Below are 57671 nucleotides of genomic sequence, written 5' to 3'. Positions count from 1 at the left end.
GTTCCGCACCCGATTCCCCGCACGCCAGGAGTACGGCCATGTCCGTCAGGTCCGCCCCGTCCGGCACGTCCGCCGTCCCCGACGCCCTCTCCGGCGGCTCCCGCCTCGCCACCGAGGAGGTGACCCTGGCCTACGACCGCCGGGTCATCGCCGAGGACCTGACCGTCGCCATCCCCGACCGGTCCTTCACGGTGATCGTCGGCCCCAACGCCTGCGGCAAGTCCACCCTGCTGCGGGCGCTCTCCCGGCTGCTGCGCCCCACGGCCGGCCGTGTGCTGCTGGACGGCGCGGCCATCGACCGCCTGCCCGCCCGGGGACTCGCCCGGATCCTGGGCCTGCTGCCCCAGACGCCGGTGGCGCCCGACGGCATCACCGTCGCCGACCTCGTGGGGCGGGGCCGCTACCCCCACCAGGGGGTGCTGAGGCAGTGGTCGCGGGAGGACGAGCGGATCACGGTCGGGGCGATGGCCGCCACCGGCGTGGACGCCCTGGCCGACCGGTACGTCGACGAACTCTCCGGGGGGCAGCGCCAACGGGTGTGGATCGCCATGGCCCTGGCCCAGCAGACCCCGCTGCTCCTGCTCGACGAGCCCACCACCTACCTGGACATCGCGCACCAGGTCGAGGTGCTCGACCTGTGCGCCCGCCTGCACGAGGAGGAGGGCCGGACCCTGGTGGCGGTGCTGCACGACCTGAACCACGCCGCCCGCTACGCCACCCACCTGATCGCCATGCGCGAGGGGCGGGTGGTCGCCGCCGGGCCGCCCGGGGAGATCGTCACCGCGGAGCTGGTGGAGGAGGTCTTCGGGCTGCCCTGCCGGGTGATCACCGATCCGGAGAGCGGCACGCCGTTGGTGGTTCCGGCGGCCCGGGCGCGGGGAGCGGCGTCCGGGCGGTAGCGTCGGTCCCATGGATCACACGCCACCCACCGGCCCCCGCCCCGGGGGCGGGGGGAACGTTCCGGGTCCGGAGGGTTCCCCCATCGGGGGCGCCACCGGGTCCGGAGGGGCCCCGGTGTCCGCGACGGTCGGAACGGGGCGGTCCGGGAGTGCCGGGCCCGCCGGGACGCCGTCGGTCGAGCCCGCCGGCCCGGACACCGCCGACGGCGCGGGAACCCCGTCCGCGCCCGCCCACGCGGACGGCGCCGCGGAGGGGCCGGCGCCGGACATTCCGGGGGAGGCGGTTCCGGAGCCGCTGGGCACCCCACTCGAACCCACCGGCCACCCGGCGGTCGACTCCCTGGTGGAGCGGCTGCGGGAGGTCGACCGCCTGGTCGTGACCGCGCACCCGGCGGTGTACGAAGATGTCCACCGCGGTCTCGACGGGATCCTGGCCGCCCTCGACCGACCCGCCGGTCCCCGGCCGCCGGGTGCCCCCACCGACACCGGGAGCTGAACGATCCGTGGCAGCAGCCACCCGCCCCCGCCTCAGCCGGCTCGACGCGGAACTGGTCCGCCGTCGACTGGCCCGCTCCCGCGAGCACGCGCAGTCGCTCATCGCGGCCGGCCGCGTCAGGGTGGACGGCGCCCCCGCGACCAAACCCGCCACCCGGGTGGCGGTCAGCGCCGCCCTGGTGGTGCGGGAGGACGCGGACGACCCCGACTACGTCTCGCGCGGTGGGCACAAGCTCGCCGGCGCGCTGGCCGTCTTCGGCCCCCTGGGCCTGGAGGTGGCCGGTCGCCGTGCCCTGGACGCCGGCGCGTCCACCGGTGGCTTCACGGACGTCCTGTTGCGCGCCGGCGCGGCCCGGGTGCTGGCGGTGGACGTCGGGTACGGACAGCTCGCCTGGTCCCTGCGGGCCGATGAGCGGGTGGAGGTCCACGATCGGACCAACGTGCGGGAGCTGACCCCGGAGATCATCGGCGGGGAACCGGTGGACCTGATCACCGGTGACCTGTCGTTCATCCCGCTGGGTCTGGTGCTGCCGGCCCTGGTCGGCTGCGCGGCGTCCGACGCCGATCTGCTCCTGATGGTCAAACCCCAGTTCGAAGTGGGTAGGGATCGGCTGGGCAGCGGTGGGGTGGTCCGGGACCCGGCGCTGCGGGCCGACGCGGTCCTCGGCGTCGCCCGACGCGCGCGGGAGCTGGGACTGGGCACACTCGGGGTGACCGCCAGCCCGTTGCCGGGACCCTCCGGCAACGTCGAGTACTTTCTGTGGTTGCGGGCCGGGGCACCCGATCCGGACCCGAGCGATGTCGAGCGAGCCGTGACGGAGGGCCCCCGGTGAGCAGCAGCGACGACCGACCCGAACGACCCGAACGGGACGGAGGGACCGCATCGGAACCCCGCGCCGGACTGCCTCCGGCGGAGGGGGAGGCCGACCGCACCGTCCTGCTCCTCGCCCACACCGGCCGCCCGGCCGCCATCCGCAGCGCCGAACTGGTGGTGCGCGGACTGCTGGCCCACCGGATGGGTGTGCGGGTGCTGGTGGAGGAGGCCGAGGATCTGCCGCTGCCCACCGAGGTCGCGCGGGTGGAGAACGGCCCCGGCGTCGCGGAGGGATGCGAACTGCTGGTGGTGCTCGGGGGCGACGGCACACTGTTGCGCGGGGCCGAGTTCTCCCGCGCCTCGGGGGTGCCCATGCTGGGGGTGAACCTGGGGCGGGTGGGCTTCCTCGCCGAGGCCGAGCGCGACGACCTCGACCAGGTGGTGGACCGGGTGGTGCGCCGCGACTACACGGTCGAGGAGCGGATGACCCTCGATGTCGTGGTCTACAACGACGGCACCGCCTGCGTCCCGGCGCACGTGGACTGGGCGCTGAACGAGGCGTCGGTGGAGAAGGCCGCCCGCGAACGCCTGCTCGAGGTCGTCACCGAGGTGGACGGTCGGCCGGTGTCCCGCTTCGGCTGCGACGGCGTGGTCTGTGCCACCCCCACCGGATCCACCGCCTACGCCTTCTCCGCCGGCGGGCCGGTGGTGTGGCCGGAGGTGGAGGCCCTGCTGATGGTGCCGATCAGCGCCCACGCGCTGTTCGCCAAACCGCTGGTCACCGCCCCGCACTCGGTGCTGGCGGTGGAGGTGCAGCCGAACACGTCGCACGGGGTGCTGTGGTGCGACGGCCGGCGCAGCGTGGAACTGCCGGCCGGCGCGCGGGTGGAGGTGCGACGCGGGGCGGTGCCGGTACGTCTGGCCCGTCTGCACCGGGCTCCCTTCACCGATCGCCTGGTCGCCAAATTCGCGCTTCCGGTGGCCGGCTGGCGGGGGGGACCGCGCTGAACGGAGGGCGGGGCCCGGGCCGACGAATCGTCGCCGCGGGCCTTGCGCCCCACGTCCCATCCCGGCTCACTCGGCCCACCAGATCGCGGCGTTGAGGGCGGTGGCGTAGCCCACCCACAGCAGATAGGGGATCAGGAGCCCGGCCGCCGGACGGTGGATTCGGGCGAACAGTGTCACGGTCACCACGATCGCGCCGAGCATCAGCACGATGTCCACCAGGGCGAGACCGTACTCCTCGGCACCGAAGAACAGCGGCGTCCAGGCGAGGTTGAGGGCCAGTTGGACACCCCACCACACCAGCGCGGTGCGCGCCGACCCGCCCGCTCGACGCCACACCAGCCACGCGGAGACGCCGATCAGGCCGTAGAGCACCGTCCACACCGGTCCGAACAGCCAGGAGGGCGGAGCCCACGCCGGGCGGTCCAGCGCGCCGTACGTGTCACCGGCGTCGGCGCTCGCCATCGAGCCGAGGGCGGCCACGAGGTAGCACAGCCCCACGAACACCACCAGCGAGGGCCAGGAACGCCACCACGGGGACGCGGAGCGGGTCTCGATCGTTCCATCGGTCGTCATGCCGATCTCCGTTCTCCCCGGTACCGGGGTGGCGCACGGGGAGCGGGCCGTCGCCCGTCTCCCGGAGCGGAACCTCAGAAGGCGAACCGTCGGGGGGTGTGCTGGAGGCTGATCCAGTGATCGGTGGTGAACTCCTCCAGCGCCCAGTCGCCGCCGAAGCGCCCCAATCCGGAATCCTTCTCGCCACCGAAGGCGGTGTTCGCCTGGTCGTTCACCGTCTGGTCGTTGACGTGTGTCATCCCGGCGTCCACCCGCAGCGCGAATCGGGTGCCGCGCTCGGCGTCACCGCTGAACACGGCGCTGGACAGGCCGTAGTCGGTGCCGTTGGCCAACTCCAGCGCGTGCTCCTCGTCGCGGGCCCGCAGGATCGTCGCCACCGGCCCGAAGACCTCCTCCACGGCGCTCGGGGCGTCCGGTTCGGCGAGCAGCACGTGCGGGGGGAGCGACAGGCCGGTCGGCCCCCCGGGGTCCCCGCCGAGCAGCAGCTTCGCCCCGGCCCCCACCGACCGTTCCACGATGTCGCGCACCCCGTCCACCTGACTTTCGTTGATCAGCGGCCCGATCCGGGTTTCGGGATCGGAGGGGTCGCCGGTGCGCAACGCGCGCACCCGTTCGACGAACAGGTCCACGAACCCGTCGTGGAGCGAGTCATCCACGACGATCCGGTTGGTGCGGATGCAGATCTGCCCCTGGTGGAAGAAGGAACCGAAGACCGCGGCCTCGACGGCGCGCGGCAGGTCGGCGTCGTCCAGCACCACCAGGGGGGCGTTGCCGCCCAGCTCCAGGGCGAGCTTCTTCAGCCCCGCCTTGCGCGCGATGCCCCGTCCCACGGGGGTCGAGCCGGTGAAGGAGACCAGCCGGGGGATCGGGTGTTCCACCAGCGGGTCGCCGACCTCGCTGCCCGGTGCCACGACCACGCTCAGCAGCCCCGCCGGTAGCCCCGCCTCCTCCAGCAGCAGGGCGGGCAGCAGGCCGCCGGTGACGGGGGTGTCACCGGCCGGCTTGAGCACCACGGCGTTGCCCAGGGCCAGCGCCGGGGCCACCGAGCGGCAGCTCAGGTGGAGCGGCCAGTTCCACGGGCTGATCACCAGCACCACGCCCAGCGGCTTGCGGTACACCCGGCTCTCCTTGCCGGGGATGTCGGCGGGCAGGATCCGTCCCGCCACCCGGTGGGGGAGCGAGGCCGCCTCGGTGAAGTCGGCGACGGTCGCCGCCCACTCGGCCTTCGCCTTGGCGACGGTGCTGCCGCTCTCGCGGACCAGCCAGCGGACGATCTCCTCGCGGCGGCGGTGCAGCACCTCCACCATGCGGCTCATCACCGCCGCCCGTTCGCGGGGCAGCCGACCGGCCCAGTCGCGTTGTGCCGGGCGGGCGGCGTCCAGCGCCTCCTCGGCGTCGCCCATGGTCGCCTGCGGGATCTCCACGAGGGTCTCGCCGGACCACGGGTCGCGGTCGGCACGCGCTTCCCCTCCGCTTCCGGTGCGACGGGTGCCGGCGAGGGGGAGGGTGGTGAAGTCCTCGTACGGTGCGGGCGCGTCGGTCATGGAACGTCCTTCCGAGGGGCGTGGGCCGGGCCGGTGGCGGCCGGTCCCGCCGTGGAACGGGTCCGGACCCCGGAGCGGGGTACCCGATCGGCCGGGGGCGGCGGGCGAACCCGACCGGCCGGGACCATCTCTACCCGAACTTTCCCGGACATACCGGTATTCATGGGTGCTCACCACCCGTCGCGTCGGACGGGAGCGGTCGGGCCGCGCGGTGGTTCCCGCCGGGCCGGTCGCGATTCCCGGCACACCGGTCGGGGACGCGCGTCGCATCGGGGGACCCGGACCTCGTATGGTCGTACCCGTGTTGGAGGAAATGCGGATCAAGGACCTCGGCGTGATCGACGACGCCGTGGTCGAGCTGTCCACCGGCTTCACCGCGGTGACCGGTGAGACGGGGGCGGGCAAGACCATGGTCGTGACCAGCCTCGGTCTGCTGCTCGGAGGTCGGGCCGACGCCGGTCTGGTGCGGGTGGGGGCCGCCGGTGCCCTGGTCGAGGGGCGGATCGCGCTGTCCGCGGACGCCCCCGCCGCCCGGCGGGCCGCCGACGCCGGGGCCGACCTCGAGGAGGGCGCACTGCTGGTCAGCCGCACCGTCTCCGCCGAGGGCCGGTCCCGCGCCCACCTGGGCGGTCGAACGGTCCCCGCCGCCCTCCTCGCCGAACTCGGCGAGGAGCTGGTGGCCGTTCACGGCCAGACCGATCAGCAGGGGTTGCTGCGTCCGGCCCGGCAGCGCGAGGCGCTGGACCGGTACGCGGGGGAGTCGGTCGCCGTCCCGCTCGAGGCCTATCGGTGCACCTACCGGCGACTGCGCGAGATCTCCGCACTGCTCGTCGAGCTGACCGAGCGGGCCCGTGAGCGGGCCCGCGAGGCCGACCTGTTGCGTCTCGGCCTGGAGGAGATCGCCGCCGCCGGGCCCCGGCCCGGCGAGGACGCCGAACTGAACGCCGAGGCGGGCCGGCTGGGACATGCCGACGCCCTGGCCACCGCCTCCACCACCGCCCACGGCGTGCTGGCCGGTGACCCGACCGACCCCGAGGGCGTGGACGCAACCACCCTGGTCGCCGAGGCGCACCGCGCGCTGGAGGCGGTCCGCGCCCATGATCCCGTGCTGGGCGGCCTGGCCGACCGACTCGGCGAGGTGGGCATCCTGCTGGCGGACGTCGCCCAGGATCTCGCCGGGTACGCCGACGGTCTCGACGCCGATCCCCTGCGCCTGGCCGCGGTGGAGGAACGACGGGCCGTCCTGGGCCGGCTCACCCGCAAGTACGGGGAGGATCTCGACGCGGTGCTCGGCTGGGCGGAGGCGGGGACGGCCCGGCTCGCCGAACTGGAGGGCGACGACGAGCGGATCGAAGGTCTGACGGGCGAGCGCGACGAACTCCGCCGCGACCTGGCTCACCTGGCGCACACCCTCACCGCCGCCCGGGCCGAGGCGGCCAAGCGGTTCGGGGATGCGGTCACCGACGAACTGACCCAACTCGCCATGCCGCACGCCCGGGTGTCGGTGGATCTGCGCCCCCTGGAGGCGGTGGAGGGCGAGGAGAGCGTCGAACTCGACGGTCGCGCCGTGGGGTGCGGCCCGCACGGGGTCGACGAGGTGGAATTGCTGCTCGCCCCACACCCCGGGGCCCGCCCCCGGCCGATCGCCAAGGGAGCCTCCGGTGGTGAGCTCTCCCGGGTGATGCTCGCCATCGAGGTGGTCTTCGCCGGTACCACCCCGGTGCCGACCTACCTCTTCGACGAGGTGGACGCGGGCATCGGCGGCCGGGCGGCCGTCGAGGTGGGCCGGCGACTGGCCCGCCTGGCCGACACCGCCCAGGTGGTGGTGGTCACCCACCTGCCCCAGGTCGCCGCGTTCGCCGACCGGCACCTGGTGGTGGAGAAGACCCACGACGGCTCGGTCACCCGCAGTGGCGTGGTGCCCGTGCACGGGGAGGGCCGGATCCGGGAGTTGTCCCGGATGATGGCCGGTCAGGAGAACTCGGAGTCGGCGCGGGCCCATGCCGAGGAACTGCTCGCCACGGCCGCCCGGTTGGCCTCCGGGCGGCGGGACGACACCGGGCGCTGACCGTCCGTACTGTTCGCGCGTCGGGTCGTCCCGCCGCCCGAACGGTCCCGCCGGCCGTCGCCCGTCCCCGGGGGCGCGCACGCGGCGCGGGAACCGATGTCCGGAGGTGATCGGAGGTGCCGACGCCGTGCCGAGACGGCGTCACGCCGGTACCCGATTCCCCGCGTGACAGTCGGTCGGACGCCTGCCGGCGGCAGGCCGGAACCCCGGGTATCGGCGTCGATGTCGGTGCGAGCCGGCATCCTTGGGGGACGGGGCGATCTCTCCGTCCGCACGGTGGGGCCGGGGCGATCGCGACGTTCCGTTTCGCGGTCCTCCCACCCGGCTTCCACCGGGCGGGCGCCCGGCCGTCCGGTGCCTCTCCGAACCCTCGGCCCCACCCGAACCGCGTCCCCGCCCCTCCCCTCGAATCCACCGAGGAGTCCCTGTCGTGATGGCAACAGTCGGCGGCGGTCTGCGGCCGGACCGCCGGGCACGCCTCCTGCCCTCCCCGGTTCCCCCGCGCCGTCCCCGCACCGGCGTCCTCCATCTGCTCGGCGCGGGCGAGGGGCACCTCGCGCCCCGGGTGAGAGCGCTGGCCGGGGCGCTGCCCGCCCGCGGGATCCGCGCCACCGTCTGCGCGCCCGCGGAACTCGTGGAGCGCGGTGGACTGGGTGGACTCGTGGCCCTGGGGGCCGAGGTCGTGCCCCTCCCGCGCGGTTCCCTCAGCCGCTGGGCGGCCGAGTTGCGGGCCCGATCCGCCGAGGTCGACGTGGTGCACGCCCACGGTCCGGCCGGCGGCCTGCCGGCGGTGTCCGCCGCGCTGCGCCGTCGACTCCCGCTGGTGGTGGGCTGGCCCGTTCGGCCGGTCGGAGACCACCCGGACACCCTCGCGCCGGGCGGGCGGATCCGGGCCGGACTGCGGCGTGCCGCCGAGCGGCGGGTGGCGGGAGCGGCGACCGTGGTCCTGGCCGATACGCCCGAACTGCTGGACCACGCCCGTCGACGCGGCGCCAGGGACGCCCGACTCGCCCCCGCGCCGGTGCCGCGCCCCCCGGCGATGCCGCGCCCCGGCGATCGTGTCGCGGCCGAGGAGCGGGCGGTGGCCCTACTGCTCGCCGTCTACGACGAGTTCTCCCGCCCGCGCGGCTCCTGACCCACCCCGGCGGGCGAACGATTGTCCCAGTGGTCAGCCGTTCGGGTGATTTCGCATGTCGGTGACGCGGGCTCGGGGTGACGCGTTTCCCGGGCGTGACGCGGCATCCGGGTGAGACCGCGTCCGGACGACCCGACGGGGCGCGACCGCGTCGGATCGGAGGAGCCCGACGGACACCCGCCCCGGACCGGGACCCCCGGCGGATCCGACGGTCCGGCGGGGCCGGGTGGCCGGATCCGCCGGAGCGGGCGGGGGCGAGGGACCGCGACGGGGAACGCCCGAGGTGGCCCCCGGCCGCCCCCATCGCGGTCGTCGTGCCGGTGCCGGTCAGCCGCCGTAGGCGCCGGAGGCGGTCAACCGCAACGCCGTGTCGATCAGCGGGACATGGCTGAAGGCCTGCGGGAAGTTCCCCACCTGCCGCTGGAGGCGGGAGTCCCACTCCTCGGCCAGCAGTCCGAGGTCGTTGCGCAGGGCCAACAGGCGCTCGAACAGCTTCCGCGCCTCGTCCACCCGACCGATCATCGCCAGGTCGTCCGCCATCCAGAACGAGCAGGCCAGGAACGCGCCTTCATCGCCCACCAGGCCGTCCACGCCCTCCTCGTCGCCGGAGGTGGGGTAGCGCAGGATGAAGCCGTCGGGCGTGGACAGCTCCCGCTGGATGGCCTCCACGGTCCCGATGACCCGTTTGTCGTCGGGCGGCAGGAAGCCCATCTGTGGGATGAGCAGCAGCGACGCGTCCAGTTCCCTCGAGCCGTAGGACTGGGTGAAGGTGTTCCGCTCGGAGTCGTAGCCGTGCTCGCACACCGCGCGGTGGATCTCGTCACGCAGTTCCCGCCACCGCTCCAGCGGACCGTCCACCTCGCCGGACTCGATCAGCTTCACCGCCCGGTCCACCGCCACCCAGGCCATCACCTTGGAGTGCACGAAGTGCCGACGCGGCCCGCGGACCTCCCAGATGCCCTCGTCGGGTTCGTCCCAGTGGTCCTCCAGGTACGCGATCAGCTTGAGCAGCAGCAGGTTCGCGTGGTCGTTGCGGGCCAGGCCGGTCATGTGCGCCAGGTGCAACGCCTCTGTGACCTCGCCGTACACGTCCAGCTGGAGCTGGCCGGCCGCGCCGTTGCCGATCCGCACCGGGGTGGAGTTCTCGTAGCCGGGCAGCCACTCCAACTCGGTCTCGCCCAGCTCCCGCTCACCCGCGATGCCGTACATGATCTGCAGGTTCTGCGGGTCGCCCGCCACCGCGCGCAGCAGCCATTCCCGCCAGGCCCGGGCCTCCTCCCGGTAGCCGGTGCGCAGCAGCGAGGAGAGGGTGATGGCGGCGTCGCGCAGCCAGGTGAAGCGGTAGTCCCAGTTGCGGGAGCCGCCGATCTCCTCGGGCAGCGAGGTGGTCGGTGCCGCCACGATGCCGCCGGTGGGGCCGTAGGTGAGGGCCTTGAGGGTGATCAGGGAACGGACCACCGCCTCCCGGTAGGGGCCGTGGTACGTGCAGTGCGTCATCCACTCCCGCCAGAACTCCTCGGTGGCCGCCAGGGACTCCTCGGGCTCGGGCAGTGGGGGGGCCTCCCGGTGCGAGGGCTGCCAGCTGATGGTGAGCGCCACCCGGTCGCCGGGGGCGACGGTGAAGTCGGAGTAGGTGGTCAGGTCCCGACCGTAGGTCTCGGCGGTGGTGTCCAGCCAGACGGAGTCGGGACCGGCGACGGCCACCATGCGCTCACCGATCCGGTGCACCCACGGCACCACCCAGCCGTAGGAGAAACGCATGCGCAGCGCCGACCGCATCGGCACCCGACCGCTGACTCCCTCGACGATGCGGATCAACTGCGGTGCCCCGTCGCGGGGTGGCATGAAATCCGTCACCCGGACGGTGCCGCGCGGGGTGTCCCATTCGGACTCCAGGATCAGCGAATCGCCCTTGTACCGGCGTCGGGTGGCGCGGGGCGGGTCCTCGCCGGTGCCCTGCGCCGGACCGATCCGCCAGAACCCGTGTTCCTCGGTGCCCAACAGACCGGCGAAGACGGCATGGGAATCGAACCGCGGCAGGCACAACCAGTCGACGGAGCCGTCCCGGCCCACGAGCGCGGCGGTCTGAGTGTCGCCGATCAATCCGTAGTCCTCGATGAGCCCTGCCACCTGCGTCTCCCACTCTGTGCCGTTCCCCCACCCGGGGCGTCTCCCGCGTCCTGCCCGCGAGCGTCCGTGCAGAATACGCCGCGGGCATGTGTTCCGCGTCCGCGTCACCGAGAAGCGGAACGACGCGCGGGACGGGTGCGCCGGGACGTCCTCCACCGTCGCACCCCCGGTTCGTGCTCTCCCGCACCGGGGGCACCGGGGGCACCGATGGCCCCCGGTCGGGTGGGCCCCCGGTCGGGTGGGCCCGCGGTGGTGGGCCCGGGGGCGTGCGGGCGGAGCCGGGTCACCCGGCGCGCGCCCCCGGACCACCGGCGGCTCCCACCCGGTTCGTGTTCGCGTCCCCCGGCGCTGATACGCTGGTGGTCCGTGGAGCGGAGGGCCGCAAAACCCCCGAACCGCAGCAGCGGCGCCCCTGACGGAAATTCCCATCATCCCGCCCCGGGCGCCGACGTGCAATCGACCTCGCGACCACGGGAGCGCTCTCTTGGCCATGCCGCTCAGGACCTCGACGACCAAGCACATCTTCGTCACCGGAGGTGTCGCCTCCTCGCTCGGGAAGGGCCTCACCGCGTCCAGCCTGGGCGCCCTGCTCAAGGCCCGGGGGCTGCGGGTCACGATGCAGAAGCTCGACCCCTACCTCAATGTCGACCCCGGCACGATGAACCCCTTCCAGCACGGCGAGGTGTTCGTCACCAACGACGGCGCCGAGACCGACCTGGACATCGGCCACTACGAGCGTTTCCTCGACGTGGACCTGGACTCCAGCGCCAACGTCACCACCGGCCAGATCTACTCCTCGGTCATCGCCAAGGAGCGGCGCGGCGAGTACCTGGGCGACACGGTGCAGGTCATCCCGCACATCACCAACGAGATCAAGCACCGGGTCCGTCGCATGGCGACGGAGGACGTGGACGTGGTGATCACCGAGGTCGGCGGCACCGTCGGCGACATCGAGTCGCTGCCCTTCCTGGAGGCCGTCCGGCAGGTGCGGCACGAGGTGGGCCGGGAGAACGTCTTCGTGGTGCACATCTCCCTGCTGCCCTACATCGGCCCCTCCGGGGAGCTGAAGACCAAGCCGACCCAGCACTCCGTCGCCGCGCTGCGCAACATCGGCATCCAGCCGGACGCCATCGTGCTGCGCGCCGACCGCGAGGTGCCGGTCTCCATCAAGCGCAAGATCTCGCTGATGTGCGACGTGGACGAGGCGGCGGTGGTCGCCGCCATCGACGCGAAGTCCATCTACGACATCCCCAAGGTGCTGCACACCGAGGGCCTGGACGCCTACGTGGTGCGCCGCCTGGACCTCCCCTTCCGGGACGTGGACTGGACCCAGTGGGACGACCTGCTGGGCCGGGTGCACTCGCCCGAGCACGAGGTGACGGTGGCCCTGGTCGGAAAGTACGTGGACCTGCCCGACGCCTACCTCTCGGTGACCGAGGCCATCCGCGCCGGTGGCTTCGCCAACCGCGCCCGGGTGAACGTGAAGTGGGTCACCTCCGACGACTGCCGCACCCCCGACGCCGCCCGGGAACAGCTCGGTGACGTCGACGCGATCTGCATCCCCGGCGGTTTCGGCGAGCGGGGCGTGGAGGGCAAGATCGGCGCCATCCGCTGGGCGCGGGAGAACCGGGTGCCGCTGCTGGGCCTGTGCCTGGGTCTGCAGTGCGTGGTGATCGAGGCGGCCCGTTCGCTGGCCGGTCTGGACGACGCCGGCTCGACCGAGTTCGATCCCGCCACGTCCCACCCGGTGATCTCCACCATGGAGGAGCAGCTCGACATCGTCGCCGGTGAGGGTGATCTGGGCGGCACGATGCGGCTGGGGCTGTACCCGGCCAAGCTGGCCGAGGGGTCGGTGGTCCGGGAGGCGTACGCCGGCGAGCCGTACGTCGAGGAGCGCCACCGGCACCGCTACGAGGTGAACAACGCCTACCGCTCGGAGCTGGAGAAGAAGGCCGGACTGGTCTTCTCCGGCACCTCCCCGGACAACAAGCTGGTGGAGTTCGTCGAGTACCCGCGCGAGACGCATCCCTACCTGGTGGCCACCCAGGCCCACCCCGAGCTGCGATCCCGGCCCACTCGTCCCCACCCGCTCTTCGCGGGGCTGATCGGGGCCGCCGTCCGCGTCCGCGCCGAGGACCCCGGGCGGACCGGCACCACCTCCTCCACCGAGCACGGGAACGCCTGAACGATGACGGACACCGGAACCGACACGCCCCTGCGCGACCTCCCCGAGTCCTGGCCGGTGGTCTCCACCGACCTTCCCTTCACCGGGAAGAAGACCGGGGTGCGCACCGACGAGGTGCGGATGCCGGACGGCTCGGTGGCGCGCCGGGACTACCAGGTCCACCCCGGCTCGGTCGCGGTGCTGGCCGTCGACGAGCGGGACCGGGTCGCCGTGATCCGCCAGTACCGTCACCCGGTCCGGCACCGGCTGTGGGAGATTCCCGCCGGGCTGCTCGACGTGCCCGGCGAGCCGCCGTTGCCGGCCGCTCGCCGGGAACTGTGGGAGGAGACCCACCTGCGGGCGGAGGACTGGCGGGTGCTGGTGGATCTGTACACCAGCCCCGGTGGCACCGACGAGGCGGTGCGGATCTTCCTGGCCCGGGGCCTGTCCCCGGCCGAGGGGGAGCGTTACGAGGTCTCCGAGGAGGAGGCCGACATGGAACGCGCCATGGTGCCGCTGGAGGAGCTGCGCGGTGCCGTCCTCGCGGGGGAGCTGGGGAACACCTGTCTGGTGGTCGGGGTGCTCTCCCTGCTCGCCGCCCGCGGCGCCCCCGGTGGCATCGACGCGCTGCGCCCCGCCGAGGCCCCCTGGTCCGCTCGCCCGATCCGGGACTGAGGGCCGGAGGGGAACCGGATCCGGACGGCACCGCCCCGGCGGCCGGGCGCGCCGCGCCCGCGCTCGGAAGGGAAGGGGCCCCGGGGTTCGGCCGAACGCGCGGTCCCGGTCTCCCCGAACGTGTCCCCGACGGCTGATCCCGTCGGTGCCGGTCTAGGCTCGGAGCGTGACGGAGCTCACCGAACGGGCGGCGGACCCGGCCGAGGACCGACGGCCGGCCGGGTCCGCGCCCCCCGCGCCCGGCCCGGCCTTCCTCGGCCGCCGACGGGAGCTGACCACCCTGCGCGCCGATGTCGGGCGCGCGGGTCTGGACACCATGGCCGGTCGTCCCGCGGCCCGTGCCCGGGTGCTGTTGATCGCCGGCCGCCCCGGGACCGGGCGCACCGCGCTCGCCCGTGAGTTCGCCCGCCGGGTCCGGGCCGAGGGCGGTTGTCCGGACGGTGTCCTGCGGGTCGTGCTCACCGACCCGGGCGGCGCCGCCGTGCCCGTGGAGCGCGCCGCCCGCGACCTGCTCGGCGCCCTGGGCGCCGCCGCGCCGCCGGGCGCGGACGCCGAGGAGAGCTGCGAGGCACTGCGCGACGCCCTGGCGGACCGACGCGTCCTGCTGATCCTCGACGACGCCGTGAGTGCCCAGCAGGTCGGCGAACTGATCCCGGACAACCGGGACTGCCTCGTGCTCGTGGTGGCCCGCGGCCCGCTGACGGGGGTGGCCGACGTGCGGCCGTGCACGGTGGGCGCGCTGGAGCAGCACGCCGCCCTGCGGCTGCTGGCCCGCGGCGCGGGGTCCACCCGGGTCACGGTCGATCCCCGCGCGGCCGAGCGCCTCGCCGAGGCCTGCGCCCATCTGCCCGCCGCGCTGCTGCTCGCCGGCGGCTGGCTCGCCGCCAACCCCGACGCCGCCGTCGCCAGGGCGACCCGGGCGATGACCGAGCCCGTTCCCCGGGAGCCGGCCGACCCCGGGGACCCCCCGCGCCAGGGGGGCGCAGGGGGGTCCGGGACGTCCCCCGACCCGGGTGACGGTCCGCTGGACCGGGCGTTCCGGCTGGCCCACTCCGCCCTCCGTCCCCCCGCCGCGCGCATACTGCGGTTGTTGGTCCTGGCCCCTGCCGGGTTGGTGGACGCGCACATCGCCGCGGCCCTCGCCGGTTCCTCGGTCGGCGCCGCCCACCGGGCGTTGCGCGGCTTCGCGCTGCTGGGGCTGGTGCGGCCGGTGGAATCGGGGACCCCGCCCCCCGCGCCGCCCGCCCCCGACGGGGGGTCCGGGGGGACCGGAACGGCGCGGGAGCCGGGATCGGCGTCCGGCGACGAACCGTGGCCGCTGTACGAGGTGCCCGGTTGCCTGGACCCGCTGCTGCGGGACCTGGTGCGTCGGCACGAGCGTCCGGCGGATGTCCTGCTGGCCCGCGCCCGGGTGCTGGAGCGCGCCGTGCGGCGGCTGGTGGCCTGCCGGGCGGTCACCGAGCCGGAGGGGTCCCCGGCCCGGGAGCGTTCGGCCGCGTTGCCCTCCCCCCTGCGGTTCTCCTCCCGGCGGGAGGCGGGCCGGTGGTTGGACAGCCGGTTGCCGAGCCTGTCGGCCGCGGCCCGGCTGGCCGTCGCCGACGGGGAACTGGACACCCTGGCACGCCGGCTGATCGCCGCGCTGGCCGCCGCGCTGACCGCCCACCGGGGTGAACGGGCGGCCGCCCCGGAGTTGTACCGCCTGCACGAACTGGTGCTGGACGTGGCGGGGCGCCAGGGATTGGCGGGTGAACGGGCCGCCGCGCTGCTCAACCTCGGTGACCTGGACATGGCGACCGGTCGTACCGCGGCGGCGCTGAAGCGTTACCGCGCGGCGCTGGACGCGCTGCGCGGTCTCGGAGGGCTCGGGGTCCCTCCGGCCATGGGGCGGGCGCTGGAGTCGATCGCCGGCACCCACGCCGAACTGGGGGATTGGCAGCGGGCCGCCGACTGGTACGGCCGGGCGCTGGTCCGGGCCCAGGAGACGGGGGACCGGGACGCGGAGGCGCGGTTGCACGGTCTGTTGGGGGCGGTGCACACCGACGCGGGGGAGTGGCGCCCCGCCCTGCTGTCCTGGCGGGCGGCGGCCGCCGCCCATCGCCGACGCGGGGACGCGGTCGCGTACGCGAGGTCCCTGGCGGAGGTGGCCCGGGTACGGGAGTACGCGGGTGAGTCGGAGGAGGCGTTGCGGGCCGGTTACGACGCGCTGCGGGCGGCTCGCGGGGCGGGTGATCGCCGTCTGGAGGCGGCGCTGCGGCTGCGGCTGGCCGCCGGCGCCCAGCGGCTGGGACTGCCGGCCGACGCCCGGGCGCACCGCCGCGCGGGGGAGGCCCTGCTGCGGGAGTGCGGGTCGCCGGAGGTCGGGGACCCCGTGGAGGAACGCCCCCGGGCGCTGGGGGCCCGGGGGGACGGGGTGGCGTCGGAGGAGTCGGCGCGGGGGTGATCGACGTGCGGGGGCGTTCCGGGCCGATCGCCCCGGAGGTGGAGGGTTCGAATTTTTTCGCGGTCACGGAGCGCACGCCTGTGAAACGCAGCTAATTTTCTCTGTTAAGTGTTCTTTGCAAGGCTGGACAGCGACTCGTCCTTCATTAACAATGGCCGAAACGCGAGAGGTCGGCGACTTCCGTTGTGCCGGGTATGTGCTGGGTATGCATGTTTCGTGACGTGTTCCGGGACGTCCGGCGCGGTGCGGGCGTCGCTCGCGCCGTGCCCGCCCCCACCGGGGCGGCGGGTGTGACGGACGCCGGGGCAGCGGCGATCCCCTCCCCGGTGGTCGGTGCCGCCTCCCGTGCCCCACCCTCCCCGCCGACGGACCGGGCGACCCCCGGCGGCGCAACCCAAGGACCGTGATCCACGTGAAGGTCGGCATTCCGCGCGAAGTCAAGAACAACGAGTTCCGGGTGGCGATCACCCCGGCCGGAGTCCACGAGTTGGCCCGACGGGGACACCTCGTACGGGTGGAGCGGGGCGCCGGTCTGGGCTCGGCGATCACCGACGAGGAGTTCCGGGCGGCCGGCGCCGAGATCCTGCCCACCGCCGATGACGTGTGGGAGCAGGCCGACCTCGTGGTCAAGGTCAAGGAGCCGATCGAGGAGGAGTACCACCGGCTGCGCAAGGACCAGGTGCTGTTCACCTACCTGCACCTGGCCGCCTCCGCGGAGTGCACCGACGCCCTGATCTCCTCCGGCACCACCGCGATCGCCTACGAGACGGTGCAGAACCCCGACGGTTCCCTGCCGCTGCTGGCCCCGATGTCCGAGGTGGCCGGACGGATCGCCCCCCAGGTGGGCGCCTACCACCTCATGCGCTCCGCCGGTGGGCGCGGGGTGCTGCCCGGCGGTGTGCCCGGCGCGCCGGCGGCCGAGGCGGTCGTCATCGGCGGCGGCGTCTCGGGGTGGAACGCGATGCAGATCGCGGTCGGCATGGGCTTTCGGGTGACGCTCCTGGACACCGACATCCGCAAGCTCCGCGAGGCGGATCGCATCTACGGGGGGAGGGTGCAAACCGTCACCTCCAACGACTACGCGCTGCGGGAGGCCGTCGAGGCCGCCGACCTGGTGATCGGGGCGGTGCTGATCCCCGGCGCCCGGGCGCCGAAGCTGGTCTCCAACGAACTGGTCTCCCGGATGCGCGCGGGCAGCGTGCTGGTGGACATCGCCATCGACCAGGGAGGGTGCTTCGAGGACTCACGGCCCACCACCCACGCCGACCCGACCTTCCCGGTCCACGACTCCCTCTTCTACTGCGTGGCCAACATGCCGGGAGCCGTGCCCAGCACCTCCACCCGGGCGTTGACCAACGCGACCCTGCCGTATCTGGTCCGGCTGGCCGACCGCGGGTGGCGGGAGGCGCTGGCAGCCGATCCGGCCTTCGCCGGGGGGTTGAACGTGCACGAGGGGCAGGTCACCCACGCATCGGTCGCCGAGGCACACGGTCTGCCGCGGGTGGACCCGGGGATCATCCCGGCCTGAGCCCCTCACGGGTGCCTGCCCACCGACGGCTCGCTTCGGTGAGGGCTCCCGGGTGCTTTCCCGTCGTGTCGGGTGTCGGTCGATGGGGACGGCGCCCCGTTCCGCCGGTCATCCGTCGACCCGGTGTTCGCTCACCCGGACGATGTGTCAATCGAACGATCAGTCGACTTGTGAAATCGGGGTCCGCGCGCCCCCGCGCCCCCGAATTCCGCCCGGGAAACGGGTGTTGCCCGTGGTGCGATCCCGGACGAACCGTCATGCGGGGCCGGACCGGGGGACTCACCCCGCTGTCCGCGCGAGTCGGCTTTCGGCCGGAATCCGACCATCCGAACGGTCGACTCGCGGGCCAATCGGTGATTTGCTCTTTTCGTCCCCGTGACACATGTCGCACCGACGCGCCGTGCGCTGCCCATGCCCCCTTGACACAAGGGCTGTTCGGGAAGGGGTAATCCCCGACACAAGGGTGTCGGTCCGGCGGATTGTGTTGCTGTCGACCGCCGACACGCCATAGAGTCGCCAAACGTCGGCATGGTGCAACGCTGACCCTGTCCGGAAGTTCCCTGGTCCCCAAGGAGGTAAGACGACTTGTGAATGAGTCGACAATTACTCCCGGGGGGACGATCCCGGGAGCGCCCGGTGGCCTATTGGGTCCCGGGGGCACGGCGGGCATCGGTTCCGTCGCCGTGCACACCTTCACCACGCACCGGAACGCACCGAAGATGACAGCGCATCAGAGTACGAACGGCCCCGGGCCAACCGGAGCGGCCGACGACTACGAAGAGGACTTCGGCGCCGGGAAGTTCCAGGATCCCGACGCCGAGTACGAACCCGACCCCGAGTACGCCGCCACCATCGCCCCCGACGCCGCGCGCCAGCGCCGCGAACGGATCGGTCCCACCGGCCGCCCGCTGCCCTACTTCCCCATCCCGGGGCCGGTGGGCGAACGCGGACCGGCGAAGATCATCGCGATGTGCAACCAGAAGGGCGGGGTGGGGAAGACCACCTCGACCATCAACCTGGGCGCGGCCCTGGCCGAGTACGGTCGGCGCGTCCTGCTGGTGGACTTCGACCCCCAGGGGGCCCTCTCCGTCGGACTCGGCGTCAACCCGATGGAGCTCGAACTCACCGTCTACAACCTCCTCATGGAGCGCGGGCTGGCGCCCGACGAGGTGCTGCTCAAGACGGCCGTCGCCGGCATGGACCTGTTGCCGAGCAACATCGACCTCTCCGCGGCCGAGGTCCAACTGGTCAGCGAGGTGGCCCGGGAGTCCTCCCTGCAGCGCGCCCTGCAGCCGCTGCTGCCCGACTACGACTTCGTGGTGATCGACTGTCAGCCCTCGTTGGGCCTGCTGACGGTCAACGCCCTCACCGCCGCCCACAAGGTGATCGTCCCGCTGGAGTGCGAGTTCTTCGCCCTGCGCGGCGTCGCGCTGTTGACCGAGACGATCGAGAAGGTCCAGGAGCGGCTCAACCCCGGCCTGCACCTGGACGGCATCCTCGCCACCATGTACGACTCCCGCACCGTGCACAGCCGGGAGGTGCTGGCGCGGGTGGTGGAGGCGTTCGACGACAACGTGTACCACACCGTGATCGGCCGTACGGTGCGCTTCCCGGAGACCACCGTGGCCGGTGAACCCATCACCACCTACGCCTCCAACTCCGTGGGCGCCGCCGCCTACCGCCAGCTCGCCAGGGAGGTGCTCGCCCGGTGCCACGCCGAGTGAGTCTCCCGGCGGCCGACGAACTCTTCCGTACCACCGGCGGGGCCGCCGTGCAGGCCTCGTCGTCCCGGGAGGACCCCGGTGACGGTGACGACCCCACCGCCCCCGACGCGACGACCGTCCCCGCCCCGGCGGAGGCCCCGGAGGGTCCCGCGTCGCGGGAGGGGGTCGGCGCCCGGCCCGCCGTGGCGCCCACCGCGGAATCCGTCGAACCGGCCGTACCCGGGCAGGGCAAGCGCCCCTCGGCCCCCGGAACCCGCCCGGCCACCGGATCCGGCCCGCCCGGCGCGCGTTCCGGCGGCGCCCCCCGTGCCGGTGGCCGGGGCGCCGCCGAGACACCGCGCCGCGGACGGGCCCCCCGACGCCCCAGCGGCCGCGAGCGACACGACGAGAAGATCACGGTGTACGTGTCGGCCGAGGAACTCATGGATCTGGAGCACGCCCGACTCGTCCTGCGCGGCGAGCACGGCCTCGCGGTGGACCGGGGACGCATCGTGCGGGAGGCCGTGGCGGTCGTTCTGGCGGATTTGGAGTCCCGGGGCGACGCCAGCATCCTCGTCCGCCGGCTGAGCGCCGGCTGAGCACCGGCGACGAACGCCCCCCCCCGACGCCGCCGTGCGCCCCGCCGTGGCGGGAGCGTTCCGGTCACGGCACGCCGGGTCCCGCGACGACGTTCCGGGCGCGGGCCGATAGGGTGCGCGGGAGATGTCCGTGCCCGAATCGTCCCCACCCGCACCCCGTCGTCCCCGTCGTCCCCTCGGCAGGGGGCCCACCGGCGCCGCGGACGCCTCCCCTGCCGGGGAGGGGGCCGGGACGCAGCCGCAGGCACCACCGCCCGCCGGAGCCGGGGAGACCTCCACCGAGGGGACAACCGACGGGGACGAACGGGACCCGCGGGTCCCGACGTCGTCGCCCGAGCGGGATCCGGCGGCCTCCGGGGCCCCGGCCGACGGGGAGATCGAGCCGCACGCCGGAGCGGAGTCGCCCCCGGCCCCCGGCGCCGACCCGCCCGGGACGGGCGCCGGCTGCCCGGCGGGGGAGAAGTGGGGGACCGCCCCCGCCGACCCCCCGGACGCGAACGGCGGGACCGACGCGGCCCCCGAGGGCCGATTCACCGTGGTCCTGGACAATTTCGAGGGTCCCTTCGACCTCCTCCTGCAGCTCATCTCCGCCCACAAGCTGGATGTGACCGAGGTCGCCCTCTCCCGGGTGACCGACGACTTCATCTCGCACCTGCGTTCCCGGGGATCGGAGTGGGACCTCGACCACGCCACCGAATTCCTGGTGGTCGCGGCGACCCTGCTCGACCTCAAGGCCGCCCGACTGCTGCCCTCCGCCGAGGTGGAGGACGAGGCCGACCTGGCGCTCCTGGAGGCCCGCGACCTGCTCTTCGCCCGGCTGCTGCAGTACCGGGCCTACAAGCGGGTCGCCGAGTTCATGCGCCTGCGGATGGAGGCCGAGGAGTGCCGCCGGCCCCGGACCGTCTCCCTGGAGCCCGCCCACGCCGCGCTCCTGCCGGAGGTCGTGCTGCGGGTCGGACCCGGGGGCCTGGCCCGGCTCGCGGTCCTGGCGATGCGTCCTCGACCGCGTCCGCAGGTGTACGTCGAGCACATCCACGCCCCTCTGGTCGGGGTGCGAGAACAGGCGGCGATCCTCGTGGCCCGGCTACGGGAGGCCGGCACCGCGGGCTTCGACGAACTGGTCGGGGACGCCCCCGACACCCTCACCGTGGTCGCCCGTTTCCTCGCCCTCCTGGAGCTGTACCGTGATCGGATGGTCGCCCTGGACCAGGACGAGGCGCTGGGCCCGCTCACCGTGCGGTGGACCGGTCGGGAACGGGAACCGATGGTGAGCGACGAGTTCGACCGTCCGGCCGCCCCGCCCCCGGCCGGCACCGCCGGAACCCGCTGAACCACCTCCCGACCCCTCCCCGACACCACCCGGCAGACCACCCGTGAGGTTTCCCGTGGCACCAGCAGCGCACCCGTCCGCCCCCGGGTTCCCCGACCCGTCCGGGGAGCCCGGGCCCCCCGACCACCCGGCACCCCCCTCGCCGGCCCCCGGTGACCTGGAGTTGCGGCCCGCGCTGGAGGCCGTGCTCATGGTCGTCGACGAGCCCGCCTCCGCCCGGCAGCTCGCGGCGGTCCTCGAACGCCCCCACCGCGTCGTGGTCGGCGCGCTGCGCGAACTCGCGGCCGAGTACGATCGCCAGGGGCGGGGTTTCGAACTGCGGGAGGTCGCCGGCGGCTGGCGGTTCTACACCCGCCCCGGATACGACACGGCGGTGGAACGTTTCGTCCTCGGCGGCCGAACCGCCCGCCTCACCCGGGCCGCTTTGGAGACGCTGGCGGTGATCGCCTACCGTCAACCGGTCAGCCGATCCCGGGTCTCCGCGGTGCGCGGGGTCAACTGTGACGGGGTGATGCGGACCCTCCTGCAACGGGGTCTGGTCGAGGAGGCGGGCACCGAACCCGAAACAGGTGCGATCCTGTACCGGACGACGCACTACTTCCTGGAACGCATGGGCATGCGAGACCTGGACGAATTGCCGCCGCTCGCGCCCCTCCTGCCGGAGGCGGACGCGATCGAGGGCGAGAGCCGGGAGGCGGTGGCGTCGGCCCTCGACCTCGACCCCGACGTCCCCCTCGGCGCCGGCCCCGGGCCCCGACCCGGAACCGGAACCGAGGCCCCCCGGCCCACCGGGCCGGGCGCGGACGACGGTGTCGCCGGTATCGGGGGCACCGCGCGCCGGAGCCCGGCCGAGTCCCCACCCGACATTCCGGAGGGGGGTTCGGCGGGACTCCGGGGCGACCACGAGACCGACACCGTCGGGGCGGACGCCCCGGGCGGTGGGAGACCGGATGACGGCGGCCCCGGGGTGACGGATCCGGCCGGAGCGCCGGCCGCGCCCCCACCGACCGACACCGGCCCCGACGAGCCGAGGCCCCACGGGCCACGAGAGACGACGGATGACTGATGCGCAGCAGCGACCGTAACGGTGACCGGAACAAGCGGGGTTCGACGGGCGGTGGCCGCGACCAACCCCGGGGCGGTCGGCCCCGCCCGGAGGAGCGGCGGCACCCACGTGCCGGTGCCGGCGGCGGCACCGGGGGCGGTGGCGGCACCGGGGGCGGTGGTCGCGCCGGGGGCGGTGGTCGCGCCGGGGGTACCTCCGGGGGCCGCTCCGGCGGCCCGGCCGGCGGAGCGGGAGGACGCCGGGGCGGCGACCGACCCGCACGCCCCCGCGAGTACGACGCCCGCGTCGAGGAGCGCAACCGGGAGCGGTACGCCGGACGCCCCGCGACCCCCCGCGCGGCCGACGCCGAGGGCGAGCGCCTGCAGAAGGTCCTCGCCCGCGCCGGCATGGGCTCCCGACGGGCCTGCGAGGAAATGATCGACCGGGGCCGGGTCGAGGTCAACGGCAGCGTCGTGGTGGAGCAGGGCGTTCGGGTGGACCCCGACCGCGACGAGATCAAGGTGGACGGCCTGACCGTGACCGGCCAGGCCCACCTGTTCTTCGCGCTCAACAAGCCCGCCGGAGTGGTCTCGTCCATGGACGACCCCGAGGGCCGGCAGTGCCTGGGCGACTACGTGCAGAACCGGGAGACCCGGCTGTTCCACGTCGGCCGGCTGGACACCGAGACCGAGGGCCTGATCCTGCTCACCAACCACGGTGAGCTGGCCCACCGGCTGACCCACCCCCGTTACGGCGTGGTGAAGACCTACCTGGCCGCGATCGAGGGGCCGCTGCCCCGCGACCTCGGCCGGCGCCTCAAGGAGGGTGTGCCGCTGGAGGACGGCTTCGCCCGCGCGGACAGCTTCCGCGTGGTGGAGAACCACGGCCGCAACTATCTGGTGGAGGTCGCCCTGCACGAGGGGCGCAAGCACATCGTGCGCCGCATGCTCGCCGAGGCCGGGTTCCCGGTGGACCGGCTGGTGCGCACCCGCTTCGGCCCGATCGCCCTGGGCGACCAGAAGTCCGGGTGGCTGCGCCGGCTGACCCACACCGAGGTCGGGCAGTTGATGCGGGAGGTCGGTCTCTGACCCGTCGTCCCGCCGGCCGATCCCCCGCCTGCGTCGGATCGCGGGTCCCGGGCGGGGGCGGCGGGGTGCCCCCGCGCCCCCGCCCGACCACTACTCTGGGACGATGCGAACCGCCCTCGTGATCGGCACCGGGCTGATCGGCACCTCCGTCGCCCTCGCGCTCTCCTCCCGTGGGGTGCGGGTGCACCTGCGGGACGTCGATCCCGAGCGCCCGCGCACCGCCGCGGCGCTGGGAGCGGGCATCGACGAGCCGCCCGACGGACCGGTGGACCTGGCGGTGGTCGCCGTCCCGCCCGCCCACATCGCCCCCACCGTCGCCCGCCTCCAGCGGGAGGGCGGGGCCCGTGCCTGTCTGGACGTCGGCAGCGTCAAGGGACGCCCGCGTCGCGAACTGGTCGAGCTGGGAGGTGACCTGACCGGGTACCTGGGCAGCCACCCGATGTCCGGCCGGGAGCGCTCGGGGCCGCTCGCCGCCGACGAGGCGCTCTTCGAGGGGCGGCCCTGGGTGCTGACCCCCACCCCCGAGACGGACACCGAGGTGCTCAACCTCGCCCTGGAACTGGTCTCGGTGTGCCGGGCGGTACCCGTGGTGATGGACGCCGACGCGCACGACCGGGCGGTCGCCCTGGTCTCGCACACCCCCCAACTGCTCTCCAGCCTGGTCGCCGCCCGCCTGGAGGACGCCGAGGACACGGCGGTGCGACTGTGCGGGCAGGGCATCCGGGACGTCACCCGCATCGCCGCCTCCGACCCGCGGATGTGGATCGAGATCCTGTCGGCCAACCCCGGGCCGGTGGCCGATGTGCTCGCCGCGCTCGCCGTCGATCTGGACGACGCGGTCCGCGCCCTGCGGGCCCTGGAGTCGGCCGACGACGCCAAGCGCGCCACGGGTGCCTCCGGAATCGAGGACGTGCTGCGCCGCGGCAACGCCGGCCGGGAGCGGGTGCCCGGCAAGCACGGTGCCGCTCCCGCGGAGTACGAGACGGTGGCCGTGCTGATCTCCGACACCCCTGGCGAACTGGCCCGGATCTTCGCCGACGCCGGTCGGGCGGGCGTCAACATCGAGGACGTCCGCATCGAGCATGCCACCGGTCGGCGGGCGGGTCTGGTGCAGCTCCTGGTGGACCCGGTCGCCGCTCCCATCCTGTCGGCGGCGCTGCGGGAGCGGGGCTGGTCCATCCGGCACTAGCCGGCCGCGGGGTCGGGCGCGCGGGGGGTGCCGACGGAGCCGATAGGCTGGGCCGGGGTGTCGGCGTGCCGCGCCGTCCCCGTGCCCGGTGTGTCGGGCGCCCACCGGGGTCCCCGACGCCGGTCCCCGTGCGGCCCGCGTCCCCCGCGGGCCGGGCCGCGCCGGCCGCGCCGCCGTCCCCGGGGCCGACCCACCACCCCGACGGGCGTCCGCCGGGGGAACCGAGACCCACCGAGACCCACCGGGAGCCCCCGGCGGGTCACCGACAGTCGCCGAGAGAGGTGCGCACCACCGTGTCTGCTCCCACCCCCGTTGTCGTCGCCATCGACGGGCCGTCCGGCACGGGCAAGTCCAGCACCTCCAAGGGGGTCGCCGCCCGGCTGGGCATGGCCTACCTGGACACCGGCGCCCAGTACCGCGCCATCACGTGGTGGATGCTGACCCGGGGCGTCGACCCGGCCGACACCGACGCGGTGGCCGCCGCCGCGCAGAAGCCGGAGATCGTCTCCGGCACCGACCCGCTGGCCCCGACCATCACGGTCGACGGCACGGACGTCTCGGCCCCCATCCGGGGCGCCGGGGTCACCGCCGCGGTCAGCGCGGTCAGCGCCGTCCCGGAGATCCGCTCCCGCATCACCGAACTGCAGCGCTCGATCGCCGCCGACGCGGCGGCCGCAGGGGCCGGCATCGTCGTCGAGGGGCGGGACATCGGCACCACCGTGCTGCCGGACGCGGACCTGAAGATCTTCCTGACCGCCGCCCCCGAGGTGCGGGCGGCCCGGCGCAGCGGCGAGCTCGGCGGTCCGCAGGACGCCGCGCGACTGGCCGCCACCCGGGCGGACCTGGTGCGTCGCGACACCGCCGACTCCTCCCGGACCACCTCGCCGCTGGCCCGGGCCGGGGACGCGGTGGAGCTGGACACCGGTGACCTCACCCTGGAGCAGGTCGTGGCACGGGTGGTCACGATGATCGAGGAGCGGCGATCCGCGTGATCCCCGACCCGGCCCGACCCGCCGTCGCGCCCCGCCGATCGGGCGCGCCCGGCGCCCCGGGGGCCATACCTCCCACGCCGCGCGGAGCGGCCGTCGGCCGACGCATCGGCATCGGCCTGATCCACGGCGCCTGGCGCCCCCGCGTGCTGGGCGCCCACCGGGTGCCGGCGTCCGGCCCCGTGATCCTGGCCGTCAACCACGCCCACAACGTGGACGGCCCGGTCCTGATGGGCACCGCTCCCCGGCCGGTGCACTTCCTGATCAAGCGGGAGGCGTTCGTCGGGCCGCTGGGACGCTTCCTGACCGGCATCGGACAGATACCCGTGGACCGGGGTGGCACCGACCGCACCGCCGTCGTCTCCGCGCTGGGGGTACTCGAGCGCGGCGGGGTGCTGGGGATCTTCCCCGAGGGCAGCCGGGGGGCGGGGGACTTCGCCGCCCTGCGCGGGGGTCTGGCCTACTTCGCGGTGCGCTCCGGCGCCCCCGTGGTGCCGGTGGCGGTGCTCGGCGGCGCGGATCGGCGCAGCCGCCTGGTGCCGGTCCTGCCCCCGCTGCGCGGACGCGTCGACGTCGTTTTCGGCGATCCCTTCGTCGCGGCGGAACCGGGTGCCCGCCGCACCAGGGCGGCGCTGGACGCGGCGACGGAGCGGTTGCGCGGCCGGCTGGAGGAACACCTGACCCGGGCCCGCCGCCTCACCGGCCGCTGACCTCGCCCCGGTCGGATCCCGGCCCCGCGGGGGTCGGCGGCCCGACCAACAGACCAAGCCACGTACGACGCACGACGCTGGAGACGGACCATGCACGAGGAGAACACCCCCGCCCCGGCACCCACGGGGGTCGGCGAGGAGGAGTACGCCGAATTCCTGCGGCTCGCCGAGGAAGAGGGCTTCGAGGCCGACGAACTGCGCGGCGAGATGGCCGCCGGTGGCGGTCCACAGCCGGTGCTGGCCGTCGTCGGCCGCCCCAATGTCGGCAAGTCGACCCTGGTCAACCGGATCCTGGGGCGACGCGAGGCGGTCGTGGAGGACCGCCCGGGCGTCACCCGGGACCGGGTGACCTACCACGCCGAGTGGGCCGGCCGCCGCTTCAAGGTGGTGGATACCGGTGGCTGGGAGCAGGACGTACTCGGCATCGACGCGGCGGTCGCCGCCCAGGCCGAGTTCGCCATCGCCGCCGCCGACGCGGTGATCCTGGTCGTGGACGCCACAGTCGGCGCCACCGACACCGACGAGGCCGTGGTCAAGCTGCTGCGCCGCGCCGGCAAGCCGGTGGTGCTGTGCGCCAACAAGGTGGACGGCCCCTCCGGCGAGGCCGACGCGACCGCCCTCTGGTCGCTCGGCCTGGGCGAGCCGCACCCGATCTCCGCGCTGCACGGACGGGGCACCGGCGACCTGTTGGACGCGGTCCTGGACGCGATGCCGCAGGCCCCGGCGGAGAGCTTCGGCGAGACGGTCGGCGGACCCCGGCGGATCGCCCTGGTCGGTCGTCCCAACGTCGGTAAGTCCTCCCTGCTCAACAAGCTGGCGGGGGAGGAGCGCGTGGTGGTGGACGAACAGGCCGGCACCACCCGGGACCCGGTGGACGAGTTGATCGAACTGGGTGACCGGACCTGGCGGTTCGTGGACACCGCCGGTATCCGTCGCCGGGTGCACCTGCAGGAGGGCGCCGACTACTACGCCTCCCTGCGCACCGCCGCGGCCGTCGAGAAGGCCGAGGCGGCAGTGGTGCTCATCGACGTCAGCGAGCCGATCAGCGTCCAGGACACCCGCATCATCTCGATGGCGGTGGACGCCGGCCGTGCCCTGGTCCTGGCCTACAACAAGTGGGACACCCTCGACGAGGAGCGCCGGTTCTACCTCGAGCGGGAGATCGAGCGGGACCTGGTGCAGGTGCGCTGGGCACCCCGGGTCAACCTCTCCGCGCGGACCGGCCGGCACCTGGAGAAGCTGGTGCCCGCGCTGGAGACGGCGCTGGAGAGCTGGGACACCCGGGTGCCCACCGGCAAACTCAACGCCTTCCTCGGTGAACTGGTCGCCGCGCACCCGCACCCCGTGCGGGGCGGCAAGCAGCCGCGCATCCTGTTCGGCACCCAGGCCGGCACCCGTCCGCCCCGGTTCGTGCTCTTCGCCTCCGGCTTCCTCGAGGCGGGTTACCGGCGCTTCATCGAGCGTCGGCTGCGGGAGCGCTTCGGCTTCGAGGGCAGCCCGATCCAGGTCTCGGTGCGGGTTCGGGAGAAGCGCGGCAACCGCCGCTCCTGACCCGGGGCCACGGGGGCGCCGGGGGTGACGGAGCGCGACCGGGGGCCGGTTCCGGGCGCCCCGCCCTCGGAGCGCGGGGGCCGGGAGCGGGAGGGCGGGCTCAGGGGTCCGAGGACCGGCGGGGAGGCATCAGCATCCCCCGGGTGGCCGATCCGGTCGTCCGTGAGGTCGGGCCCCCCGCGCCCCGGCCGTCGACGCCCTCGCCGCGCACCGGCTGACGGCCGAACGCCTCGGCGATGCGCACCGCCCCGCCGCGTGAGGAGATCCGGTTCGCGAACGCGTCGAAGGACTCCTCCTCCCCGGACCGGTCCCCGGGAAGGGTCCGGAAGAGCCTGCGGTACTCCGCGCACAGGGCGTCGTAGATCGGCGTCGCGGAGACGGTCGGTCGGGGCGGGGGCGGCGGAATCCGCAGGGCGGGCACCAGACCGGTGGGGTGCCGGTGGCGCCCCTGTCCGCCGGTGTCGGAACGGGACGAGTCGATGGGCTGCACGCCCGGTCAACGAGCGGGACCCGGCACGGATGCGGGGAAAGGCCCGGGAAGTCGCCGCGGCCGGGAGCGCGGCCCCGTCTCCGCGCCCCGTACCCACCGGGATCGGCGGGGCCGGGTGCCCGCGCCGGGGCACCCGGCCCCGGGGGTCAGGTGCCGGAGAGCGGCAGCGCCGCGGCGACCAGGGCGCCGTCCACCGCGGCCTTCTCCAGCGCCACCCGGAGCAGGTCCTCGCGGGGCTGCCGCCCGATGGTGCCCACCGGGGCCGCGTAGACCAGGACCGTGTGCCGGTCCTTGGCGGTGGCCCGCCACTCGTCGGTCAGCGCCAGTGGGCGGTGGGCCTGCCACCACGGCGCCGAGGGCGCCCCGACCAGGCCCGGCTGGAGGATGGAGTGCAACTCGCCGTCCACCATCAGCACCGACCAGCCCGGCAGTTCCTCCGGCATGCGGCCCGGGTCGGCGACCCGCTGGAAACCCTGCTCCCCCAGCAGTTCGAGGAAGACGTCCTCCGGTCCGTCGCTGCCCGGCCGGGCGATGGGGGCCGTCGGCTCGATCACCAGGGCGGGGTAGAGGTCGTCGCCCACCGCGATCTGACCACAGGTCACCCCGAGCACGGCCTGACGGGGCGTACCCCCCAACTCCTCCGCGGAGACGGGTGGCTGCTCGCCGGTGATCGTCTGTACGGCACCGCGCAGCTGTTCCTCGGAGACCGGTACCACCCGGGAGGGCAGGCAGCCGGCGTGGGCGAAGGCCAGGACCGCCGTCTCCTCGCCGACGAAGAGCACGGTGCTGGTGGGATCGCGCTCCGGATCGCCCGGGGTCCGGCACGACGTGCAGTCGTAGGCGCCGGGGGCGGTTTCACCGGCGAGCAGCCGATCGGCCTCTTCATCGCCGATCTCGGCGCGTACGTCGTCACTGACGTCGAGCATGGTGGGCACTGGTGCTCCTCGGTTCCGGCCCGGTACGGCACGCGTGCGGGCGGTGGGCGGTTCTGTTGCCCTGCTCAACGCCGGGAGGGGGTCGGGGTCACGCCCGGGCGGACGTCGATCCGTTCGGGATCGTGCCGGCCGGCGCCGTTCATGACGTCGGTTTTGGGAGGTGTCGGGCCGATCCATGGGGAAACGACGGGGAACGGTCGTGAAGGATCGTTGCGGTCCGGGGGCCCGCCACGTCGCGAAATCCCGGCTCGGCACCGGTTTCCTTCGCCCCGCCGGGGAGTCGGGGGCACGCGGGAACCCGCTCCCACCCCCCGGAGAACATCCGTCGGGGGCGGTCGTGTCCCGGCGGGGGTTCCCCGCTCCGGTTCCTCCCGCCCTCCCGGGGTACCGGACCCGCTTCCGGTCCGCGCGAGGGGAAGACGGGATCCGAAGGGAATCCCGCCCCGACTGCCGGGACGATCCGTTCGGAAACGACGAGGGGAAACCGGCGGGGAATGTCGCCCCGGCATTCCCTCCGATTGCTCCGGGGCGCGCCCGACGAAATCCCGACACCTCCGAGAGGGGGGACGATGGTTCTCGGACAATTTTCGAACGGAATGCTTTCCCTTCGAATCCCCGGGACATTCCCCGACGGAATTCGAGGAAGAACCACAGGCCTTCCCCGGATTCCCCCGGTGGGCCGGTGACACCGGTTCGGACGGCGTTGCCGAACGGTCGGCCGGCGGGAGCCGATGTGATGGAACCGTGACACGACACGCCGAGGGGCCACCGAGGGGGATTGCGCCTTCCGGGTGGCGGCACGGGCGCCTACGGTGGGTGGCATGGCACCCACATCGCACATTCCCGACCCCCCCGATCGGGAGCCCGGTCGTCGCCCCTTCCCGCCCGGTGGGACCGCTGAGCCGCCGGGCAACCCGCCCGGCGTACCGGAGGTCCCGGGCTCCGCCGGGGCCGTCCCGGACCCCACCGGCCCCCCGACGCACCTCCCGAACGAGGGCACCGACGCCTATGTCGGACTGCCGGAGGCCGATGCCCGCCGCCGGGCCGCCGAACGCGGTTGGTCCACCGTGCGCGTTCTCCCGCCGGACGCGGTGATCACCATGGAGTACATCGCCGGACGCCTCAACCTGGCCGTGGAGGCCGGGCGCGTGGTGCGGGCCTGGGAGGGCTGAGGCCCACCCGCGGAACCCTCCCCCCGGCCGTGCGCCGCCGCCGGGACCGTCAGTGGCTGCCCACGGAGCGCGAGGGGTGGTCGCCCGACGGGCGCCCGCCGGGGTGCGACCGACCGACGGGCGAGGCCCGATGCGGTCGCCGCTCGACCGGTGTCGGCCGGACACCCGGCCGTACCCGGCCGGCCACGGCGGGCTCGCCCGCCGGCCGGCGGTCCCCGAGCGGGGACGGGGCGACCGGGGAGGGGCGCGGAGCCGGGCGGCGCGGCGCGGGACGCCGCTGCGGTTCCCGGGCCGCGGCCATCCGCGCCCGCAGGTGGTCCCTGGTGGTCAGGATCCGCACCTCCACCCGGGCGATCAGCGGCTCGAACCAGGGCAGCGCGAGCAGGATCAGCAGCCCCGCCGCCCAGCCCAGCAGCACGTCGCTGACCCAGTGCGTGCCCAGGTAGGCGGTGGTGGTCCCCACTCCCAGCGCGAAGAACGCGGCCGTCACCGACAGGATCCGTCGTGCCTGCGGGGTGGTGGCCAGGTAGGCCAGGATGCCCCAGGTCACCACCGCGTTGGCGGTGTGCCCGGAGGGAAATATGTCCCCGGTCAGGAACATCTCGTTGGAGCCCACCACGTTCGCGTAGTGCGGCCCCTCCCGTCCCATGCCGAGCTTGGCGGCCCCCACCGTGACGTTGAGCAGCAGCAGGGCGGTGCCCATCACCAACAGGGGGCGCAGGGTGCGCTGGCGCCAGGAGCGCCAGCCCAGCCACGCGGCGATGAGTACCGCCGTCGGTCCGCGCTGCCCCAGGACGACGAACCAATCCAGGAAGGGGTGCAGTTCCGGCCACTGCTTGTAGGGTCGGAAGAACATCACCTGCCAGTCCAGGCGGACCAGCGGGGACGTGGCGAGAACGGCCGCCACGATCGTCGAGTAGAAGGCCGCCGTGGCCCCGAACAGGGCTTTGCGCACAGGGCTCATGGCGGGAGCCGCCGCGTGGGGACGCTGCGGCTCCTGCTCCAGCCGGGCAAAGATCCGTCGGGTGTTCACGCACGCCAGATTACAGCCGGTGATCCGGGCGTTTCGAGTCGAACCGGCGTGCCGTGACACGGGTGTGATCGGGGCGCGATCTTCCGTGTCGTCATCCATGGGCCGATCGGACGCCGTTCCGAAGACCCGCGGTGGAATACGGCCACCCTTTTCCGGGGGTTGGGCGAGGGGAATCGGAATTCCTCTTCCGATTGGAACGGGATCGACCGTTCGGGGGATCCGACGTTCCCCGGCGGGAAACGGTACGGAGGGGAAGCGGTTTCCGCCCTTCGCGCCGGCTCGTTTCCCCGCCCCGGCCCGGGCCGGGGCGGGGCCGGTGGGATTCCGCCGGGCCTCCGGAAGCGGGCCGGGCCGGGGGGAATTCGCCTTCCGTCCGGTTTTCCCGTCCCTCCGGTCCGGCGCTGCGCGGCCCGACGCGAAGCCGGGGGATCCCGGATCCGGGTGTGATGTTCGTCCCGAGGGAGGGAACGCTCCCTCCGTCTTCCCCCGCCCCCTCTTCGTGCTTCGTGCCGGTGCGAACCCGTCGCCGACGAACTCCCCGTGAACGATTCGAAAAGGTCGGCGGCCCGGGGGCCTCCCGCGAGCCTCGCCGAAGAGCCCTCCTCCGCCCCTCCCGGCGGGCCGGGTTCTCCCACTCGGGGCACCCCACGGCCCCGCCCCCACCGCCCCCGTCCCCCGCCGGGAGGGCCCTCCGGGATTCGTGGATGCGAAGCGGCTTCCGGCGCCGGCGTACGCTAACTCCTCGTCCGTCCCCCGCACCGCCTCCGTCGCGTCCGGTTCACCCGGCCTTCTCCCGGGCGCGGGGGTGACCCACGGCCCCGACCCATCGGGTCGGTGCGGAGAGGGAGGTGCAGATGGCGCAGACGTCCGGGGCCAATCCGCCCGGCATCGGTGACCGGGCCCCCGTGGCCCCACCCGTCCCGGCCCCGCCCGCCGCGGGCCCGACCAATCGCTGGGCCGTCCTGGTCGTGCTCTGCGCGAGCCTGTTCCTGGTGGCCCTCGACGCCACCGTCCTGCACGTGGCCATACCCGCGGTGAGCGCGGACCTGCGACCCGGTCCGATCGAGCTGTTGTGGATCGTGGACGTGTACCCGCTGGTCTGCGCCTCGCTGCTGATCCTCTTCGGCACCCTGGGGGACCGGATCGGTCGCCGTCGGGTGCTCCTGATGGGCTACGCCTGTTTCGGCCTCGCCTCGGCCCTGGCGGCCTGCGCGACCTCCGCCCCCCTGTTGATCACCGCGCGGTCCCTGCTCGGTGTGGGCGGGGCCATGATCATGCCCGCCACCCTCTCCATCCTGCGCCACGTCTTCCCCGATCGACGGGAGAGGGCGATGGCCATCGGCGTATGGAGCGCGGTCGCCGCCGTCGGAGCCGCCGTGGGGCCGTTGGTGGCCGGGATCCTGCTGGAGCACTTCTGGTGGGGTTCGGTGTTCCTGATCAACATCCCGCTCATGGCGATCTGCCTCCCGGTGGGGGCCCGGCTGCTCCCCGAGTCCCGGGGGCGGGTGGGAACCGGTCCGTGGGACGTGCCGGGCGCCCTGATGGGCGCGGCGGGCCTGTTCTGCGTCATCCTGGCCGTCAAGCGGATCGGCGGCGGGCACCTCCTCACGCCCTGGACCTTCCTGGTGGGTGCGATGGGGGCGGTGCTGCTCATCGCCTTCGTCCGCCGCCAGCGGTCCCGGCCGCACCCGCTGATCGACCTGACGGCCTTCTCCCGGCCGGCCTTCGGCACCTCCGTCGGCTGCATCGTCCTGACCGTGCTGGCCCTGGTGGGACTGGCGCTGATCGCCGCGCAGTACCTGCAGTTGGTGCTGGGGCTGAGCCCGCTGCAGACCGGTCTGCGCCTGTTGCCGCTGAGTCTGGCCGCGATCGCCGCCGGGCTGATGGGGGCGTGGATGCTGCGGCTCATGGGGCCCCGCCTGATGATCTCCGGGGGATTCGTCCTCACCGCGCTGGCCGTCCTGTTGCTGATGCAGATCGGCCACCACGACAACCCCGCCCTGCTGATCACCGGGTTCGTGATGCTGGGCTTCGGTCTGGAGACCACCCTCTTCGGCTCCTACGAGTCGATGATCAACGACGCGCCGGCGGATCAGGCGGGGGAGGCCGCCTCGCTGGGCGAGACCGCCTACCAGTTCGGGGCGGGCATCGGCATCGCCCTGCTGGGGAGCGTCATGAACGCCGTCTACGCCCCCGCCGTGCGTGCGGTGGGCGGTCTGGGGGACGAGGACCGGGTCGCCGTCGGCCACTCCCTGGGAGAGGCCCGGGCGGTCGCCGACGCGATCGGCGGGGAGACCGGGGCAGCCCTGCACGCGGCTGCCGTGGACGCCTTCGTCGCCGGTACCCACGCGGCCCTGGCGGCCAGTGCGCTGCTGCTCCTGCTCGGGGCCCTCGCGGCGCTGCGCCTGCCCCGCGAGCGGATGGGGCCGGGCGAGGGGAAGCGGGAGGTCCCGGGGAAGGACACGACGGGCGGGGACGGTGGGACGGAAGGGGACGGCACTCCGCCCCCGGGTGTGACCACCGCCATTCCCGACGGGGCCGTCGCCGATCTTGCGGCGGGGGATTACCGGCACGTAGCGTCCCCCGGGGGCACCGCAGCCCCCCAGCCGACCGCACCGGAGGCCCCCCATGCCGGCAGCACCCCGGCCGCCCCGCTTCGACCCCGCTGACCCGCTCGGCATCGACGACCTGCTGACCCCCGAGGAGTCGCAGGTCCGCGCCACCGTTCGGCGGTGGGCCGCGGACCGGGTACTGCCCGGCATCGCGGGGTGGTACGAGCGCGGTGAACTGCCGGTGGTGCGGGAGCTGGCCCGCGAACTCGGTGCGCTGGGCGCCCTGGGCATGACCCTGGAGGGGTACGGCTGCGCCGGGGCGGGAGCCGTGCAGTACGGACTCGCCTGCCTGGAGTTGGAGGCCGCGGACTCCGGTATCCGTTCCCTGGTGTCGGTCCAGGGCTCACTGGCGATGTACGCGATCCACCGTTACGGCTCGTCGGAGCAGCGCGAGCAGCGGTTGCCCGGTATGGCGGCGGGCGAGACCATCGGGTGCTTCGGTCTCACCGAGCCCGATCACGGCTCCGACCCCGGGTCGATGCGCACCTTCGCCCGTCGGGACGGCTCGGACTGGGTGCTCACCGGTCGCAAGACGTGGATCACCAACGCCCCGATCGCGGATGTCGCCGTGGTGTGGGCCCGGACCGAGGAGGGCATCCGCGGTTTCGTCGTGCCCCGGGACACCCCCGGATTCTCGGCACCGGAGATCCGCCACAAGTGGTCGTTGCGTGCCTCGATCACGGGGGAACTGGTGTTGGACGGGGTGCGGCTGCCCGCCGACGCGGTGCTGCCGGGGGCGCGCGGGCTGGGCGCGCCGCTGGGCTGCCTGGGGCACGCCCGCTACGGGATCGTGTGGGGGGCGCCGGGAGCCGCCCGCAGTTGTCTGGAGACGGCGCTGGAGTACTCCCGCACCCGGGAACAGTTCGGCCGGCCGATCGGCGGATTCCAGATCACCCAGGCGAAACTCGCCGACATGGCGGTGGAACTCCACAAGGCATTGCTGCTCGCCCTGCACCTGGGTCGCCGGATGGAGGCGGGGTCCCTCACGCCGGAACAGATCAGTTTCGGAAAGCTCAACAATGTGCGCGAGGCGCTGGAGATCTGCCGGATGTCCCGCACGATTCTGGGGGCGAACGGCATCTCGTTGGAGTATCCGGTGATGCGGCACGCCACGAATCTGGAATCGGTGCTCACCTACGAGGGCACCTCGGAAATGCACCAGTTGGTGCTCGGGAAGGCACTCACCGGATTGGACGCCTTCCGCGGCTGAACGCCGGACCCGGGGTGATCGAATCGGGGAGTCGGCGTCGAACCGGATCAGGGCGACCGTGGCGACCTCCCCGGCCCCCGGCGGCGGGTGGGCCGCCCCGGGCCTTTCGGGGGAAGCCCCGGTACCGACCGCGCCGCGATGGTGCCGGAGCGGCCGAACCGACACCGGGCCGGGCGGTCGCGGTGATCCGCCGCCCGCCCGGTGATCAGCTCTGGTTGAAGAAGCCGGTCGAGCTGTTCCGCGCACCGCTGATCACGCGGTAGTCGGCCGGCGTGAGCAGGAAGACCCGGTTGGCCACCCGCTCGATGGTGCCGCGCAGCCCGAAGGTCAGCCCCGCGGCGAAGTCCACCACGCGCTTGGCGTCGGAGGACTCCAGGGTGGTGAGGTTGATCACCACCGGGACCCCGTCACGGAACAGCTCACCGATCCGTCGGGCATCGCGGAAGCCCTGGGGGGTGATGGTGGCGATCCGGCCGCCCTGTTCCTCGGCGGTCTCCGCCGCCACCCGCAGACGCGGGTCGGTGGTCCACGGCTCGGCGTGGCCCTCCGGCTCCGGCACCGGCTCCGGCTCCGGCCCATCGGCGTATTCGTCGTCGTAGTAGCGCATCTCGCGGTCGTCGACCAGACCGAGCCAGGCGCTGGCCCTGCGCACCGAACCCATGGACGCCTCCTCTCTGCTCCGCGGTGGTCCGCTTACCCCCATGGTGGTCCATGATGCTGACAATCCGCCAAGGGAATAGACGAACGAACGGGATTCTGTGACGGTTCTGGTGCATACGATATGGCGTCCACTCAGGGTAGTTGCGCCATAACTGGATTGACGGGACGTCGGGTGATCGGCTCCACCCGACCGGGTGACGAACGCCGCGTACGGGTGAGCCCCCGGGACCCACCGGGCGGCGGGTCCCGGGGGCCCGGGAAGCGTGGAGGACACGATGGGGGAGGGGCGGACGGGGCCGCCGGCCCTCACCCCCGCTCGGCGGCCACCAGCTCGGCGATCTGCACGGCGTTCAGTGCCGCCCCCTTGCGGAGGTTGTCGTTGGAGAGGAAGAGCGACAGGCCGTGCTCGACGGTCTCGTCGCGCCGGACGCGGCCCACGTAACTCGCGTCCCGACCGGCGGCCTGCAGGGGGGTGGGGATGTCGGACAGTTCCACGCCCGGCGCGTCCGCCAGGAGCTCGAGGGCCCGCTCGGGGGCGATCGGCCGCTCGAACCGGGCGTTGACCTGGAGGGAGTGACCGGAGAACACCGGGACCCGCACGCAGGTCCCGGAGACCCGCAGGTCCGGGATGCCCAGGATCTTGCGGCTCTCGTTGCGGAGCTTCTGCTCCTCGTCGGTCTCCCCGAGCCCGTCGTCGACGATCGAGCCGGCCATGGGCAGTACGTTGAAGGCGATGGGACGCACGTAGGTGGCGGGGGCCGGGAGGTCCAGGGCGGACCCGTCCCGGGCCAGGCGGTCCGCGCCCTGCTCGACGGCGGCCCGGGCCTGCCCGTCCAGCTCCGCCACGCCGGCCACGCCGCTGCCGGAGACGGCCTGGTAGGTGGCGACCACCAGCGCGTTCAGGCCCGCCTCGGCGTGCAGGGGGCGCAACACCGGCATGGCGGCCATGGTGGTGCAGTTGGGGTTGGCGATGATGCCCTTGGGGCGGTCGGCCGCCGCCTCCGGGTTGACCTCGGAGACCACCAGCGGCACCCCGGGGTCCAGTCGCCAGGCGGAGGAGTTGTCGATGACCACGGCACCGGAGGCGGCGACCCGTTCGGCCAGGGCCCTGGAGGTGGCGCCGCCGGCGGAGAAGAGCACGATGTCCAGGCCGCTGTAATCGGCCTTCGCCGCGTCCTCGACCGTGACCTCCGTGTCCTGCCAGGGGATGGTCCGGCCCGCCGAGCGGGCGGAGGCGAACAGGCGCAGCTCGTCGACCGGGAACTTCCGCTCGGCGAGGATCTCCCGCATCACCGTTCCGACCTGCCCGGTGGCTCCGACGATCCCGATCTTCATGGGGCTCCTCCGTGTGCTCGCTGTCACGACTGTCGCGACCCTCCCGGCGGGCCCGGCCGGACGGCGTTGTCCGGCGCCGGTTCGCCGGCGTGTATTCGCTCGCGTCCGCCCGGGTCTCCCCCGGCGCGCTCCCGACCGTGGCACCTACCCTGCCCTGCCGACCCCGATCGCGGCCAATCCTTTGACCTCGATCACATCCCGTGGCGGCCGAACGGGTGGGCCGTGAAACCCATCCGAATGGAAGTAACGCTGTTGTAACGAAGTCGAACTAGCCTCCGGGCTGGGTCGGACGGATCGCCTCTTTCGGTGACGGTCGGTCGCGGTCGGTGACCGCCGCGGGCGCGGAACCCGTCCGACCCGACCCGATCCGCGACGACGGCGGACCACGGCGGCCGGCGACGGCCGACAACGGAAAGGCGGGACCAGCCGATGACCCCTGTGACCCCGATGAACCCCGACGGGGGGCGGTCCCGGTGCGCCTGACCCCGCACGAGCAGGAACGCCTGCTCGTCCACGTGGCCGCCGACGTCGCCGAGCGGCGCCGTGCCCGGGGTCTGCGGTTGAACCACCCGGAGGCGGTGGCGCTGATCACCGCCCACGTACTGGAGGGGGCCCGGGACGGCCGCACCGTCGCCGAGTTGATGGCCTCCGGTCGCACCGTGCTCACCCGCGAGGAGGTCATGGAGGGCGTGCCCGAGATGATCCACGACGTCCAGGTGGAGGCCACCTTCCCGGACGGCACCAAGCTCGTCACCGTCCACGAGCCCATCGGCTGACCCCGGAGGCATCCCGTGATTCCCGGAGAGATCCTGTACGCCGACACCCCCGTGGAACTCCACGCGGGGGCGGACATCATCCGCCTGACCGTCCGCAACACCGCCGATCGGCCGGTGCAGGTCGGTTCCCACTATCACTTCGCCGAGGCCAATCCCGCCCTGGAGTTCGACCGGGCGGCGGCCCGCGGCCGACGTCCGGCCATCGCCGCCGGCACCGCCGTGCGCTTCGAGCCCGGTCTGCCGGTCGAGGTGGACCTGATCCCGCTGGCCGGAGCCCGGATCGTGGCCGGCCTGCGCGGGGAGACCGGGGGGTCCCTCGATGCCGAGTGAGCCGCGCACGCCCCCCGGGGGTCGACCGGTGCTGGATCGCGCCGCCTACGCCGACCTCTACGGACCCACCACCGGGGACCGGATCCGCCTGGCCGACACCGACCTGTTCGTCGAGATCGAGGAGGACCTGGCGGGTGGTCCCGGTCGGGCGGGGGAGGAAGCCGTCTTCGGGGGCGGCAAGGTCATCCGGGAGTCCATGGGGCAGTCCCGGGCGACCCGGGCCGAGGGCACTCCGGACACCGTGATCACCGGTGCCGTGGTCATCGACCACACCGGGATCGTCAAGGCCGACATCGGTGTCCGCGACGGGCGGATCATCGCCCTGGGCAAGGCCGGTAACCCCGAGACGATGGACGGCGTCCACCCCGACCTGGTGATCGGTCCGGAGACCGAGGTGATCGCCGGGAACGGCCGGATCCTCACCGCGGGTGCCATCGACGGGCACGTCCACTTCATCTGCCCCCAGTTGGTGGACGAGGCCCTGGCTTCCGGTGTCACCACCCTCCTGGGCGGCGGTACCGGGCCCGCCGAGGGCAGCAAGGCCACCACCGTGACCCCCGGTTCCTGGCACATCGCCCGGATGCTGGAGGCGATGGACGGCCTCCCCGTCAACATCGGCCTGCTCGCCAAGGGCAACACCGTCTCCCGCGAGGCGATGCTCGCACAACTGCGCGGCGGCGCCGTCGGCTTCAAGATCCACGAGGACTGGGGGGCGACCCCCGCCGTCATCGACGCCTGCCTGGACGTGTGCGAGGACACCGGCGCACAGCTCGCCGTCCACACCGACACCCTCAACGAGGCCGGTTTCGTCGCCGACACCCTGGCCGCCGTCGCCGGCCGCTCGGTGCACACCTTCCACACCGAGGGGGCGGGTGGGGGGCACGCCCCGGACATCATCACGGTGGTCTCCGAGCCGTACGTGCTCCCGAGTTCCACCAACCCCACCCGGCCGCACACCGTCAACACCGTCGAGGAACACCTCGACATGCTGATGGTCTGCCACCACCTGAACCCGGCGGTCCCCGAGGACCTGGCCTTCGCCGAGTCCCGCATCCGCCCCACCACCATCGCGGCCGAGGACATCCTGCACGACCTCGGAGCCATCTCGATCATCTCCTCCGACTCCCAGGCGATGGGGCGCATCGGCGAGATCGTGCTGCGCACCTGGCAGACCGCGCACGTGATGAAGCTCCGCCGCGGCCCCCTGCCCGGCGACGGACCGGCCGACAACCACCGGGTGCGCCGCTACGTCGCCAAGTACACGATCAACCCGGCGATCGCGCAGGGCGTCGGGCGCGAGGTGGGCTCGGTGGAGCCGGGCAAGCTCGCCGACCTGGTGCTGTGGGAGCCGGCGTTCTTCGGCGTCAAGCCGCTGCTGGTGCTCAAGGGCGGGCAGATCGTCCTGGCGCAGATGGGGGATGCCAACGCCTCCATCCCCACCCCTCAACCGGTGCTGCCGCGCCCGATGTTCGGCGCGCTGGGCCGGGCGCCGGGGAGCAACTCCGTCAACTTCGTCTCCCCGCTGGCACTGGAGGACGGGCTGCCGGACCGCCTGGAGCTGTCCAAGCGCTGGGTGCCGGCCGGGAACACCCGCCGGGTCGGCAAGGCAGACATGCGGGAGAACGACGCCCGGCCGGACGTCCGGGTGGAGCCGGACAGCTTCTCCGTCACCATCGACGGCGAGCCGGTCGTCCCCGCCCCGGCGCGAACCCTCCCCATGACCCAGCGCTACTTCCTCTTCTGACCCCGGTGGGCCCGCCCGGCCCCGGCATTCCCGATCCGGATCGTCCACTCCCGACCCGTGGGGCCCCGATGACCCATCCATCACCGCACCCCCCGTCGACCGCGGGCGTCGCCGCGCTGCTGGTCCTGGCCGACGGCCGTTTCCCCGCCGGTGGCCACGCCCACTCCGGCGGGGCCGAGAGCGCCGTGCGCGACGGCCGTCTCACCGACGGTCCGGGGCCCGACGGACCGGCCGGTTTCTGCCGGGGGCGCCTGCACACCGCCGGACTCGTCGCCGCCGGGTTGGCGGCGGCGGCCGCCCTGGGCGGTGAGCCCGCCGGACTGGACGTCGCCGCCGACGCCCGTACCCCCTCCCCGGCCCTCCGGACGGTCGCCCGCCGACTGGGCCGCCAGCTGCTGCGGGCGGGCCGGGCCGCCTGGCCCGATCCGGCCCTGGACGCCGTCGCCGTCGACCATCCCCGGGGACTGCACCAGCCGGTGGTGCTCGGGCTGGTCGCACGGGCGGCCGGGATCGCTCCCGCCGACGCGGCCCGGGCCGCCGCCCACGAGACGGTCTCCGGCCCGGCCGGGGCAGCCGTGCGGCTGATGGGATTGGACCCGCTGGCCGCCACCGCCGTCCTCGCCCGACTCGCGCCGGAGGTCGACGCGGTAGCCACGCGGGCGACGGAGGCCGCGCGCCGCGCGCTCGCCTCGGGCGATCCCGACGAACTGCCGGCGGCCTGCGGGCCGCTGTCGGAGATCGGCGCGGAGTTCCACGCACTCCAACCGGCCCGGCTCTTCGCCTCCTGACCGCCCGATCCCACCCGACCCCCGGGACGGACCCCGGTCCGCTTCCGCCGTCGCCCCCATCGGAGACATCGTGCATCTGGATCATCCCGTCGCTTTTCCCGAACGTCATACGCACGGGGCCGGGCCCCTGCTGCCCGATGGTTCGCGCCGGGCCCTGCGGGTGGGGCTGGGGGGACCCGTCGGATCCGGCAAGACCGCCACGGTGGCGGCGTTGTGCCGCGCGTTGCGCGGGGAGTTGTCCATCGCGGTGGTCACCAACGACATCTACACCCGTGAGGACGCGGAGTTCCTGCTGCGCGAGGCCGTCCTGCCGCCCGGGCGGATCACGGCGGTGGAGACCGGGGCCTGCCCGCACACCGCCATCCGGGACGACATCTCGGCCAACCTGGAGGCGGTGGAGGAGTTGGAGGAGCGGGTCGGGGGGCTGGACCTGGTGTTGGTGGAGTCCGGTGGGGACAACCTCACCGCGACCTTCTCCCGGGGCCTGGTGGACGCCCAGATCTTCGTCATCGACGTCGCGGCCGGTGACGACATCCCCCGCAAGGGAGGGCCCGGTATCACCACCGCCGATCTGCTGGTGGTCAACAAGACCGACCTCGCCCCGCACGTCGGCTCGGACCTGGAACTCATGGCCCGGGACGCGAGGGCGCGGCGCGGCGACCTGCCGGTGGCCTTCACCTCCCTGCGGGATCCCGACGGGGTGCGCCCGGTCACCGACTGGATCACCGCACGACTGGCGGCATGGCGGGCGGCGGGGTGAGAACGTCTCCCGTCCCCCTCACTCCCCGCCCCGGGGTTTCCGCCGCCGGGCCCGGCGGCGGGGGCACCACGGCCTCCGCCGGTCCGGTACCCCCGTCGGGGGCCGGGTCGACCGCCGTGACCGCCTCGGCGCGGATCACGGCCGCCCCCGGTGGACGCCTGCCGGAGCTGCGGGGGGAGGGCCCCCTCGCGGTGCGCCGCACCCGTGCGACGGGGCCGCGCCCCCGGGTGTGCCTGGTCGGGGCCATGAGCGCGCCGCTCAACGGCGATCGCCTCGCACTCACCGTCACGGTTCTGCCGGGCGCCGGCCTGCACGTCGTCTCCGCCGCCGCCTGTGTCGCCCTGCCCGGCGCACGGGGGGACCGGGCCGAATACCTGACCGAACTCCATGTCGGTGGGGACGCCGAACTGCACTGGACCCCCGAACCGCTGATCTCGGCGCGCGGCAGCGACCTGTACGCCCGCACCCGGATCCACCTGGCTCCCGGCGCCCGTCTGCACTACCGGGAGGAGCACCTCGCCGGGCGGGCCGGTGAGGAGCCGGGCCGGCTGGTCGCCCGGCTGACCGTGTACCGGGCGGGTCGGGTGCTGCTCGACCAGGAGACCTCCCACGGGCCGGACGAACCCGGTTGGCGGAGTGGCGCGGTGATGGGCGGGAGACGGGCCGCGGGACAGATTCTGCGGGTGGATCCGGCCGCGCCGGGGTCCGCCCCCGGGACGGCCGCCGCCCCGACCGTCGCCACCGATCCCGGCGCCGCCGGCCTCGCCGCCCGGATGTCGCCGGCGGGTGATGCGATCCTGGTCTCCGCCGTCGCCGACGACGGCCTGGGCCTGCGTCACCTGCTCGATCGGATGGATCCCTCCGCCGACCGGGCCCCGACACACCCTCTTCCCGCACCCGCACCGGAGCCGCCTCCCGGCTCCCCTTCCGACAGGAGATCCGTGTGACGACCGATCCGGCCACCGCCGTCGCCCCGGAGATCGACGATCGCGTCGACATCGACACCGAGGTCCTTCCGACACCGGCTCCCGCCGGCCCCGTGATCACCCGCCTGAACGCCCCCGCCCTCCTGTCCCACCTGGACGGCCTGGCAGAGATCCTCGTCGACGCCGTGGCGGGTGGCGCCTCCCTCGGCTTCCTCGCCGATCTCGACCGGGCCGCGGCCCGGACCTGGTGGGAGCACCGGGTTCCGGAGGTGGCCGCCGGCGATCTGTGGCTGTGGATCGCCCGCGACGCCGGCGGAGGGGTGATCGGGACCATCTCCCTGTATCCGGTGACCAAGCCGAACGGCCGGCATCGGGGGGAGATCGCGAAGCTGATGGTGGCCCGCACGGCGCGGCGCGGGGGAGTGGCCCGGGCCCTGCTGGCCGCGGCCGAGCGGGCGGCGGCGTCCGCCGGACTCACGCTCCTGGTGCTCGACACGGAGACCGACAGCCCGGCGGAGACCTTCTACCGGGTGGCGGGTTGGATCGAGGTGGGTCGGGTGCCGGACTACGCGGCCGACCCCATGGGGCGGCTGCACCCCACCACCATCTTCCACCGGGATCCCCGGGAGACCGCGCCCGGTGACGCGCCGGGCGGCCCCCGGAGCGCCGGCGGGCCCGGGGCGCGGTAGTCGTCACCGCCGTCCGCGCGCGGCTCGGCCCGAACGCGGGGCCCCACGCGGACGGCCCGGCTCACAGACCGGCGATCAGCTCCGGCAGCCGTGTCATGTCCTCGAAGACGATGGTGTCCGGGCCCATCAGCCGTTCCGGCCGGCTGAGCCCGCCGGCGTACCCCAGCGAGCGCATCCCCGCCGCCCGGGCGGCGCGCACCCCGTAGTGGCTGTCCTCCACGACCACGCAGGCGGCCGGCGCCACGCCCATACGGCGCGCGGCGTGCAGGAACAGGTCGGGGGCCGGCTTGCCGCGGGCCACCTCCGTGGTGCTGAAGATCCGCCCCTCGAAGCGCGGGTACAGGCCGGTGGTGCCCAGGGTGAGGCGCATCTTGGCGTGGTCACCGCTGGAGGCGATGCAGGTGAGCAACTCACCGCGTTCCTCCCGGCCGGCCAGTTCGGCCAGCGCGGATCGGATACCGGGCACGGGGGTCAGTTCGTCGGGTATCGCGGCGTGCAGCCGTTCCCGGTACCGCCGATCCCACTCGGTGGCCGTGGCCTCGCCGAGCCGTTCGGCGATCTGTTCCCGCACCGCGGCGCCGGAACGTCCCAGGAAGCGGTCGAGGATCTCCTCCTCGTCCATCGTCCAGCCCAACTCGGCGCCGAGTTCCACGTTGACGCGCAGGGCTATCCGCTCGCTGTCCACGAGGACGCCGTCGCAGTCGAAGATGACCAGTTCCACCGGTGATGCCACCCGATCAGGCTAACCGTCGACCCGGGCGGCCCCCGCACCGGTCCGGGGGCCGCCCGGGGGCCTTCGGGGCGTCCTTCGGGAAACCGGGGTGTCGAGCCTGGTCATCGTGGAGGTGCAACCACCGCCGCCGGGGCACGTCCACGCCCCGGTCACGGTCCTCCCGTCCGGGGAGAAGGTGCCCCGGTAATGGGCGGGGGAGCCCTTCTCGCCACCCCGGATGATCAGGGTGTCGTCCTCGGTCTCGTAGACGTGGTCGAGGGTGTTGCCGTGGTTGTCGTGGAACCGGGACGTGATCTCCGGATCGGGCTTCTCCGCCCCGAAGGGCTTCCGCCTGCCGATCACCTCGAACCCGACGACCCGTTCCCCGTGCTGTTCGAGTTCCACCTCCTGGATCAGGAGGTACCCGCCCTCCGCCCATCGGCATGTGCTCGCGCAGTCCCGCGCGCGCCCGCTGGAGGGCGCTCTTGGTCGAGGCGACGCTCGTCCCCATGATCTCCGCGGTCTCGGCGGCGGAGCGGTCCGCCACGTCCCGCAGGATCAGCACCGCGCGTTGGCGCGGCGGTAGGTGTTGCAGTGCGGCGATGAAGGTCGACTCGATCGTCTCCCGGGCCAGGGCGAGCGCCTCCGGGCGTTCCTCCTCGGGGGCCGGTGGGTCCGGGAGTTCGTCCGGGTAGGGCTCCAGCCAGGTCACCTCGGCCCTCGGGGAGTGGGCCGGGGCGCCCGTGCCGTTCACGGCGGGCACGGGGGCCCGGGGCCGGTGAGGGCGTCGAGGCAGGCACGGGTGGCGATGCGGTACGGCCAGGGGCGGACGCCGTGCTCCCCGTGGAGGGTGTGTCGGCCGCGCCAGGCCCGGAGCCAGGTCTCCTGCGGCGCGTCCTCGGCGTCGGTGAAGGAACCGAGCATCCGGTGGCAGTGGGTCCGCAGGCTGTTGCGGTGTCGTTCGACGAGCAGGGCGAAGGCCGCCTCGTCACCGGCTCGGATCGCCGCCGCTGCCGCATCGTGATTCCCGGCACCCGTGGTCGACGAGGTCGTCAACGGGACTCCCTTCCCTCGGCGTGACCCGATCCCCGTGTCCCCCCCGGAACGCGGAGGACATCGTGTGCTCAACGTGAAGGTCGCGTGATCACTTCTTCACCGTCGCGAGGATGGGCGGTTCGGTTACTTGGTCGTAACTTGGCATGTACTCGGCAGTAACTGTGGTCCGGACCGCATCGCCGTGGTGTCACCCCCCAAGTGATCCACTCCCGCGATCCCCAAGGAGAGCCACTCGATGCTGTCCCGGAACAGATGGACGCGCCTGTGCGCGGGGCTGGTGTTCGCACTGGTCCTCGCCCTGCTCCCGACCGGCGCCGCGCAGGCGGCCGCTCCCCCGAGCAGCGGCTGGAACGACTGGTCCTGCAAACCCTCCGAGCGCAACCCGCGCCCCGTGGTGCTGGTTCACGGCACCCTCGCCAACAAGCACGTGAACTGGCTGGGCCTCGCCCCCTATCTGAAGAACCGCGGTTTCTGCGTCTTCTCCCTGGACCACGGAGTCCTCCCCGGTGTCCCGGTCTTCCACGGGCTCGGCCCCATCGAGGAATCCGCCGGTGACCTGGCGGTCTTCGTGGACCGGGTACTGGAGACCACCGGAGCCCGGGAGGTCGACCTGGTCGGCCACTCCCAGGGCGGCCTGATGCCCCGGTACTACCTCAAGCACCATCCGGGCGCCGCCGACAGGGTCGACAAGCTGATCGCCATAGCTCCCAGCACCAACGGCACGACGCTGCTGGGCCTCACCCGTCTGCTGGACCTCTTCCCCGGCCTCGACGAGGCCCTGTTCCTCAACGCCCCCGCGCTGGGCCAACAGGTCGTCGGATCCGACTTCCTCACCTCGCTCAACGCGGACGGCTACACCGTCCCCGGCGTCTCCTACACGGTCCTCGCCACCCGGTACGACCAGATCGTGACGCCGTGGCGCACGCAGTTCATCGACGAGCCGGGGGTGCGCAACATCCTCGTGCAGGACCTGTGCGCCCTCAACCTCTCCGAGCACGCCGGGGTGGGGCTGACCGACCGCGTGGTCTTCCACGAGGTGGCCAACATCCTCGACCCCTCGCGGGCGAGGCCCACCACCTGCCTGTCCGTCATCGGCTGACCGGCGGGGTCGGCCGCACCGTCCCCGCCGCTCCGGCGGCGGGGCCCACCGACAGCCGGTCGATCCGGTCCCGCGGCCGGGTCGACCGGCGCCGGCCGCACGACGCCGGTGCTCGGTGGTGTTCCGCCGGCCCGGACTCAGCGGTAGAGGCGCTCGGCGTAGGAGGGGCCGTAGTACTCCTCCAACTCCTCCAGGGAGTCGTCGGGCCGTTCCAGCGCCTTCGCGATCCGGGCCCGCGAGGGCAGGGACTCCGGCTCCCAGGTGCCCGGTTCCCAGGCGCGCGAGCGCAGGAACGCCTTGGAACAGTGGTGGTAGACCTCCTCGATCTCCACCAGCACCGCCAGCCGGGGACGGTGCCCGCGCACCGCCATCCGGTCCATGAAGGGGGCGTCCCGTACGATCCGGGCCCGCCCGTTCACCCGGAGGGTGTCGCCGCGTCCGGGGATCAGGAAGATCAGCCCCACCCGGGGGTTGACCAGGATGTTGCGCAGGCTGTCCACCCGCTTGTTTCCCGGACGGTCGGGCAGGGCGAGCGTCCGGTCGTCCAGGACCAGGACACACCGGCCGGGGTCCCCGCGCGGGGAGACGTCGCAGCGGCCCTCGTCGTCGGCGGTGGCCAGCAGGCACAGCGGGGCGTGGGTCAGCCACGCCCGATCCAACGCGTGCAGGGAGGGGCGGGCCTTGTCACGGGTGCGTGGCAGGGGCTCGCCCACCACCTCGCGCAGTTCGGCCGCCGAGTCGATCGTGGTGAGGCCGGCGCGCGGATCGGTCCCCGACCGCTCGTCCGCGGCGTCGCCGCCGTTCGTGTGGTCCGTGGTGTCGATTCTCCCCGTGTCGCTCACGCGCGCGCTCCGTCCCTGTTGACCGGCGGCCCGGTTCCGGGGCCGCACACGACCGCGCCCCCGACCCTACGCCCGCCCGTCCGGGCGAGGGGTCGGGGGCGCGGGGCCCGTTCCGCTTCGGCCGGATTCCGCCGGTCCGGCCGAAGCGGTGGGGCGGTGCCGTCGACTCCCCACAGGGGTGGGGGAGGGAGCCGGCGGCACCGGTCCGGAGAGGAACGTCTCAGGCGCTGCCGCGCCCCGACGCCCGGCGGCGGGCTGTCACGAGCAGCACGCCCGCACCCAGGGTCAGGACCGCGGCACCGCCGACGGCCGTGGCGAGGGTGCCCGGGTCGCCGCCGGTCGTGGCCAACCTGACCTCGTCGCCGCCTCCGTGGGGGGCCGGGGCGTTCGGCTGCCCGCCATCAGCGCCCTCGTCGGCGTCCGCTCCGGAGTCGCCGGCGACGTCCTCCGAGACCTCCGCGGAGTCCTCGGGCGCGTCCGTCGCCTCGTTCGGGTCGTACTTGTCCAGTTCCTTGCCGGCCCGCTCGGCGGCGGCCGGGGCGTCGTAGTCCTCCTCGGCCCCGTGGTGGTGCTCGTGGTCCGGGTGGTCCCCCACGGTGGTGGGATCCACCCCCTCGATCACGTCCACCGGCTCGGCGGGGCGCTCCACGACGGGGGCACCGGTGGTGTCGGCGCCGAAGACCACGTCGGAGCAGGTGTAGAAGGCCTCGGGGCTGTCGGTGCGCTGCCAGACGCTGTAGATCAGGTGGCGGCCCCGGCGCTGCGGGATGGTGGCGTCGAAGACGTAGTCGCCGTTGACCAGCGACGGGCTCGACACCTCGCCGAAGAGCTCCAGGTCCGACCAGCGCAGCGGCTGGGCGGGGTTCCAGCCGGGGGTGGTGATGTACAGCTCGAAACCACCGGGGTGGGGGGCGGTCGCGGTGTACCGGAAGGTGTGGTTGCCGCTGTTCATGGCCGTCGCGGGCCAGTCGGCACGGGCCTGGTCCAGTCCGGTGTACTTGTCGCGACCGGCGCCGCACAGTCGGCCGTCCGGGATGAGCGAGCGGTGCGCCCCGGCGGCGTTGGCGATGTTGACCTCGTTCCAGTCGTAGAACGGCTGGGTGCCACCGATGGCGACGGCCTCTCGACAGGCGTCCGACCGCGGGGACTCCGGGCCCTCCTCGCGGCAGAGCTTGACCCGGCTGATCGGGTCGTCCATGGATCCGTGGGCGGCGGCGGGGCCGGCTGCCAGCAGGCTCAGGGCGAGCGGGGCGACGGCGAGAACGCCGACGGTGGCTGCTGAACGTCGGGGGGACATGGGGGGCTTCTCCTCGCTGTGGGGGGCATCGTGGTGCGGTGGTCCCCACCGGCGCGACTCGGTGGGGATCGACCGGATGGAACCGGCCCGGTGCGCGAACACCCGGTCCCGGATCCGCCAACTCCGCCTGGCAAGACTTACGTTAGCCCCGCTGACCTGCGCCGACCGCCGAAAAGGGCTCCCTTATGACGCTGTTAAGGAGAGCCTGAAAGACGGTTAAGACCGCTGTCCGGTGCGCCCGTTTCGCCCCTTGCGTCGGGTGGCTCCGAAAGCGGGTCCCGGGAGGGGCGGGGAGGCCGGAACGCCCGGGGAGGTGGTTCCGTGCCGGCCCTCCGGTGTTCGACCCGGGGACGGTGTCGCCGATACGGGAGGGAAGGAGAGGGGGGCTCCGGCGGCCGTCGGACGCCCGGCGGTGATCCCGACCGGCCGTCGGGGACCCCTCCCGCTCCGATTCCCCGGGCACGTCCCCCGCCGATCGTCGGACCCGGGGCAGAATCGGGCGGGTGAGGTTGACCATCGATCCCGATTCCCCGGACGCCCCCTACGAGCAGATCCGGGCCCGGATCGCCGCCGGCGCCCGCTCGGGCGAGTTCCCCGTCGGGCTGCGACTGCCCACCGTGCGCGGGCTCGCCGCCGACCTCGGCCTGGCGGCCAACACCGTCGCCAAGGCGTACCGGGCCCTGGAGGCCGACGGCGTCATCGAGACCCGGGGGCGCAACGGCACCGTCGTCGCGGGCTCGGGCGACGCCGCGGCCCGTGAGGTCGCCCGGGCGGCCGAAGGGTTCGCCCGCCTGGCCAGGCGGCTCGGACTGGACGAGGCGGCCACCCGCGCCGCGGCCGAGGGCGCCGTCCGGGCGGTATGGGCCGACGGGGAACCACCCCGCGCGGAATGACCCGCCGGGTGGACCGGGTCGTTCGCCTCCCGGCCCGGGCGCCCGGTTCCGGCTCCGGAAAACCCTGTCACCCGGCCCCGCCGGGAAGACGGCTCCGGACGGCGTGACCCGTCGAGGAGCGGACCCGGCGGCCCCGGCGGACCCGGCGGGCGGGCCGGGGGTCCGCCGGGGCCCGCGCGGCCCGGAACGCGGGGGAGGGACCGCGCGAACGGCCGCTCGCCCGATCCCATCCCGGGCCCCCGACCGGGCGGTGGGAACGGTTACAGGTAGGCGCCGGTGCCCGCCGGTCGGGGCTCGGGCACCGAGGTGGGCGACTCGCCGCCGCGCAACGCGTACAGCTCGGCCAGGGTGGCGCCCTCCGGCCCGATCCCCTCCTCGGTACCCAGCCACCGCACCGCCTCGGGACGGGTCAGCGGACCGACCTCGATCCGGGCCAGGCAGCGTCCCGGCCGGACCACGGCGGGGTGCAGCTTCTCCAGATCCTCGTTGGTGGTGATGCCGACCAGTACCCGACGTCCCTGGCCGAGCAGGCCGTCGGTGAGGTTGAGCAGGCGGGAGAGCGCCTGGCCGGCCGTGTTCTTGGCCCCGCCCCGGATCAACTCGTCGCAGTCCTCGAGCAGCAGCAGGCGCCACTTGGAGCCCCCGCCCTCCTCGCCGTCCTCGTTGTCCTCGTGGTCGTCGGGACCGTCCTCGCCGATCGCCACGTCCATGAGGTAGCCGACATCGTTGAACAGCCGTTCGGGGTCCAGCACGCAGTCCACCCGGCACCAGGTGCGCCAACTGCGGGCCAACGTCCGCAAGGCGGAGGTCTTGCCGGTGCCCGGCGGACCGTGCAGCAGGAGCAGTCTTCCGGAGACGGAGGCGGGGGTGGTGGCCATCAGCCGGTCCAACGCCCCGGCGACCGGAACCGAGTAGTTCCCGCGCGCCTCCTCCCAGCTCTCGGTGTCGATGACCCGGCTGGTGCGCACCGGGCCGCCGCGCGGCGAGTGGTGCCAGAAGCCCATCGGCACCCGGGAGGGCTCGGTCCGTTCCTCCTCCTCGGCGCCGTCGACGGCCTGCTTGAGCACCTGTTCGGCGCGCTCCTCCGTGGCGGCGACCACGGTGACCATGGCGCCGAAGCGCCACTTGCGGGACCGCACCGCCCAGTCCCCGCCCATGGCGAGAACCGTCCAGCCGTCGTCGCCGCGCACCGAGAGCATCGGCTCGGCCTCCGGGGGCAGCAGGGTGTGCCCCTCCTTGATCTGGCCGAGGCGGCGTTCGCGCGCGTACGGCAACTCGCCCTCCGCGAAGCGGCTGACCAGGAACGTGTCGATGGTCTCGGTGGGCGAGTCGGGGTCGTTGACCACCAACCGGAAGGGCGGCGGGGGCGGGGAACCGGGGCGGCGCTCGGAACACATGCGCCCCATGATCCGTCAGGCGGGGGTCTCCCGCACAGTGGTTTCGGCGCGTCGCCCCGGACGGGCGTCGGGAGCGCGGTCCGGGAGCGGGGGCCGGATGGGCGGAGGAAGGGGAGGAGGGGGACCCGAGGAGAGTCGAATCGGCCCGGGTACGTTCGTTCCCGTTCCTCATCGGGAAGGCTGACACATGGGTCCGGGATATCCTGTCGTCCCTCGGGGGCGTTAGGGTGGGTTCGCCCGTACCGGGTGCCCTCGTCACGGGTGGGAGAGTCATGGAGCGGATAACGGCACGGAGCAGGCCCCGAGTGCCTGCCATCACCTGCGGGAGCGGCGCGAGTGGTTCGCGTCTCGACCGTCACCTGAGCGTGCTTTCCGGCCCGGCCGTGTCCCCGCGCGAAGCGGCGGACGCCACCTCGCTGATGTTGGAGTTGACGGCTCGTGACCGGAGTCGTGCCCCGGAGCGCCCCGGCGCCCGGGTCCTGTTGCTGGCGCCGCTGCGCCGGTTGCGGCGCTCCATCTTCGGCGGGCGGGGCTGAACGGCCGGACGGTCACACGGCACGTGTCGCGGCCCCCGTGGCCGCGACCGTGTCGGTGACCCGGCCGACCCCACCGCCCCGCCACGCGTGACGCGCGCGACCCCGCTCGTGCTCCCGCCCGACCGGTGTGCCGTGGCCGGGCCGAACCGATCGTCCGGCCGGCCCCTCCGGGACGGGCTCAGCCGGGGGCGGCGTCCACCGAGACCGAGAAGGAGAAGCGGTCTCCCCGGTAGTGGATGCGGACCACGTCCACGACCCGCCCCGCCCCGTTCGTCGTGACCCCCGTGCAGTGCAGGATCGGGCTCAGCAGGGGGATTTCCAGCAAGCGGGCGGTCTCCGGCTCCGCCAGTCGCGCCTGAACGGTGTTGGCGATGCGTGCCGGAGCCACCCCCGCCACATCCCGCAGTACCCGGGTCATGGGCCAGCGCTCCAGCACCGCCGGGTCGATCAGCGCGGCCACGTCCGGGGGCAGCAGGTTCTCCGCCCAGTTGGTCGGCTCCCCGCTGTCCGGATCGCGGCGCAGCCGGGTGAACCGGACCACCTCGGTCAACGCCGGGAACCGATCGGCCAGTTCGGGTGGCACGGGTATCGGTCCGTGCTCCAACAGGGTGGTCGGCTCACCGGACTGCTGGGCCACGATGGCGTCCACCGAGCCCAGCAGCGGCACCGGGGCCCCGCGCGGCACGTCCGGTTCGATGAAGGTGCCGCGCCTGCGGTGCCGGCTGATCAACCCCTCCTGTTCGAGTTCCTTGAGCGCCTGGCGCATGGTGAGCACGCTGACGCCGTAGTGCACGGCCAGTCGTTCCTCGGTGGGCAATCGCAACGGTGAGCCCGCGGGCCGGCCGAGTATGGAGGCCCGCAGGGATTGGGACACCTGGTACCACAACGGCAACTTGCGGTTGAGTTCAAGGGAATCGGGGGCGAAAACGGTCACGTCGGTCCCTCCCTGCGGGTAACCCGGGCGGCTCGGGTCCTCCGTCCCCCTCCCGGGCGCCCCTCCCGGGTCCCGCGGGCGGGTGTCAGGGACGGAAGTTCCGTTCCAGACCCTCCCACACCCGGTCGTAGTCCCGCTGCCGGTGTCCGGCATTCAGCGCCTGCCCGGTGAGCAGGATCGGCCACCGGGTCTCGAACATGAACGCCAGACCGTCGTCGATCTTCTGCGGGCCGCGCTCCTCGGCGCTCGCCCGCTCGAAGGTCTCGCGGTCGGGCCCGTGCGCCGACATCATCGGGTGCAGCGATCCGCCGCCCGGCACGAAGCCCTCCGCCTTGGCGTCGTAGGAGCCCTCGATGAGGCCCATGTACTCGCTCATCACGTTGCGGTGGAAGTACGGGGGGCGGAAGGTGTCCTCGCCCACCAGCCAGCGCGGCGCGAAGACCACGAAGTCGGCGTTGGCCAGGCCCGGGGTGTCCGAGGGCGAGGTGAGGACGGTGAAGATCGAGGGATCGGGGTGGTCGAAGCTGATCGAGCCCAACACGTTGAACCGGCGCAGGTCGTAGACGTAGGGCACCAGCGTGCCGTGCCAGGCGACCACGTCCAGCGGGGTGTGGTCCCACTCGGCGGACCACAGCGCTCCGCCGTACTTGGTGATCACCTCCACCGGACCCCCGGACTCCTCCCACGCGGCCTCGGGGGCGATGAAGTCCCTGGGCGCGGCCAGGCCGTTGGCGCCGATGGGGCCGAGTTCGGGCAGGGTGAAGGGGCGGCCGTGGTTCTCGCAGACGTAACCGCGCGCGGGTCCGTCCGGCAGTTCCACCCGGAACCGCACGCCGCGCGGGATCAGCGCGATGTGTCCGGGGCCCGCGCGCAGCGGCCCGAACTCGGTGCGCAACAGCAGGGTGCCCCGCTCGGGGACCAACAGCAGTTCGCCGTCGGCGTCGCAGAACACCCGGTCCTTCATGGGGGCGTCGGCGTGGTACAGGTGGATGGCCACACCCGAGCGGGTGCGTACGTCGCCGTTCCCGCCCAGGGTCCACAGGCCCCGGACGAAGTCGGTACCCGGCTCCGGGTCGGGCACGGGGTTCCAGCGCATCCGGTTCGGGTCGGGCGGGACATCGGCGAAGGGCGCGCCGAACAGGGTCCCGGAGTCGATCCGGCGCATCGGCGGGTGGGCGGCCGAGGGTCGGACGCGGTACAGCCACGACCGCCGGTTGTCGGCGCGGGGTTCGGTGAAGGCGCTGCCGCTGAGCTGTTCGGCGTACAGGCCCCGGGCGGGGCGGCGGGGGGAGTTGCGGCCGACCGGCAGGGTGCCGGGCAGTGCCTCGCTGCTGTGCTCGTTGCCGAAACCGGCCGGAGGGCGTCGCGACCCCGCGGGGTTCCCGGAGCTCCCGTGGCCGTGTCCCGAACCGTGTGTGTCGTCCATGGTGCCCTCCCGCGGCTGTCCGGTGCCGCCCCGGCGCGTCACCGACGACAATTCATGTGGCTGAGCATAGGAATGCGGTGGTGTCCCGTCAACGGTTCGACGCGGAACGTCGCCCCCGGGATCCCCGGCGGTCGGGGGCGTCCGGTGCCCACCGGGGATCCCGCACCCGCCCGGGCGTCGGGGGGTCAGCCTCCACCGGGCCCGGGCGAGGGCAGGGAGCGTGCCAGGATCTCCGCCGCGTCCCCGCGTCCCCGGTGCGGACGCAGGGCCCGCCGCATCTCCAGCACGGCCAGTTCCACCTCCTCCGAGCGCAGCCGGTCCCGTCCCCGCAACAGCCCCTCCCAGGCCGCGCAGGCCTCCTCGAGGTGCCCCCGGCGCAACAGCAGGTGCCCCAGTCGGGCGTCGGTCAGCGCGTGTCCGCGCACGTCCGCCGGGTCCCGCTCCCGACCGGCCGTCCGCAACTGCGTGATCGCGCCGGGCAGGTCTCCCAGCGCCTCGAGCACCGCCGCCGACTGGAAGCGCAACGCCGCCGTCGGATAGCCGTCGAACGGGCCCGGAGGGTCCCCGACGCGTTCCGCGGCGCGCTCGGCCGCGGTCAGGGCGCCCAGCGCGCCCCGCCGTTCGCCGCTGAGCGCCAGTACCACCGCCAACTGCGCCTGCACGTAAGCCTGTGGGCCGGGCGGGGCGCCGTGTACCGCCCGTCCGGCGGTCTCCGCCAGGCGCAGCGCCGCCGCGGGATGTCCCAACCGCTGGGCCTGGGCGCTCATCGCCCGCACCACGGTGCTCCAGGCGGCGCGGTCCCCGGCCTCGGAGGCCAGCCGGTGGGCGAAGGTGTAGTAGCGCTGGGCCAGCCCGTGCAGCCGGCCGTCCTCGTACATGCGGGCGAGCAGGAAGCACAGCCGACAGGCGGCCACCAGCACCTCGCGGCGCCGGGCGGTGGACCGGCGCGAACCCAGCAGCGGCGCCACGTCGTCGGCCAGGTAGGAGGCCAGCGCGCCGCGTGCGTGCCGCCCGCCCCGGGCGTTCACCGAGCCGGCGAAGAAACGGATGGCGTCCTCCAGCGCCGCGAGTTCGGCTCCCCCGTCGAGGAGGACCGGAGCAGCGGGCGGCGGCGGGGCCGGGGACGCCGGGGTGCCGGTGTCGGGCTTGCCGACGGGGAGGGGGAGGCCCGGTCGGCCGCCCGCCGGGACCGACAGGGCGGGGGCGGTACCCGCGCCGGCCGGTCGGTGGCCCTCGACGCGCGGTCCGGCGGTCCGGTGCCGCCCGTTCCTCCCCCGGCCGCCACCGGGGCGCGGGGGCCAGGGGAAGAGGGCCGGGGTGGCCCCCTCCTCGAACCGGCCGGTCTGCCCCGGCCTGCCGCCCCGGTCCGTCCACAGTGCCGTTCCCGAGCCGGGCCCCTCCTCGCGGGATCGGCCCGTGCCGTGCCCCGGTGCCCCGGGGTCGCGCGGGTGCGGGGCGCGGTGGGCGTGTTCGACCGGCGGACGGGAGAGGCGTCCCGGGGTCGGGGGCGCCGGGCCCGTCCCCCGGACCGGAAGCGGGGAGGTGTTCCCCGCCCGGCCGGCTCCCCGGGCGGGGGAGGTCACCCGGGGATCGAACATCCACTCGCCCGTCCGGTCGTCGACCGATTCGCTCGGTGGGCCCGGTACCTCGGTTTCCGCCACCCGATAGGGTCGCTGTCGCATCGGGGCCAGGCGGGCACCCTCGGCGTCCGTCCGGCACGCGGCGGCGAAACCGTCCGTCGTGTCCCCGGGGGTGGCTTCCCCGGCCGTGTGGCCGGAGTCGGTGTCGTGCGTCGGCGCGTTCGCGGTTCCCCGCGCCGGGGAGCGTGTGCCACCGGGCCCGAAACCGGCCGCCTCCGGTGTCACCGGCCGTCCGATCCTTCGGGAGAGGGCCTCGGCGGCCAGTTCCGGGACGGGTTCCCGGGGCAGGGTGCCGGCCAACCAGTGCGCCACCGCGGTGCGGTCGTACCGCAGTGGGCACCCGATCTCGGAGCCGATCGCGTTCACCGACCGGGCCAGCGCCTCCTGGGTCCAGTCGGCCTCGTCCAGCAGGCATCGCAGCCGTTCGTTGGGCATCCGCCGGTGTGTCATGCCTCTTTCGTGCCATATCCGGGGCCCCCGGTCAGCGGCGCACGGCGGCGCGTGTCGCGGGTGCCGGGCCCCAGCGTCACCCGATGGACGGGATTGCCGCGACATCCGTCACCCGTGAGTGTGAATCCGCCTCGAACGGGTCGGCGAGCCGCGCACGGACACTCCCGATCGGCGCGGGCATCCGCTCCCCGCCCACCGGGAGGGCCGGTCTCCCGTCGAACGCCCGCCACCGGAAGGGGCATGCCGTTGTGCCACGGCCCGGGCCCCCGCCCACCCGGCTGTGTCCCGGGCACAGCCGGGTGGGCGAAACGTGCCGAATCCTCCCCGACCACGCGGCGGCCCGGGCCGCCGGCGCTGACAACGCGCGGTCCCCGCCGTTAGCGTGATCGGCATGTCCGGCATCGATGGAACCCCGACCGAGTCCGTGCGCGCCGTGGTCCTCCCGGCGGTGGGCGCACCCCTGCGGGTGACCCGCATCAGGCTGCCCCGCCCCGGCCCCGGCCGGGTGCGCGTCCGGCTCGCGGCGGCCGGGGTCTGCCACTCGGACCTCTCCCTGGCCAACGGCACCCTGGCACACCCCGTGCCCGCCGTGCTCGGACACGAGGGCGCGGGCACCGTCACGGAGGTCGGGGAGGGCGTCGAGTCGATCCGCCCCGGACAGCGCGTGATCCTCAACTGGGCCCCCTCCTGCGGCCGGTGCCACTTCTGCGCCGTCCTGGCCGAGCCCTGGCTGTGCGCGGAGGCCAACGCCGGCACCACCACCCCCTACGCGCGCGACGAGGACGGTGGGGAGCTGTACCCCGGTCTGACCGTGGCCGCCTTCGCGGAGGAGACGGTCGTCCCGGAGCACGCGGTGCTCCCACTGCCCGACGGCATCCCGCCGGCCGAGGCCGCCCTGCTCGGCTGCGCGGTGCTCACCGGCTGGGGGGCGGTCCACCACAACGCCCGGGTGCGGGAGGGCGAGAGCGTCCTGGTGATCGGCGTCGGCGGGGTGGGCCTGGCAGTCCTCCAGGCGGCCCGGATCGCGGGCGCCTCGCGGATCGTCGCGGTGGACGTCTCCGAGGGCAAGGAGCCGTTGGCCCGCGCGGCCGGAGCCACCGACTTCCTGCTCGCCTCCGACCGCACGGCGCGCGAGGTGCGGGCACTGACCGGCGGACTCGGGGTGGACGTGGCGATCGAGTGCGCGGGCCGGGCGGAGACCATCCGCGCCGCCTGGAGCGCCACCCGTCGCGGTGGCCGGGCGGTGGTCGTGGGCATCGGCGGGAAGGACCAGAAGGTCACCTTCTCGGCCCTGGAACTCTTCATCACCGGCCGAACCCTGAGCGGCTGCGTCTACGGCAACAGCGTGCCCGCCCGTGACCTGCCGGTACTGGCCGAGCACGTGTTGGCCGGGCGGTTCGACCTCTCCGCGCTGGTCACCGACCGGATCGCCCTGGACGGCGTGCCGGACGCCTTCGAGGCGATGTTGGCGGGACGCGGCGGCCGGGCGCTGGTCGTCCACGACGGGTGAATCGGGACCCGGGGGCACCGGGCCGGGCGGAGCGGTCGGCGGCTGGGCCGTCGGCCGTCCGGGGAACGACATCGCTAAGCGAACGCTCAGGGCTTCGGTGTAGGGTGAGCCCCGGCCGGCATCCCGTCGGCCGCGCGGAGGACGGAACGCCCGACCGGCGTGCCCGCCCCGCGCCCGGAGGACGCGCGAAGCGGAGGCGGACATGCCGGCTCGGACACGTCGCCGGGACGGCGCGGACTCCCTCGCCGCCTCCGCGGGCCACGAGACGGCCGGCCGCCTGCTGCTGGCCGCCGTGGAGTCCTTCGCGGAGCGCGGCTTCCACGCCACCACCACCCGCGACATCGCCGGACGGGCCGGCATGAGCCCCGCCGCGCTCTACATCCACTACCGCACCAAGGAGGAGCTCCTCCACCAGATCAGCGTCTACGGCCACGAGCGGGTGGCGCGGATCCTGGGTGACGCGGCGGACGGTCCCGGTACCGCCGCCGAGCGGCTGGCGGTGGCCGTGAGCGCCTTCGCCAGGTGGCACGCCGAGCACCACACCCGCGCCCGGGTCGTGCAGTACGAGCTGGCGGCGCTGGGGGAGGAGCACTACGCGGAGATCCAGCGGCTGCGCCGGCGCACCGCCGAACTGGTGCGGGGGGTCATCGCGGACGGAGTGGCATCCGACGAGTTCCGGGTGGGGGACGTGCGCGGCACCGCCCGAGCCCTGCTGTCGCTGTGCATCGACGTCGCGCGCTGG

At 74.1% G+C, this 57671-nt stretch carries 49 protein-coding genes and 2 pseudogenes (1 of these 51 cut by a window edge); 34 read left to right on the top strand and 17 right to left on the bottom strand.

All coding sequences use genetic code 11. The features are described 5' to 3' along the window. The first annotated feature begins 38 nt into the window (after positions 1 to 38). The 4 genes from LZF96_RS11815 (at position 39) to LZF96_RS11800 (ending at position 3216) form a co-directional block, all read left to right on the top strand. Entirely contained in the window at positions 39 to 899 is an 861-nt protein-coding gene (locus LZF96_RS11815; protein ID WP_233869943.1) for an ABC transporter ATP-binding protein, read from the top strand. A 115-nt stretch (positions 900 to 1014) separates the two neighbouring features. Continuing rightward, positions 1015 to 1395: a hypothetical protein gene (locus LZF96_RS11810; protein WP_233869941.1), complete on the top strand. Its 381-nt coding sequence runs from the start codon at positions 1015 to 1017 to the stop codon at positions 1393 to 1395. Between the two features lie 7 nt (positions 1396 to 1402). Then, entirely contained in the window at positions 1403 to 2227 is an 825-nt protein-coding gene (locus LZF96_RS11805) for a TlyA family RNA methyltransferase (RefSeq protein WP_233869938.1), read from the top strand. A gap of 68 nt (positions 2228 to 2295) precedes the next feature. Beyond that, complete coding sequence (locus tag LZF96_RS11800; RefSeq protein ID WP_233870006.1) at positions 2296 to 3216, top strand: NAD kinase; 921 nt, start codon at positions 2296 to 2298, stop codon at positions 3214 to 3216. Between the two features lie 66 nt (positions 3217 to 3282). Here the strand turns inward: LZF96_RS11800 and LZF96_RS11795 are convergent, their stop codons facing one another. Together LZF96_RS11795 and LZF96_RS11790 are read right to left on the bottom strand one after the other, a co-directional pair. Further along, on the bottom strand, positions 3283 to 3789 hold the full coding sequence (locus LZF96_RS11795; protein ID WP_233869935.1) for a TspO/MBR family protein: 507 nt from the start codon (positions 3787 to 3789) through the stop codon (positions 3283 to 3285). A gap of 74 nt (positions 3790 to 3863) precedes the next feature. Beyond that, positions 3864 to 5333, bottom strand: coding sequence for an aldehyde dehydrogenase family protein (locus LZF96_RS11790; protein WP_233869932.1), 1470 nt, complete (start codon positions 5331 to 5333; stop codon positions 3864 to 3866). Between the two features lie 289 nt (positions 5334 to 5622). Here LZF96_RS11790 and recN point away from each other — a divergent pair, with 289 nt between their 5' ends. Together recN and LZF96_RS11780 are read left to right on the top strand one after the other, a co-directional pair. Next, positions 5623 to 7401: a DNA repair protein RecN gene (recN, locus tag LZF96_RS11785; protein ID WP_233869929.1), complete on the top strand. Its 1779-nt coding sequence runs from the start codon at positions 5623 to 5625 to the stop codon at positions 7399 to 7401. 433 nt (positions 7402 to 7834) lie between these two features. Continuing rightward, positions 7835 to 8536: a glycosyltransferase gene (locus LZF96_RS11780; protein ID WP_233869926.1), complete on the top strand. Its 702-nt coding sequence runs from the start codon at positions 7835 to 7837 to the stop codon at positions 8534 to 8536. A 327-nt stretch (positions 8537 to 8863) separates the two neighbouring features. Here LZF96_RS11780 and LZF96_RS11775 read toward each other — a convergent pair whose 3' ends face one another. Next, positions 8864 to 10666, bottom strand: coding sequence for a glycoside hydrolase family 15 protein (locus LZF96_RS11775; RefSeq protein WP_233869923.1), 1803 nt, complete (start codon positions 10664 to 10666; stop codon positions 8864 to 8866). A 490-nt stretch (positions 10667 to 11156) separates the two neighbouring features. Here LZF96_RS11775 and LZF96_RS11770 point away from each other — a divergent pair, with 490 nt between their 5' ends. The 13 genes and pseudogenes from LZF96_RS11770 (at position 11157) to der (ending at position 27677) form a co-directional block, all read left to right on the top strand. After that, the gene (locus LZF96_RS11770; protein ID WP_233869918.1) at positions 11157 to 12851 is read left to right on the top strand and encodes a CTP synthase; all 1695 of its coding nucleotides are present in this window, start codon (positions 11157 to 11159) and stop codon (positions 12849 to 12851) included. A 3-nt stretch (positions 12852 to 12854) separates the two neighbouring features. Then, positions 12855 to 13505, top strand: a complete 651-nt coding sequence (locus LZF96_RS11765; RefSeq protein WP_233869914.1) for an NUDIX hydrolase — start codon at positions 12855 to 12857, stop codon at positions 13503 to 13505. Positions 13506 to 13671: 166 nt separating this feature from the next. Continuing rightward, positions 13672 to 15945, top strand: a complete 2274-nt coding sequence (locus LZF96_RS11760; protein WP_233869911.1) for an NB-ARC domain-containing protein — start codon at positions 13672 to 13674, stop codon at positions 15943 to 15945. 412 nt (positions 15946 to 16357) lie between these two features. Beyond that, the gene (ald, locus tag LZF96_RS11755) at positions 16358 to 17473 is read left to right on the top strand and encodes an alanine dehydrogenase (RefSeq protein ID WP_233870001.1); all 1116 of its coding nucleotides are present in this window, start codon (positions 16358 to 16360) and stop codon (positions 17471 to 17473) included. A 587-nt stretch (positions 17474 to 18060) separates the two neighbouring features. After that, complete coding sequence (locus LZF96_RS11750; RefSeq protein WP_374203200.1) at positions 18061 to 19197, top strand: ParA family protein; 1137 nt, start codon at positions 18061 to 18063, stop codon at positions 19195 to 19197. Further along, positions 19194 to 19775, top strand: a complete 582-nt coding sequence (locus LZF96_RS11745; RefSeq protein WP_233869998.1) for a hypothetical protein — start codon at positions 19194 to 19196, stop codon at positions 19773 to 19775. Before LZF96_RS11750 ends, LZF96_RS11745 begins: the two co-directional genes overlap by 4 nt. Before the next feature lie 124 nt (positions 19776 to 19899). Continuing rightward, on the top strand, positions 19900 to 21105 hold the full coding sequence (locus tag LZF96_RS11740; protein ID WP_233869905.1) for a ScpA family protein: 1206 nt from the start codon (positions 19900 to 19902) through the stop codon (positions 21103 to 21105). A 157-nt stretch (positions 21106 to 21262) separates the two neighbouring features. Next, positions 21263 to 21838, top strand: a pseudogene (gene scpB, locus LZF96_RS11735) (SMC-Scp complex subunit ScpB); the annotation flags it as partial. A gap of 332 nt (positions 21839 to 22170) precedes the next feature. Then, positions 22171 to 23238 (top strand): pseudouridine synthase, encoded by a 1068-nt coding sequence (locus LZF96_RS11730; protein ID WP_233869902.1) that lies wholly within the window; start codon positions 22171 to 22173, stop codon positions 23236 to 23238. 103 nt (positions 23239 to 23341) lie between these two features. Next, complete coding sequence (locus LZF96_RS11725; protein ID WP_233869899.1) at positions 23342 to 24427, top strand: prephenate dehydrogenase; 1086 nt, start codon at positions 23342 to 23344, stop codon at positions 24425 to 24427. A 293-nt stretch (positions 24428 to 24720) separates the two neighbouring features. Then, the gene (gene cmk, locus LZF96_RS11720) at positions 24721 to 25419 is read left to right on the top strand and encodes a (d)CMP kinase (RefSeq protein ID WP_233869896.1); all 699 of its coding nucleotides are present in this window, start codon (positions 24721 to 24723) and stop codon (positions 25417 to 25419) included. A 65-nt stretch (positions 25420 to 25484) separates the two neighbouring features. Then, entirely contained in the window at positions 25485 to 26126 is a 642-nt protein-coding gene (locus LZF96_RS11715; RefSeq protein WP_233869995.1) for a 1-acyl-sn-glycerol-3-phosphate acyltransferase, read from the top strand. 90 nt (positions 26127 to 26216) lie between these two features. Beyond that, positions 26217 to 27677, top strand: coding sequence for a ribosome biogenesis GTPase Der (gene der / locus LZF96_RS11710; RefSeq protein ID WP_233869893.1), 1461 nt, complete (start codon positions 26217 to 26219; stop codon positions 27675 to 27677). Positions 27678 to 27777: 100 nt separating this feature from the next. Here der and LZF96_RS11705 read toward each other — a convergent pair whose 3' ends face one another. Both LZF96_RS11705 and LZF96_RS11700 read right to left on the bottom strand, forming a co-directional pair. Then, a complete protein-coding gene (locus tag LZF96_RS11705) occupies positions 27778 to 28167 on the bottom strand; it encodes a hypothetical protein (RefSeq protein ID WP_374203199.1) in 390 nt (129 codons plus the stop codon). A gap of 146 nt (positions 28168 to 28313) precedes the next feature. Beyond that, positions 28314 to 29102 carry a hypothetical protein gene (locus LZF96_RS11700; protein WP_233869890.1) on the bottom strand — a complete coding sequence of 263 codons (789 nt, stop codon included), beginning with the start codon at positions 29100 to 29102 and terminating at the stop codon, positions 28314 to 28316. A gap of 821 nt (positions 29103 to 29923) precedes the next feature. On the opposite strand from LZF96_RS11700, the gene LZF96_RS27345 reads away from it, so the two are divergent. Next, positions 29924 to 30274, top strand: coding sequence for an I78 family peptidase inhibitor (locus tag LZF96_RS27345; protein ID WP_374203198.1), 351 nt, complete (start codon positions 29924 to 29926; stop codon positions 30272 to 30274). A 49-nt stretch (positions 30275 to 30323) separates the two neighbouring features. On the opposite strand, the gene LZF96_RS11690 is transcribed toward LZF96_RS27345, so the two are convergent. Next, positions 30324 to 31238 (bottom strand): phosphatase PAP2 family protein, encoded by a 915-nt coding sequence (locus LZF96_RS11690; protein WP_233869989.1) that lies wholly within the window; start codon positions 31236 to 31238, stop codon positions 30324 to 30326. A gap of 923 nt (positions 31239 to 32161) precedes the next feature. Between LZF96_RS11690 and LZF96_RS11685 the strand changes: the two genes are divergently transcribed. Beyond that, complete coding sequence (locus LZF96_RS11685; protein ID WP_233869887.1) at positions 32162 to 33976, top strand: MFS transporter; 1815 nt, start codon at positions 32162 to 32164, stop codon at positions 33974 to 33976. Then, on the top strand, positions 33936 to 35129 hold the full coding sequence (locus LZF96_RS11680; protein WP_233869884.1) for an acyl-CoA dehydrogenase family protein: 1194 nt from the start codon (positions 33936 to 33938) through the stop codon (positions 35127 to 35129). Before LZF96_RS11685 ends, LZF96_RS11680 begins: the two co-directional genes overlap by 41 nt. A 205-nt stretch (positions 35130 to 35334) precedes the next feature. On the opposite strand, the gene LZF96_RS11675 is transcribed toward LZF96_RS11680, so the two are convergent. Both LZF96_RS11675 and LZF96_RS11670 read right to left on the bottom strand, forming a co-directional pair. Then, a complete protein-coding gene (locus LZF96_RS11675; protein ID WP_233869881.1) occupies positions 35335 to 35790 on the bottom strand; it encodes a cell division protein SepF in 456 nt (151 codons plus the stop codon). A gap of 305 nt (positions 35791 to 36095) precedes the next feature. Beyond that, positions 36096 to 37124, bottom strand: a complete 1029-nt coding sequence (locus tag LZF96_RS11670; RefSeq protein ID WP_233869878.1) for an aspartate-semialdehyde dehydrogenase — start codon at positions 37122 to 37124, stop codon at positions 36096 to 36098. A 473-nt stretch (positions 37125 to 37597) separates the two neighbouring features. Between LZF96_RS11670 and LZF96_RS11665 the strand changes: the two genes are divergently transcribed. The 7 genes from LZF96_RS11665 (at position 37598) to LZF96_RS11635 (ending at position 43137) form a co-directional block, all read left to right on the top strand. Further along, positions 37598 to 37900: an urease subunit gamma gene (locus LZF96_RS11665; RefSeq protein WP_233869875.1), complete on the top strand. Its 303-nt coding sequence runs from the start codon at positions 37598 to 37600 to the stop codon at positions 37898 to 37900. 15 nt (positions 37901 to 37915) lie between these two features. Next, positions 37916 to 38230, top strand: coding sequence for an urease subunit beta (locus LZF96_RS11660; RefSeq protein ID WP_233869872.1), 315 nt, complete (start codon positions 37916 to 37918; stop codon positions 38228 to 38230). Further along, positions 38220 to 39974, top strand: a complete 1755-nt coding sequence (locus tag LZF96_RS11655) for an urease subunit alpha (protein ID WP_374203197.1) — start codon at positions 38220 to 38222, stop codon at positions 39972 to 39974. Before LZF96_RS11660 ends, LZF96_RS11655 begins: the two co-directional genes overlap by 11 nt. A gap of 68 nt (positions 39975 to 40042) precedes the next feature. Beyond that, entirely contained in the window at positions 40043 to 40762 is a 720-nt protein-coding gene (locus LZF96_RS11650; RefSeq protein ID WP_233869868.1) for an urease accessory protein UreF, read from the top strand. 70 nt (positions 40763 to 40832) lie between these two features. Next, a complete protein-coding gene (gene ureG / locus LZF96_RS11645) occupies positions 40833 to 41522 on the top strand; it encodes an urease accessory protein UreG (RefSeq protein WP_233869866.1) in 690 nt (229 codons plus the stop codon). 116 nt (positions 41523 to 41638) lie between these two features. Next, positions 41639 to 42469 carry an urease accessory protein UreD gene (locus LZF96_RS11640; RefSeq protein ID WP_233869864.1) on the top strand — a complete coding sequence of 277 codons (831 nt, stop codon included), beginning with the start codon at positions 41639 to 41641 and terminating at the stop codon, positions 42467 to 42469. Next, positions 42466 to 43137: a GNAT family N-acetyltransferase gene (locus tag LZF96_RS11635; protein WP_308294187.1), complete on the top strand. Its 672-nt coding sequence runs from the start codon at positions 42466 to 42468 to the stop codon at positions 43135 to 43137. Before LZF96_RS11640 ends, LZF96_RS11635 begins: the two co-directional genes overlap by 4 nt. 61 nt (positions 43138 to 43198) lie before the next feature. On the opposite strand, the gene LZF96_RS11630 is transcribed toward LZF96_RS11635, so the two are convergent. The 3 genes from LZF96_RS11630 to LZF96_RS11615 all read right to left on the bottom strand — a co-directional run bounded on the left by LZF96_RS11630 (position 43199) and on the right by LZF96_RS11615 (position 44905). After that, a complete protein-coding gene (locus tag LZF96_RS11630) occupies positions 43199 to 43870 on the bottom strand; it encodes an HAD family phosphatase (RefSeq protein WP_233869862.1) in 672 nt (223 codons plus the stop codon). A 9-nt stretch (positions 43871 to 43879) separates the two neighbouring features. After that, positions 43880 to 44254, bottom strand: coding sequence for a hypothetical protein (locus tag LZF96_RS11625; RefSeq protein ID WP_233870018.1), 375 nt, complete (start codon positions 44252 to 44254; stop codon positions 43880 to 43882). A gap of 345 nt (positions 44255 to 44599) precedes the next feature. Further along, positions 44600 to 44905, bottom strand: coding sequence for a sigma factor (locus tag LZF96_RS11615; protein WP_233869860.1), 306 nt, complete (start codon positions 44903 to 44905; stop codon positions 44600 to 44602). A gap of 235 nt (positions 44906 to 45140) precedes the next feature. Here LZF96_RS11615 and LZF96_RS11610 point away from each other — a divergent pair, with 235 nt between their 5' ends. Further along, positions 45141 to 46004: a triacylglycerol lipase gene (locus tag LZF96_RS11610; protein WP_233869858.1), complete on the top strand. Its 864-nt coding sequence runs from the start codon at positions 45141 to 45143 to the stop codon at positions 46002 to 46004. A 137-nt stretch (positions 46005 to 46141) separates the two neighbouring features. Here LZF96_RS11610 and LZF96_RS11605 read toward each other — a convergent pair whose 3' ends face one another. Both LZF96_RS11605 and LZF96_RS11600 read right to left on the bottom strand, forming a co-directional pair. Further along, complete coding sequence (locus tag LZF96_RS11605; protein ID WP_233869983.1) at positions 46142 to 46747, bottom strand: pyridoxamine 5'-phosphate oxidase family protein; 606 nt, start codon at positions 46745 to 46747, stop codon at positions 46142 to 46144. Between the two features lie 319 nt (positions 46748 to 47066). Further along, on the bottom strand, positions 47067 to 48143 hold the full coding sequence (locus tag LZF96_RS11600; RefSeq protein WP_233869855.1) for a lytic polysaccharide monooxygenase auxiliary activity family 9 protein: 1077 nt from the start codon (positions 48141 to 48143) through the stop codon (positions 47067 to 47069). 494 nt (positions 48144 to 48637) lie between these two features. Here LZF96_RS11600 and LZF96_RS11595 point away from each other — a divergent pair, with 494 nt between their 5' ends. After that, the gene (locus LZF96_RS11595) at positions 48638 to 49036 is read left to right on the top strand and encodes a GntR family transcriptional regulator (protein ID WP_233869980.1); all 399 of its coding nucleotides are present in this window, start codon (positions 48638 to 48640) and stop codon (positions 49034 to 49036) included. A 260-nt stretch (positions 49037 to 49296) separates the two neighbouring features. Here the strand turns inward: LZF96_RS11595 and LZF96_RS11590 are convergent, their stop codons facing one another. Next, entirely contained in the window at positions 49297 to 50433 is a 1137-nt protein-coding gene (locus LZF96_RS11590; RefSeq protein WP_233869852.1) for a DUF5925 domain-containing protein, read from the bottom strand. Between the two features lie 272 nt (positions 50434 to 50705). Between LZF96_RS11590 and LZF96_RS11585 the strand changes: the two genes are divergently transcribed. Continuing rightward, a complete protein-coding gene (locus tag LZF96_RS11585) occupies positions 50706 to 50969 on the top strand; it encodes a hypothetical protein (protein WP_233869849.1) in 264 nt (87 codons plus the stop codon). Between the two features lie 178 nt (positions 50970 to 51147). Here LZF96_RS11585 and LZF96_RS11580 read toward each other — a convergent pair whose 3' ends face one another. The 3 genes from LZF96_RS11580 to LZF96_RS11570 form a co-directional block, all read right to left on the bottom strand. After that, the gene (locus LZF96_RS11580) at positions 51148 to 51903 is read right to left on the bottom strand and encodes a GntR family transcriptional regulator (RefSeq protein WP_233869846.1); all 756 of its coding nucleotides are present in this window, start codon (positions 51901 to 51903) and stop codon (positions 51148 to 51150) included. Between the two features lie 85 nt (positions 51904 to 51988). Then, on the bottom strand, positions 51989 to 53329 hold the full coding sequence (hmgA, locus tag LZF96_RS11575; protein ID WP_233869843.1) for a homogentisate 1,2-dioxygenase: 1341 nt from the start codon (positions 53327 to 53329) through the stop codon (positions 51989 to 51991). A gap of 185 nt (positions 53330 to 53514) precedes the next feature. Further along, on the bottom strand, positions 53515 to 55419 hold the full coding sequence (locus tag LZF96_RS11570; protein WP_233869840.1) for a hypothetical protein: 1905 nt from the start codon (positions 55417 to 55419) through the stop codon (positions 53515 to 53517). Between the two features lie 391 nt (positions 55420 to 55810). Here LZF96_RS11570 and LZF96_RS11565 point away from each other — a divergent pair, with 391 nt between their 5' ends. After that, positions 55811 to 56929, top strand: a complete 1119-nt coding sequence (locus LZF96_RS11565) for a zinc-binding dehydrogenase (protein ID WP_233869838.1) — start codon at positions 55811 to 55813, stop codon at positions 56927 to 56929. 202 nt (positions 56930 to 57131) lie between these two features. Then, positions 57132 to 57671 (top strand): annotated as a pseudogene (locus tag LZF96_RS11560) (TetR/AcrR family transcriptional regulator); its annotated part runs 78 nt beyond the window's last position; the annotation flags it as partial.

This window comes from Streptomyces sp. ST2-7A (assembly GCF_021390475.1).
Lineage (GTDB): Bacteria > Actinomycetota > Actinomycetes > Streptomycetales > Streptomycetaceae > Streptomyces.
This window is presented reverse-complemented; position numbering and strand designations above follow the sequence as displayed.

Excerpts from the sequence above, each read along its gene's own strand:
- LZF96_RS11590 (WP_233869852.1), bottom strand. The coding sequence starts at position 50,433 with ATGTGTTCCGAGCGCCGCCCCGGTTCCCCGCCCCCGCCGCCCTTCCGG.
- LZF96_RS11795 (WP_233869935.1), bottom strand. The coding sequence starts at position 3,789 with ATGACGACCGATGGAACGATCGAGACCCGCTCCGCGTCCCCGTGGTGG.
- LZF96_RS11790 (WP_233869932.1), bottom strand. The coding sequence starts at position 5,333 with ATGACCGACGCGCCCGCACCGTACGAGGACTTCACCACCCTCCCCCTC.
- LZF96_RS11765 (WP_233869914.1), top strand. The coding sequence starts at position 12,855 with ATGACGGACACCGGAACCGACACGCCCCTGCGCGACCTCCCCGAGTCC.
- LZF96_RS11680 (WP_233869884.1), top strand. The coding sequence starts at position 33,936 with ATGCCGGCAGCACCCCGGCCGCCCCGCTTCGACCCCGCTGACCCGCTC.
- LZF96_RS11815 (WP_233869943.1), top strand. The coding sequence starts at position 39 with ATGTCCGTCAGGTCCGCCCCGTCCGGCACGTCCGCCGTCCCCGACGCC.
- LZF96_RS11685 (WP_233869887.1), top strand. The coding sequence starts at position 32,162 with ATGGCGCAGACGTCCGGGGCCAATCCGCCCGGCATCGGTGACCGGGCC.
- LZF96_RS11770 (WP_233869918.1), top strand. The coding sequence starts at position 11,157 with ATGCCGCTCAGGACCTCGACGACCAAGCACATCTTCGTCACCGGAGGT.
- LZF96_RS11675 (WP_233869881.1), bottom strand. The coding sequence starts at position 35,790 with ATGGGTTCGGTGCGCAGGGCCAGCGCCTGGCTCGGTCTGGTCGACGAC.
- LZF96_RS11600 (WP_233869855.1), bottom strand. The coding sequence starts at position 48,143 with ATGTCCCCCCGACGTTCAGCAGCCACCGTCGGCGTTCTCGCCGTCGCC.
- LZF96_RS11690 (WP_233869989.1), bottom strand. The coding sequence starts at position 31,238 with ATGAGCCCTGTGCGCAAAGCCCTGTTCGGGGCCACGGCGGCCTTCTAC.
- LZF96_RS11780 (WP_233869926.1), top strand. The coding sequence starts at position 7,835 with ATGGCAACAGTCGGCGGCGGTCTGCGGCCGGACCGCCGGGCACGCCTC.
- hmgA (WP_233869843.1), bottom strand. The coding sequence starts at position 53,329 with ATGGACGACACACACGGTTCGGGACACGGCCACGGGAGCTCCGGGAAC.
- LZF96_RS11670 (WP_233869878.1), bottom strand. The coding sequence starts at position 37,124 with ATGAAGATCGGGATCGTCGGAGCCACCGGGCAGGTCGGAACGGTGATG.
- LZF96_RS11610 (WP_233869858.1), top strand. The coding sequence starts at position 45,141 with ATGCTGTCCCGGAACAGATGGACGCGCCTGTGCGCGGGGCTGGTGTTC.
- LZF96_RS11730 (WP_233869902.1), top strand. The coding sequence starts at position 22,171 with ATGCGCAGCAGCGACCGTAACGGTGACCGGAACAAGCGGGGTTCGACG.
- LZF96_RS11585 (WP_233869849.1), top strand. The coding sequence starts at position 50,706 with ATGGAGCGGATAACGGCACGGAGCAGGCCCCGAGTGCCTGCCATCACC.
- LZF96_RS11650 (WP_233869868.1), top strand. The coding sequence starts at position 40,043 with ATGACCCATCCATCACCGCACCCCCCGTCGACCGCGGGCGTCGCCGCG.
- LZF96_RS11725 (WP_233869899.1), top strand. The coding sequence starts at position 23,342 with ATGCGAACCGCCCTCGTGATCGGCACCGGGCTGATCGGCACCTCCGTC.
- LZF96_RS11565 (WP_233869838.1), top strand. The coding sequence starts at position 55,811 with ATGTCCGGCATCGATGGAACCCCGACCGAGTCCGTGCGCGCCGTGGTC.
- recN (WP_233869929.1), top strand. The coding sequence starts at position 5,623 with ATGGTCGTACCCGTGTTGGAGGAAATGCGGATCAAGGACCTCGGCGTG.
- der (WP_233869893.1), top strand. The coding sequence starts at position 26,217 with ATGCACGAGGAGAACACCCCCGCCCCGGCACCCACGGGGGTCGGCGAG.
- LZF96_RS11655 (WP_374203197.1), top strand. The coding sequence starts at position 38,220 with ATGCCGAGTGAGCCGCGCACGCCCCCCGGGGGTCGACCGGTGCTGGAT.
- LZF96_RS11740 (WP_233869905.1), top strand. The coding sequence starts at position 19,900 with ATGTCCGTGCCCGAATCGTCCCCACCCGCACCCCGTCGTCCCCGTCGT.
- LZF96_RS27345 (WP_374203198.1), top strand. The coding sequence starts at position 29,924 with ATGGCACCCACATCGCACATTCCCGACCCCCCCGATCGGGAGCCCGGT.
- LZF96_RS11570 (WP_233869840.1), bottom strand. The coding sequence starts at position 55,419 with ATGACACACCGGCGGATGCCCAACGAACGGCTGCGATGCCTGCTGGAC.